This window comes from Legionella sp. PATHC035, from assembly GCF_026191115.1.
Lineage (GTDB): Bacteria > Pseudomonadota > Gammaproteobacteria > Legionellales > Legionellaceae > Legionella.
Genome location: NZ_JAPHOT010000001.1, coordinates 1,095,019 through 1,137,500, shown reverse-complemented (window position 1 = coordinate 1,137,500; position 42,482 = coordinate 1,095,019). Strand labels below are relative to the sequence as shown.

The following is a 42,482-nucleotide window of genomic DNA, read 5'->3' as shown; positions in this document are numbered from 1 at the left end:
ACTGTTTATTAAAAACACAGCACTCTGCAAATTCGTAAGAAGACGTATAGGGTGTGACGCCTGCCCGGTGCCGGAAGGTTAATTGATGGGGTTATCTTCGGAGAAGCTCTTGATCGAAGCCCCGGTAAACGGCGGCCGTAACTATAACGGTCCTAAGGTAGCGAAATTCCTTGTCGGGTAAGTTCCGACCTGCACGAATGGCGTAACGATGGCCACACTGTCTCCACCCGAGACTCAGTGAAATTGAAATCGCTGTGAAGATGCAGTGTACCCGCGGCTAGACGGAAAGACCCCGTGAACCTTTACTATAGTTTTGCACTGGACTTTGATGATAACTGTGTAGGATAGGTGGGAGGCTATGAAGTGAGGACGCTAGTTCTCATGGAGCCATCCTTGAAATACCACCCTGTTGTTATTGAGGTTCTAACTTGGTCCCGTAATCCGGGATGAGGACAGTGTATGATGGGTAGTTTGACTGGGGCGGTCTCCTCCCAAAGAGTAACGGAGGAGCACAAAGGTACCCTCGGTACGGTCGGACATCGTACCAAGAGTGTAAAGGCATAAGGGTGCTTGACTGCGAGAGCGACGGCTCGAGCAGGAACGAAAGTTGGTCTTAGTGATCCGGTGGTTCTGAATGGAAGGGCCATCGCTCAACGGATAAAAGGTACTCCGGGGATAACAGGCTGATACCGCCCAAGAGTTCATATCGACGGCGGTGTTTGGCACCTCGATGTCGGCTCATCACATCCTGGGGCTGAAGCAGGTCCCAAGGGTATGGCTGTTCGCCATTTAAAGTGGTACGCGAGCTGGGTTTAGAACGTCGTGAGACAGTTCGGTCCCTATCTGCCGTGGGCGTAGGAAAATTGAGAGGAGCTGCTCCTAGTACGAGAGGACCGGAGTGGACGAACCTCTGGTGTACCGGTTGTGACGCCAGTCGCATCGCCGGGTAGCTAAGTTCGGACGGGATAACCGCTGAAAGCATCTAAGCGGGAAGCCTCCCTCAAGATGAGTTTTCCCATGAAGCCCGTTGAAGACTACGACGTTGATAGGCAAGGTGTGGAAGCGCAGTAATGTGTGCAGCTAACTTGTACTAATTGGCTGATTGTCTTGACCATATAATCTGAATTACTTCAGATTAACTGAATGTGAATACAAGAAAAGCCGGTTGGGCTAACGCCCAATCAGCAAAAAAAATGTGTACTCTTTATTTACCTAACGCATGATTCGGGTATAATGCGCCCATTAATCATGTGAAACCAGTTTTCCTGGCGACCATAGCGGTTTGGAACCACCTGACTCCATCTCGAACTCAGAAGTGAAACGAACCCGCGCCAATGATAGTGTGAGGCTTCCTCATGTGAAAGTAGGTCATCGCCAGGGTTTTATTCTGAAAAGCGGCTCTAGAAGCCGCTTTTTTTTTTATCAATAAATTGTTTTCTTGAAAAACTACTTTGAATTTGTTTATTTTCTACCTAGTAAAATCTAAATAGCGATAGATCGTGCTGCTCTTCTTGTCTGATATTTCTCTTAATTTTTGCTCGTCTTAATTAAAACCTTATCTCGATAAAAGCTCATTATCGAGATACACTGAATTAAAAAATATTCAGGACAATCAAATGAAAAAAAATTTCCTCATCTACGGTTCTTATGGATATACCGGTAATTTAATTGCGCAGCTAAGTCTAAAGCAAGGATTAAAGCCGATATTAGCCGGCAGAGATGAAGAGAAGTTAAAACGGCAAGCAACGGCTTTGAATTTGGAGTATCGAGTATTTGATGTGAACGATTTGGAGCAGGCTAAAAATGCACTTTACGATCTTGTTGCGGTAATTCATTGTGCGGGACCATTTAAGTATACCTACAAAAACATGGCGCTGGCCTGTCTTGCCACCAAAACCCATTATTTGGACATAACTGGTGAAGTGATGGTAATAGAACAGCTTATGGCAATGAATGAACAGGCAAAAAAAAATGGGATTATGCTCTTACCTGGTTCTGGATTTGATGTAGTCCCTAGTGATTGTTTAGCTGCTTATTTGAAACATTCTTTACCTGATGCCAATCGATTGATTCTTGCCATCGCGACATTGACTCAAAGTGCGCATTTAAGTATTTCTCATGGTACAGCTAAAACGATGTTGGAAGATATCCCTACAGGAACTAAAATACGAGATGAAGGAGTTTTAAAGACAATTCCGTTTTGTGGAAAAACTCAATCTTTTGATTTTGGGGCTGACAAGAAATTGTTGTGTGCCACTATTTCATGGGGGGATTTGTCATCTGCTTGGTGGTCTACACAGATTCCACATATAGAAACGTATATGGCATTACCAAAAAAAATAATAAAACTCAAAACTTTTATTAACCTCTTAAAAGGGTCTTTAAGTTGGACTCCAATTAAAAGCTATCTAACACGTAAAATTAATCAATTACCCGCTGGGCCTACTGAGGAACAAAGACACAACTCGGTTGTAAAAATATATGCTGAGGTAAGCAATGAAGCCGGCAAAAGAATTGCTGCATTGATGACTACACCAAATGGTTATACATTAACTACCTTATCAACCTTATTGATAATTCAAAAAGTTTTATCAGGAGATGCTCCAATTGGTTTTCAAACCCCTTCCAGTGCTTATACAGAAGATTTAATCATGGAACTACCTGATGTCACACGTGTTTTGCTTAATCCGTGTTAACACCCATTTGGTTTTCAATCTGGAGAAAATATTTTCAAAACCGATTATAATTTACGTTGATATCGTTTTTTTTATATGCATAAGGAAATTTGATGACCATTGAAAAAATAGAAAAAGGCCTTAATGGCCTGGAAACTGGTATTGAAGAAGTAAAATTAATGACTTTGGAGTTGAATAAAAATAATGATCGTTTGCAAGCCCTTATTGTGCGAATGGAAGAGCAACTCAATCACTATGAGCATGCTCTCAATAAAGCAGAACATATAAAAATAAGTAATGGAGAGTTACTAAATAAGTATGGCATTTTGAAACCACCAAGCCAGCAAGAGTCTTTAACGACTACATTGGAACCTTGTCGTCCTTGAAATACAGCAACCGGCCCCTTAATATGGGCAGCGTAGAAGCTGCTGTGATGTACATTAAGTTTTTCAGATTTCTTGATTGCTTGATCAGCTCAATGGGTTGCTATTCTGAACTCATTGCAAAAGCAATCAAGCTAATCTGTATAATTTAATTGGATGATCGCGATGTTTTAGCAGGGCATTACCAACCAATTCGCCCTTCATTTCAGGTAATTCCTTCATGGCATCTTCAGAAATGAGAATATGAGAATTGTAGGTTTTATTTAACTGCTCTATATGGGCTGCTGAATTGACTACATCACCAATAATGGTATATTCCTGTCTTTTTTTAGTCCCAATTGTACCGGTTACCGCATGACCAAAATGGAGCCCTATTCCAAGTTTGAGATCAGGTAGATGCCCTTTTTTTACTTCCTCTTCAGTACGTTTCATAATCTCAAGCGCTGCGTTTACGGCATTAGCCACATCATTGCCACTCGATATCGGTGCACCAAATACAGCCATAAAACCATCACCTAAAAATTTATTGATAATCCCTTTATTGTCATGAATGATTTTGACCATAAATTTAAAAATATTATTGAGATAATTCACAGCAATTGATGGTTCGCTGACCTCAGTAAAATGAGTGAAATTTCGCACGTCCAAGAACATAACACACACAGGTATGTACTCACTCAAATTACCATCCTTGGATAATAATTTGGAGACCACTTCAGGTGAAACATGTTGGCCAAAAATACCTTCAATTCTGTCCCGTTCTTTTTGTGCCTCAAAGGCTACAAACAATTGCTTTTTAATTTGTGATGTGACAAAAGCGGTAGCAAACCCAGCAACCAATAGCATTCCTCCTCGATTGGCAAAGGCATACCATGCGATTAAATAGTAATCAATTCCTTCGATTGGAGTGTAATGCAGTACGTAATAGGAAAAAAACCAATATTCAATGGCGGCAACCATTCCTGAAAACCCACATAACCATTCATTTAAGGTCAGTGAGGAAAGAATGATGAAAATAAAATAAAGCAAAACAGGTGGCATTAAAAGGACATATACTGGAGTGTGATAATTCATTAGAACGATTATTCCTAGTGTTGGGATATTTATTTCGATGAACGCTTTAATATATTGAATTACGAGGGGTATATTTTTCTGATGAAGCATGTATTGAGAAACAACAATACGCATTAATAAAAAATAAAAGGCGACCGCCAGTAAAGAACTCGGCATAACCATCGGCGAGACTTTCGCCTGTCGATAATACACTTCAGGAGAATGAATAAAAAATATTGTCCAAATGAGAGCCATTAGAATAAAAATAATAGATAGAATGGTTGTCCTTAACTTCTCAGTTTTTAATATTTCCAATTCCAAATGAGATTGAGTCATTTACACTAACCCATGAAGTCCATTTCTTTTATTTTAGATTAAAATTATAAATAACAATTATTTGTTTGAATTCAGTTCCTGAACCGAGAGGATGTTCCGTTAATCCCTATGCAAAGTAGGCTTTGCCATTCTGACACGGTGATACTGTATGGGATGGTGCTGATGCGTCCTCTCCAGGCTGCATTTTTGAGAGCTACTTAAATGGATACCAAATAGTTATCTTTCAGCCGCACATAATGTTGTGCTGAATATTCTAACCTTTCGATTTCTTGAGCAGTTAATTTTCGAATTGCTTTAGCTGGGTTACCAAGATATAAATAACCACTCTCCAATTTCTTTCCAGGAGTGACTACAGAACCAGCAGCAACCATTACATGATGTTCAATGTGTACGGCATCTAAAATTAAAGCGCCCATACCAATGAGACAGAAATCATCCACCCTACAACCATGCAATACGGCTTGATGTCCAATTGTAATCCCCTGGCCTAAAATTAATGGTTGTCCACCAGGAGTGTAAGGGCCCTCATGGGTAACATGCAAAACAGCGCCATCTTGTATGCTACAGGCATTGCCTATTTTAATGGAGTTCACATCTCCGCGTATCACGGCCATAGGCCAAACCGATACATCGTCGCCCAGAAATACATCACCAATGACTACTGATGTAGGATCTATGAACACTCTTTGGCCAATTGAAGGTGATTTACCTTGAAAACTACGAATTGAATTATTCATGTGATTAAACCATAGTTACCAATTCTTCAGCGCTTGTGGGATGAATCGCAACCGTATTATCGAAATCTTTTTTACAAGCGCCCATTTTTATTGCCACACCAAAACCCTGGAGCATCTCATCTGCTGCTAATCCAATAACGTGCAAGCCGATAATTTTTTCTTCTGTACCTAAGGTGACTAATTTCATCACTGTAGGTGTTTTTATTTCAGCAAATGCATCAAACATAGGGGTAAAGCGAGTTTGATATACTTTAATCTGCTCTTTACCGTATTGTTCAATGGCCTCTTCTTCACTAAGCCCAACTGTTCCTATAGGAGGATGACTAAAGATTACAGTACAGATATTATCATAGTTTAAACACGCCTCAGGTTGCTGGCCAAATAAACGATCAGCTAAACGTCGACCCGCTGCAATTGCTACAGGGGTAAGTGCAGGTGCATTTGTTACATCACCTAGAGCATAGATCCCCTGCGCACTCGTATTTTGAAAGGCATCAACTAAAACTAAACCTTGCTCATCAGTTGCAACCTTTACCTTTTCTAGATTTAAGCCTGATGTTCGGGGAGTTCGTCCCGCGGCGACAATAATTACGTCTACATCGTTAATAATGGAACCGCTTACGGCGGATACTATGGATTTTCTGCCATCGCTATGTAAATTGATTTCTTGTGCTTTATGATTTGCATGAATCTGAATACCTTGTTGCTGCATTATATCCATTAATGTGTCTCCCAAAACTTTATCAAAACGAGATAAAGGTCGAGAGCCTCGCATTAAAAGATGGGTTTCACTACCTAGACTGTTTAATACTCCGGCGAGTTCCACTCCGATATAGCCGCTTCCAATAATAGCAACTTTCTCAGGTTGTTTGGTTAAGGCAAAGAAACCGTCCGAGTCAATTGCATGCTGAATCCCATGAATTATTGGTAGCGAAGGCTTTCCACCCGTGGCAATGATAATATGGGGTGCCTGATAAAAAGTATCATTTACTTTAATCGAGTGTGGATCGTGAAATGCCCCTAAACCTTGAATCAGGGTGATATTAAATTGAGCAAAACGTCGTGCATAGTTTTCCCTGAGTCGTTCTATATAAGCATTACGCTTCGTAACGAGGGTATTCCAGTCAAGTTGGCTTGAGATAGTAGAAAACCCATAATCGGATGCATGGTGCATGATGTCACAAATCATGGATGCATTGAACATAATTTTTTTGGGGACACAGCCTAAATTAACGCAAGTACCCCCCAAGTGATTGGGTTCTACCACTGCTACTTTAGCACCATGTTTTGCAGCTCGAACAGCACTGGCGATACCACCACTGCCTCCACCTAATACAATAAGATCAAAATGGTTGTTTTTCATAGGCAATTTTTGAAAAATAAGTCTATATTATCAGGAACTGTTCAAGCAACCAATATAAAATCCCAATAAATGAAGTGAAAGTAATGGGATGTTTTTCCAGTGGTCCTGCTTTTATTGCTTAGATTCTAACCAGAATCTCTGTAGGTGGTGAAAGCAAAATTTTATCGCTCTAATTTGTATTGTTACGTAGTACAAAAGCAGCTGATTTCAAAACTGAATTATCTTTTTAAATCATTTGTAATCATTTTTTTCGGATCTCTTTCTTGAGGCTTATCAAGGATTAGGTTTAGGAGATTTTGGGTTGCATTTTAGACTTATCCTAGTTCTTTCCTGCAAGAGGACGGAGATCTTGGTCAATGATCTTTTATAAGGAGATTAATATGCCAGCATCTGAGATTAAGATTAGTCGTTTGGTGGTTTTGGGAGATAGTTTATCGGATAGGGGTACTTTTAATAAACGGATGCTTTTTGGTTTTATTCCTTTGGGAGATATTTATGAAGTAGGTTTTGATGCACCTCGAGGGCGATTTACCAACGGATTTGTCTGGGGAGATTATTTTGTTACAGCAATTATTGAACAATTTGAAATAGAACATGCGCGAAAAAAACTGAAAGTCACGCGGAATGCACGAGGGAATGCAGACGTGGCCGATGCAATTTTAGCGAATGATCATCATTTATTGAGCAAAAATGAGAAGGCATTTAGTCTCAATAGCGATAAACATATTTTATACAAAGGAGAACGCTTTGCTCGTTTCTATTGCGAAGCGGGTTTAACCTCATACGATTATAAGACACAACTCACGCTGAATCCCATGGATGAAGCAGCTCGATTGCTCTTAAGTCATTTAGCAGAGAAACAAAAGTTACTCAGTGCGGACGATAAAAAATATCATATTAGCGCTCGGGAAAAAGCTGAAACTTTAGTTATTGAATGGTCTGGGGCGAATGATTTAATTACGGTAAATGCTGAACCTACTTTTCTTGAAGCAGATAATGCAATCAATGCGCGAATCGCCAATCTTGAAACCTTGATTCAACAAGGGTATAGAAATTTTGTTCTATTGAATTTACCGGATCTCTCCCTAACGCCAAAATATAAGGCTAAAAGTACAACAGAACAGAATAAAGCCGCTGAATGCTCGGCACATTTTAATGAGCAGTTGGCAATTAAAGTACAACAAATCCTCAAAAAATATGATGGTCTAGACATCCCGCTGAATCTTTCCATTTTCGATGTCAGTAAACCATTTAAAGAAATTTATGATCATTGCAAAGATTATGGTTTTGATGAGGATAAATTAACATCTCCCTATATTGAGTCGGAAGAATTTAAGCAAAATCAAAAAAATCCTGTGGATCAACAAGAACACATTTCGCCAGCCAAAGGCTACATGTTTTGGGACATCTTACATCCTACAATGAATATGCATTCTTGGTTAGCACTAAAATTTAAAGAGGCATACAATAAAATTTTTAAATTTACTCCTCCTGAATCATCAAGAAAATGCTGTAAGGAAGCAGAAGATGCAATGGGACATTTTTTACCTGCCACTTACGCCCATTTGCCGCAAGATTTAGTACAAATAATCAGTACCATCCATAACAATGCAATCAATATGGCTAAGTCATTTAGCTCATCACGTCGTGAAAAAGGCGAGTTATTGAAACAATTTATTTTTGAACTGAAGTGTCAAAGTGGTAATTTACGAGAGATTGATGCTTTTATAAAATCATTTATGCACGATCCAGACAATATGAAAATAATAAAAAAACACCATCACCCCATATATGATTTTTTTGCGGGTAAAAAAACGACCCGCTCCGAAGATCATATTGGTGAACTCAGCCATGCGCTTGAAGCACATCTTAATATTCCCGAACAACTCAGCATGTGACGAGAGAAATTGCGCTGCCGGTTGGACGTCATCTCTGGTGCCATGAGGAATCTCTTAAAATACTGTGCTACCGCATGGAGATCCCACGCTACGCTCGGGATGACCGACCTTCCACGGAATAAGTAGCAGTCGTTTTATTCTGCACTTACTTTAAATGCCACATCCACATTGCCTTGAATTGCTTTAGAATAGGGACACACTTCATGAGCTTTGGCTACTAAATCTTCTGCATCTTTTTGATTCAGACCCACGACATGAGCGTGCATTTCAACTCCAAGTTTAAATCCGTGTTCTGGTGTGGAATACAGGGAGACTTGAGAAAGAATAGAGGCATCTTTTAAAGGAATGTTCTGTAAACGAGCGACATGACGCATGGCACTCTCGAAACATGCAGCATAACCGGCAGCAAATAATTCTTCGGGATTAGTACCGTCACTTTGGCCACCAAGTTCTTTAGGTTTCGCAAGGTCCAGTCTTAATAAGCCGTCTGATGTTTCTATGTGGCCCTCTCGGCCACCATGTGTGCGCGCTGTTGCGGTATAAAGTGCTTTCATTTTTTAGTCCTTTAATTATAAAGAATAACAAAGTTAGAGTTGATTGATGAATTTGTCAATCAGAAGTAACTTTATATATTATATTGCATTCATGAGTTGGCACATTAGGGCTTTTTACTCCGTAAAACAAACCTTTATCTAAATAATTACATACCTGATTTGCATTTAACGAATTCAAGCATTGGGATAAGGTTTTGTGCTGACAATGTGGAAAAATGGCATCCGTTTTACCTATCGCTTGATAATGCTGATCACTCCAGCTGTTTATATCGCTCGTGTAATAGGTAGTATAATTTTTAATTTTAAGATGATTATCGAGGTTAAATATTTTCATCCCCGGGTAATTATGATGGACGCGACTAACACTTGGCGTAGAGTAAGCATATATATTGGTGCCATGATCTAAACTGATTTTTCTGAGCTCATCCATATGGGTATGTGAAGAAAGCAGGGTAATTTCTCCATACGATTTTTTATTGTTATTTAATATTTTTATAAATTCATGCACGTACTTTTTATGCCAAATAGGTGTTCCCTGGTATGAATTCCCAGGGGGTTCATGCATAGCAATTAATAGTTGTTTGGCATGATGTGTTTTTAATTGTTGATTGAGCCATGAAAGTTGGATGGCGGCATCCTGTTCTTGATTGGGGTATTGAGAAAGTACGGGTGTTTTTGTCCATTGAGTTGCATTTAGAGCAATTAAGATAATTTGTTTATTTCCAGGTATCACATAACTGGAATAATATCCATCGTGGCTCATGTGACTGGCATCGATAATCAATTCTTTACAATGAGCACAGGCTCCATTCCAGCCTGCAGCATAATTTAATGGAGAAACACCATTCGCTTCGAAAGGTTGATAATTACCAAGTAAGGAATCGTTATTCCCTGTAACATAAAAAATAGGTTTCTGCCCTTTGTCGTTTTTATCCAACTCTTCGAATACGGTTTTTTCGAACTCGCCCTTTTTCGATGAATTGAATAAAGAGTGAGTGGGTAAATCACCTAAGCAAAGAATAAAATCTACTTTTTCGCTTAATTTTTCATATTCTTTCATAGCAATATTGAAAAATTCTGGCCCCGTGTCCTCCCCATCATTTGATGAGTTACTACTGCCGTAATGAATATCACTAATAGTTAAAAAATTAGGTGCTGCATGCACTGAATGAAGAAAACAAAAAATCAATAAAACAACTTTAAGTGGGTTCAATTGCATCTCCATTGATGATTAATTATGTTTATGAGCCAATCCAATGATATCAACTTATGGCGTTGTGGCTGCAACAGGGCAATTGCTATTAAGAGAATCCCCTCTGCAACCGTTGGAGAGGGCGATTCACTCTATTTCTAAGCCGCTTCGCGAATACTCCAGGTCCGTGTCTGATTGGGTAAATCGAGGGTTTCTACCCAGAGTAGCGCCGGGTTACCAGAAGGATTAATCGATAGCGTCTTAGCCGACAGCATGACCGCAAAAGGATATTTTTTGACCACCGCTTGCAATGTTGACCATACTTTTCCAGGATCACCCTGGTTGTCATTTACTATCAGTTCATTGCCTCGATAGATGACATTAACCGATTGGCCTCGCAGAGCAGTTCGTAGTGCTGATTCCAATCGTCGCCATTTTGCTTGATGTGCTTTTTGTCTTTCTGCTTGGGTCGGATTCAATTGAAAACTAACACGTTGATGCGGTGAAAAAATGCGACTCAAGCGACTGCTTCCGGGACTATTTTGCAAGAAGTAAGTACATAGGGCATCCAACACAGGTCGGCCAGGGCCTGACGCTTTACCTGGTTGTCGGTTAACATACATTGCAAAAGCTAAAGTATGGCCATTGGCAGTATATAAATACCCTGAGAGACTGTTTATTCCAGTCATTGTCCCTGTTTTAGCGCGCACAAATCCTTGTTGAGTTGGAATTTTAAATCTTTTTTGCAATGTTCCATCACGTCCTGATATCGGTAATGCGGCGATGTACTCATAGGATAATGGAAAACGTTGGTATAGGAATTTTAATAAGGATATCGTTTGTTCTGGGGTTACCAAACTGTACCTTGATAAACCTGAGCCATCAGTAAAAATTGCATTGCTGAAATCAATGCCTGTTTGTGACTGTAAAAAGTTCTTAATTAAGGGTTGAGCATCTCGCCAGTTGACGGGTATTCCCTTATTGAGTTTTTCCGCAGCATGCAAGTACAGGCTGTCTGCATAGAGGTTATCTGAAGGCTTTAATGTATCTGCCATCAATTGTGATAGCTGTTTGGAGTGCTGTGTCGCTATTAATAAAGAGCCAACTGGAGTTTTACCTAATTGGACCTGGCCATTGAGTTGGATATTCGACTTTGCTAATTGACTCTTGATCATGGCTTGGGCATACATTAGAGGATTTTTTATTGCCAGCCGTTGTTGCACTGCCCACTGTCCAACGCCAACGCAACCGCGAACTGTTAAATGATTCTCTTGATCCAGAGTGAAACCTACACCACAGCCTTTGCTATCGGCTTTGGTGGTTGTCTGGTTATTTAGGGAAATGGCGCCACCGCCATCATCTACTTCAACCACAGCAGGATCGCCAGCTTGAGCTCCAGGATTTACGGTGACGGTCAAGCGATTGGAGTCAACCATCACTGGCGCGTTGGGTGCACCATAGCTGTAAGATAAATCAGTTGTCAGCCATCCGGGTGGATAGGGGTCTACATTAGCCAGGCTACTGTCAATGTACACGTTACCTTGAATGGCATGGATGTTCCATTCTTTCAAGGAGGAAAGCAGGGTATTCAGATCATCACGACTAAAAGAAGGATCCCCACTCAGTCGCACATAAACGTTCCCCTGCAGCACCCCTTGTTGTATTTTTCCTGCGCTCATACTTAATTGGTTTTTAAAACGATAGTCTGGCCCAAGTACCATTAACGCCGCTGCTTCAGAAAAAAGTTTCAAATTACTCGCAGGGATGTATAATCGTTGTGCATTGCGACGATATAAAACCTTACCGGAAGTGAGGTCAAGGACGACAATTCCAAGATTGACATTGGGGTTAACGCGATTAATTAAACGATCTACTTCAGTTTGGATACTGGCGCTATATGCGAATGCGGATAAGGCCAATAAAAACACGCCAGTCAATGTCTTTCTCATCGATGTCGTTCCTTTTGTTGTACCCTATGCAGAATATAGAGTTGGTAAAGATTAATCATATCTTAAGCCTAAACGCTCCAAAAGTCCCGCAAGGGTATCATTATCAAAAAATTTCACTTGCAGCCATCCACCATGCTCATTATCGTTTATTATTTGCACGGGTGCACCTACTTGTTCTGATAATATGGCTTGGAGTCGTTCGACATCCCGATCTTTTTTCGCATTTTTGGGGAGGGCAAAATCTTTGTTTTTTTGTGTCCGGACAGCATGTTCTAACTGTCTTACAGACCATTGTTGTTCTATGGTTTGTGCTGCTAAGTATTCCTGCTGGGCCGAATTTAGCCCCACGAGAACTCGCGCATGACCAAAAGATAAGCTTTTATCTCGAATTAAATCTTTTATTTTTTCACTCAAATTCAGTAACCGTATGATATTGGCAATATGGCTTCGTGATTTTCCTACTAAAGTGGCAATTTCATCTTGATGATAATGAAACTCATCAATCAAACGCCGATAAGCGCTTGCCTCTTCAATCAAATTTAAATCTTCTCGTTGAATATTTTCGATTAAAGTGAGGGCACAAGCCTGTTTATCAGTATAGTTCCCGATGAGGCAAGGTACAGTGTGTAATCCTGCCATTTTTGCTGCGCGCCATCTTCGCTCTCCCGCAATAATTTCATAACGCTGTTTCGCTATTGTTCTTACGATTAAAGGTTCAATGAGTCCTTGAGATACAATCGATTGCGCGAGTTCTTTCAAAGCAGCATCATTAAAATCTTCTCTGGGTTGATACTGTCCTGCTTGAATGTTTTCTATAGGTATCTGATGAAATTCAACGTGCATGAAACAAAGTATTGGATGTGATTGTTGAGAATTGTTTCATATTTTGGTGGGAATGGAAATAGGGAATAAAGGATGTACCCCCTGCACACGCTAGCCTACACAGGCTGCATTTCCTGAATTATAACTGCCCCTCTATTTTAACACCTATCTTAATCAGCTCAACTCATTAGCATTGTCGAACCTAAAAATAAAGAGTCCAGTTGATTAGACTCTTTACCATTATTCATTGAGGTCTACATAGCTAAAGAATGAGAATGAGAGGACTCAACTTCGATCAGGAGTAGTGAAATAGATTTTTTGTCTAAACTTCCATCTCTTTTATAGTTCATATTAACCTCTGGTCTTTCTAATGATTCCTTAAGATATTTTTTGAGATCATGATTAAGACGGTGTGAAACATCCTGATCATACGATAATAAATTTTTTATTTGTCGTTCTAACGCTAATACCACCCATGGAGTAGTATAGGGTATAACGGCCTCCAGGATTTGATGCAGTCTTCGTTTTTCTGCTGGACTGTCTTTACTAATTTGATTGATCAGAACAGCAATATCTGTATGCCTGTCAATCGAGGCATGAGCAATAATCGTTGCAAATTGTCGTGGAGACAATACTTCAGCCGCCATCTTACCGTATGGTTCTTGGGTATTTCTAAAAATTTCCCAAAATTTGTTCTCTTTCAGAGAACTTTTTAATTGTTCTTCCGATAAGGTTTCTAAGACAACCCTTAAGCGGTTGCTTCTGTTTTCTCTGTAAGACAGATGGTTGGTTGTTTTTGAATCGATTTGCCAAAGATGTTGCAGTAGATTTTTAAAATCAGGTGAAGAGGCTCGTTCCACTATGATTTTAATTTGGTGATCCGGTATACTCGATAACTCTTCAAATAGCTTTTCTATCTTTATAAGGTAATCTTCTGCATTTAATTCAGCAATAAATGCATCTAATGCCTGAGCAGCCCACTCTTTTTTTTGTACAACTAGATGACTATATACCGGCTTAGTGGGAAGATGGACAGTCCATTTAGACGGAGCCGTGTTATTTCTCATTAAATGAGCCGAGGTGCTTGGCGCCGCCGTGATCGACTTTAAGGCAATTTGGTTATTTACTTTAATGTAATGATCCGCTAATTGGGTCAACCTGATATTAAGTGAAGCAGGGCAGGCTAAATGGGCCAGCTGATCGATTAGAGCGGCTTTCACCTTTTGAGTAGCAAAAGGGAGGATAGAAACAAGCTTGCCTAATGTGTAGGGGCCTGGTTTCAATTTTTTTATCATGGCATTGAGAATATCATGTCCTTTGCTATTCGAAGCAAAAAGCTCTAATTGCTTACGACTTAACGTATTGGCTGCAGCCGTAACGTAGTGGTCTTTATTTAATATTTTTAAAAAATCAGGTGATTCGAAAGAGGCTTTTAACTGTTCTTCAGAGAGCGCATCAAGCATAACAGCAAATTTTTTGCTTTGAAATTCTCTTTTGGAGGGCTCAGATTCAAAACCTGTAAAACAGCGCCATAAATTATCAAGCTCGCTGGAGCTGAATCTTTTGGCTTTCATTGGACTTAATCTCTTTACAAATAATTTAATATCGTAATTAGATAACTTTTCTAATTTATTCCAGAATTCATTCTGAGCTCGAGTTGAATTGTTGATTATTTCAACGAGTGCGGTGATCTCTTGTTCCGCTACCTTAGATAAATCCTCTTCCTCTTCTTTTAATTCAGCTTGTGCTTCATTTTGAGCTATCAAAGCGTTTACTTCAGCCATAAATGTTTCAATGTGTTCGGGGTGGTCGAAGTAATGGCTTGCAGATGTTTTAGACGATTCTGGTTTTTCTTCAGTCTTTGAGAAAAAAATATTAGGGACAGTGCTTGCTCTCGTAATTTGAGGTGCATTTGCTGAACCTTGGTGTTGAGCGGCTATCGGTTTTTCCTTTGTTTTGACAACTACGGGTTCTTCTTTGGATTTGATGTCCGAGAGCTTTTCTTCCGGCTCGGCTGTAAGTGTTAATGTTTGTTCCTCGATAGACTCTTCATCACGACCTGACTCTGGCTGCTCTGAGCGTTCGTTTAATAGTAAGTCATGTTCAGAAATATCACTCACCTCAATCATGGCTTGAGTAAGCTTCAATCCGAAAAGCAGTGCACTGAGAGTTCCTAAAGAACCGATTTTGGCACCTGTAAGACTGGTTTCTAAAGGATTATTTTTTGTAAATAGCCCGGTTAACCAGCCTGTAAGTCCTCCCAAAAGGAGGAGCGGCGCGGTAAAGATTAGTCCGATAGTACTTACAAAAGTAAGGAGAACGCCACCAGTACGTTTGAGATAATCCGGGGAGGCAGATTGTTTTTTTAGTTTGAGAGAATCATTGCTCATAAAAATTCCATCTTTTCAAATTAAGCTAATGGACAAATAAAGACCACTAAAAATATTGGGAGCGTATCATGATGGATTTAGAATAAAACATCAATCGTTATCATAATCGTAGCTCAAACTAATACGGGACTTTTTTCGCAATCTCTTATGCGAAAGTTGGAATCAAGAACGAACAGTTGGCCTTGGTGAGCAGTCAATAGAAATGAGCAATCTAGAAGGTCTGTCTGACAGGTTTCAATAAAATAGTTACAGTCCTAGATTTGCAGTTAATTCACTCTAACTGCTCAATTTGTTTCTTGACAAGAAGAGCATAGAACAATAGCATTGCTAAATTTGTGATCTTTATGGGTTTTTAATGGCTAAAAATACGCTTTATAACTTTCTTGAACTCTGTGTTTATAAAAATAGAAAACTGCATCTCGGTAATGATGTTTATCTGATAAAAACACAAGACAAGACAAAGTGTCCCTATTTTCGCTTTGATTTGCCTATCGAACAGCCCATTTTCTTTAAATTTAAGGATTTGGAACTGAATCTCTCGAAACATCATATTAGTGTTTATGAGGGTGAAAATGCAGAGAATCCATCGCTGAGTCAATTTCATTATTCTGCGTATTTTGTGGATAAAATGAACCAAGAGTACGTATTACATGTGTTTTTTAACGAGCGTAACCAGTTATCTCAATTGCCGGTACTTTCGTTGATAACCGGTGATGATAAAAAAACTCATCTAGAAATTGAGGAGTATTTATCGGATCAATTTATTACATTAGCACGAGAAAAAGTCGATCCGATTATCTCTGAAGTTCAGCGAAGAAAGAGTGAAAAAATCAGAAACTTGCAAACTCAATACGAGAAAGATGAACAGCAGGCATCCGAGTTATCAAAAGATCTCATAGCAAAGAAATCAGAGCATGAGGTTGTTGTTCAGCGCATGATAAAGACACTTAAAGCTTTAAATCCTTTATTCAAACATGATTCCTACATAAGAATTGCAAAATCGCTTGAGTTATTTATTCAGCAACCAAAATCACTAGGCCAACCAAAAAAAGTAACGCGTCAACAGACAAAAAAACAAGCCCCTAAAGCCGATTCAAAGAAACCTGAACCGCGAGCAGAAAAACCTAAATCTGCATCGAGATCAGGGAAAAAATCTCTTCAATCCCATGCCCCTAAATCTTCTTCAATTTCTCATGTTGAAGCCGATTTAGATGCTGCAATTGTAAAATTCAATAGCCTAGAAAACGATGATGCAAGAGCGGTTAACGAAATTTGTAATCTACACACCGAAGTCAATTCTATTTTATTATTAAGTGAGGATGATGATGCTCTTCCTCAAGACTTTATGGATAAAATTAATACTTTGCAATTGCAAATCAACCTTAAGGCTACGACATTACTGCATCGTTTGATAGCACAAAGAAAATTTGACTTAGCAAAGACATTTACGCCTTTCCATTATCAGTTAGATGAAAAATTCCTTATCCAGGCTCTCGATCAGGCGGATGGAGAATTCTTGGATTTTTTATTGGATCACGGAGAATATATTCTCGACAATCAACCGATAAGAATCGAAGATCAGACGTTCAAATCGGCCGTGCACTATTGTTTTAGTATGTGTGAGAAAAAGTCGATGGCCTCTTGTTTATCTACTTTGCTTCGCCATGGAGCCTCCATATTAGTGAAAGGGACAAATGGAATACCGCTTGCTCATACTATTCTTTCAACGCCACAACACCCATTACGCCCAGCACTAGAAGAAAATAAATCTTTAACACTGCAATCGAGATATTTTTACGCTCAGTTAGCCAATTTAATGCAAAATTTTATAATGACAGCGGTGGTTGACCCTGAGAGAAAGGAAAAGCTGACCCGAGATATGGAGTTTTATCGTAATGAAGCGCAGTCATATCTGTTAGGAAAAGATCTTGATAAGGGATTAGGCAATAAACTTCGCAAACAAGTTGATCACTTAGGCCAGATTTTGATGTCAAAAGATAATACTGTGAGCAATGAGTACCAAGAAGTAATGCGAGCCTCAATCCACCAGGGACTTCCAGGAATAAGGAATCAGAAAAATTTGCGCAGGGTCAACCTTCTTTTTAAAGAAGCAATCAAATTTATCGAAGAGGATAAAATAGGTACCTGGAATGGAGAAAAGGAGCATTTGAAAAAACTATTGGGGGCACAATAATTTGTCTGTGATAAACGATGCCTGCTCAAATTCAGTGTAAATCATCTTGCATCAGCAACTTGGTCCATCAGGTTGTCGAGTGATACAGAAAAAAGGTTCCTTCCTTTAGAACTCAATGAAAAAAAGAACTTGGCTGGGGGTAACTGAGTACGATTGTACTTAAAAGTGTAATCCCTCAGCCCAAGAATTGACCTCATCTAATTTTAAAACAGACCATATACGATTGCCGAAATAGCGATGATGCCTATAGCTGTGGTAAATACATTGCTTACTGTATTTGACTGATATTTTTTCATTGCAGGAATTTTGGCAATGGCAAACATAGGCATGATAAACAATAACGCAGCAATGACCGGCCCACCTAATGTTTCTATCATTTTTAAGATATTGGGGTTTATGGTCGCTACAATCCAGCAGGTTAGTACCATAAAAATTTCAATAATTCGCTGGAGCTTGCCTGGACTTATTGTTGTTCCAGTCGATTTTAACATATTTACAATAATACTGCTTAGACCCTCTTTAGCGCCCAAATAATGACCTAGAAATGATTTGGAAATCGCAATAAAGGCAATGATCGGTGCAATGCATGCAATGAGTGGTGTTTTAAAGTGATTCGCTAGATAAGACAGGATGGAAATGTTTTGTTGTTTGGCCTGCATCAGATCTTGAGGTGAAAGACTAAAAACACAGCTAAATACAAAAAACATTACCGAAAAGACCATCAGTAAATGGCTGTATCGCATAATTGATGTGCTACGTTTATCCGCATCACTACCATATCGCTCTTTTTGATTGACGGCAAAAGAGGAAATAATCGGTGAATGATTGAAGGAAAATACCATAACTGGAATGACTAACCATAAAGTCATTAAAAGACCATGTCCGCCGTTCGCATGTAATGAATTGCTTTGTTGTAGAATAGCGTTGTTCCAGTTGGGAATTAAATAAAGAGATAAAAATAATAATATCGTCGCAAAAGGATACACCATTAAGGACATTGATTTAACGATAATCTCCTGTCCAAAACGTACTATAGCCATGAGTGCAAGGATGAGCACTATGGCTAAAAGTGCTCTAGGAGGAGCGGACATGCCCAACTGATTGACAAGAAAGCTTTCAGTGGTATTGGTAATGGCTACGCTGTACATTAATAAGATGGGGTAAATGGCAAAGAAATATAGACCCGTGAGTATTCTTCCTGCAAAAGTACCAAAATGCTCTTCAACTACATCGGTGATGTCATTTTGGTTCGAAGATCCGGATAAAACGAAGCGGCATAACGCACGATGGGAGAAGTAGGTCATAGGGAAGGCAAGTACCGCCATAATAATTAACGGCCAAATTCCATTTAATCCGGCATCGATTGGAAGAAATAAGGTTCCCGCGCCTACAGCAGTTCCGTAAAGGCTAAGCATCCAGACGGTATCGTGTTTTGTCCAAGAATATTTTTTATTCACTGCAAGAGATGAAAGTATTGCTGTAGATTCATTTGATGACATTAAAATATCCTTTCCTTTTGTAATACCGCGCACTGTGTTCAATATTAACACTGTGAAGCTAATATTTCAACAGAGTCCGCTTGTGCTGCTAAACCGCTCGATTAATTTACTTAATTTTCAGCAGCTAGTACTCCAGTTTTGTTCCATAAAGCCTGTCTCCAGCATCACCTAAGCCGGGAATAATGTACCCTTTTTCATTGAGCTGTTGGTCTATTGCCGCTGTGAAAATAGGAATCTCGGGATGCTCTTCATGAAAAGCAGCTATTCCTTCTGGTGAGGCAAGCAGACAGAGAAATTTAATGGATTTAGGGCTGATCGCTTTAATTTCTTTGACTGCGGCAATGGCCGAATTTCCAGTGGCTAACATGGGATCTACCACAATAACATCCCGATCGCGAGTATGTTCTGGAAGTTTAATATAATACTCAATCGCCTCAAGAGTTTTAGGATCTCGATACAAACCAATATGGCCAATTCGTGCTGTCGGCACAAGTTGTAACATGCCATCAACCAAACCATTTCCGGCACGTAAAATTGAAACAAAAACCATTTTTTTACCTTTTAAAACAGGTGATTGCATCAAGGCTAAAGGTGTTTCGATCTCTTCATATTCCATTTCCAAATCACGAGTGATTTCATAAGCAAGCAACATGCTTATTTCATGCATCAGGGTGCGGAATTTGACTGTACTGGTGTCTCTTCGACGCATAATCGTTAATTTATGCTGAATTAACGGATGTTTCACTACTACAACCTGTGGATTGTTCATTTTAACTCCAAACTGCGATTTTATATAAATTGTATCTTGGGTGTAGTGTAGCCCGGATTGGCGCAGCGTAATCCGGGGTTATATACAAAAATCCCCGAATTTCGCTGCGCTAATCCGGGCTACAAAGCACCCAGCTGTAATGGTCTTAACTTAAAACACGGTGCCGTCACTAATAATCTGTAAGGGGGGAATACCTTCAGGACGTTTCTCTTTCGCAATCCGTCGTCCAGCTTCCCAGGTACCTCCTTGTAAAATTTTGGCTAAAGGGAGTTCTTTGGCATTTTTTTGTAATTTTTTTCTGATGAGGTCGGCTAATTCATCCAAGAGAGCAATGGTTAATGCACGCCACTCCACAATGATTTCTGAGCCAGGAGGAAGTGCTGTTTCCATAATTTTTTTATCTTTAATATGCAGCACATCACAATCAATGAATAATCCTCCGTTTCGATATTCTGGTAAACCGGTGAGCTCTTCCAGGAGCATCACGGAAATTCCTGCTTGTTCTAAAGGTTCAATTAAGGAGTAAGTGAGCCACTGTGATAATTTATGAAAAGGAATATATTCTGATCCGGGTTCGTTCGTTTTTAATGCACTATATTGCCACACATCGCCAAGAGGGATTCCATGAAATAAAAGTCTGGCTGGCCATATGCCATTAAATGCATTAAGGACTTCATGAAAAATTTGTGCGGCGGTCAGCGTCTGATTTCTTGCTAAAGAACGGATGTAGGTATAAAAATTACCCAAGCGGTTTTCTTCCCCAAAATGTTCTCTATCCTGTTGTATTAATTCACCAAGTCGATTGAGCAGAGTAACACGTCCAGAAAGACCTTCTAAAGGATTGTTGGTAGTCACTTGAAATCCGCGCTGTAAGTCGTCTTCTTTGAAATTCAATAGACGCTCGGCATCCACTCTCAGGGGCTCATTGGGAAAGGCACTAAACATCCCCTCTTGATAAAGAGATAGACTAGCTAGAGCAAGTCCTTCCGAACGGGAGTAATCTCTTCCAGTCTCAGGTTCGGTATAGCGCCAGTATTTACCTGCGCCGGCATCGAGGAGTACACTGATAATAACGAGCTCATAAAGTATTTTTCCTTGCTCATCTTGAGATAAGCCACTCAAATGCTCCAGCATTTTTTTTATTCGATCAATCCCCCCGGCTTCAAAATGACGCCAGCGACTATGATAAGGAATATCGAGCTGCGGATAATTATTTTGAATGACCTCAATAACAAAAGAAGCAGTGCGGGTCATCTTTTCTGGATCTATGCAAAAGTAGGCTGACTGATCGTGTTTCACTCGTTCCAAAATAGCTTGGGATCGTAAGCGTATGGTGCGAGGATCTTTTAGTGTAGCCAATACGTGGGCAATTTCTTGTTGTTCATTACTCATTAAGATCACGTCCTTTAGTTCTTGCTAGTTCATTGATATCAACAATACGATCAGGTGAGTAGTAACCCGCTGCACGTTTGGCATTCATTTCAACTTGGGCATCAGGGGGAACCAGTTCATCAGGAATGGATACTCGTTCTACGACCTGAATTCCTGATTTGAGCAACGCATCATATTTCATATTGGACATAGAAACAAAGCGATGAATCTTGGTAATACCAAGCCAATGTAAGACATCCGACATGAGCTCTTGAAATCGCATATCTTGAACTCCTGCAACACACTCTGTTCGTTCAAAGTATTTTGCGGCGGTATCGCCACCTTTTTGTCGTTTGCGGGCGTTATAGACTAGAAATTTGGTTACTTCACCGAGAGCCCTTCCTTCTTTGCGATTATAAACAATCAAGCCAGCTCCACCTTTTTGGGCTGATTCAATGGATAATTCAATTCCATGTACTAAATAAGGCCGACACGTACAAATATCAGAGCCGAACACATCAGAGCCATTACATTCGTCATGAATACGACAAGTCAATTCAATTTTGGGATCGTGGATGGTGGTTACATCGCCAAAAAAATAAGCAGTTAATCCGCCTATGGGAGGTAAAAAAACATCAAGATCAGAACGTGTGACCAGTTCGGGAAACATGCCTGCTGTTTGTTCAAATAAGGTCCGGCGTAAATGTGATTCGGAAATTTTAAAGCGCTCAGCAATTCCAGGTAGATACCAGACTGGTTCTAGAGCCGCTTTAGTTACTGCAACATCCCCTGACTCTTTTAATATTTTTCCGTCGGGTATGAGGCGACCTTTTTGGATCGCTGTATGCAATTCAGGGATATTAATATGCGCTTTAGTCACTGCGATTGTGGGACGAATATCATATCCTGCTTGAATTTCATCAGCGAATACGCTTGCCACGAGATGGCCCCAAGGATCAAGTGAAACAATCTTCTGAGCATCATTCCATTGAGGATGGGGACCTATGGTAACTGGTGGAGTAGTATCAGTCAGATCGGGTACATGCTCCGGATCCAATACACCGGCAGCAACAGCAAGAGCACGGTAAACTGAATATGAGCCTGAGTGGGTGCCGACTGCATTGCGATTTTTGATATTAGTAAGCGAAGCGATAACAGGACCACGTTCTTTGGGGTTTTCTGCTCCCCATTTAATTTTTAATGGAGCAGCAGTATGTCCGGATGGATGTGATGATAAAACAATATGTCCTTTGGATTTTTTTTTTGACTCATCTTGTACCATAGTACCAATCCTTTAAATGATGACCACATCAATTTATCATAACAGAAGAATTTAATTGGTATAAAGTACTATTTTCCCTTTATGGATAGGGAGTCATAAGTCATTGTGCTAAGAGAATATTCTCGCTATTATGATTCGCTTTTTATTCATTATTCAGGAATGAGTCGCCATCTCTTTTTGAAGGAGTTAAGAGATCCGAACTACAATTTACAAAGTTTTTTAAGCAGGAACGTTTATTGAGGAAATTTGCCCATTATGACTACTTTGATACTGTGTTTGTTGATTGCAATACTATTACCCTATCTTCTCAAGATGGTTGTTGCTTATTTTATGCAAAAAGAAGGCCGATACGACAATCATTATCCAAGAGCACAACAGGCAAGATTGCAGGGAATGGGAGCGCGAGCTGTTGCCGCACATCAAAACAGTTTTGAATCGTTGCTTGTATTTGCAACTGCTGCATTAACTGCGATGGCTACTAAACATTTAGGTATTTCAATTCAGGTTTTGGCGATTATTTATATAATTTCCCGAGTTATTTATTGTTTTTTTTATTTAATGGATAAGGCTTCATTGAGATCAGCGGTGTGGTTTGTCGGTTTTATTTGTTGTTTGATTATATTGGGACTATGTATGGTGTGATTAGGGCATGAGTTTATGTGGAAGGGGCTGTTAATAAGAGGTTAAAAGGGTTTTTTGATGCACAAAAAAAATGATGTTCAGCAGGTTTCACTTCAACCTTTATTGGTTTTTGTTGTTTTAATGCTCATGGTATTAATGCAGATGACTACGGATCAATATGTTCCTTCATTGCCTGCAATTACTAAGATTTTTAACAGCAATGAGGCATCGATTCAATTAACGTTATCTCTTTTCATGTTGGGCCTGAGTATCTCCCACGTATTTTATGGTCCTTTATCGGATAAAATTGGTCGTAAACCGCCACTGATGTTTGGTGTTGGTTTAAGCATTTTAGGTAGTTTAATCTGTTTTGTTGCCCCTTCAGTTTTAGTATTGATTGTTGGCCGCTTTATTCAAGGATTTGGTATTGGATGTTGCGGTTCAGTGGGCCGATCTTTAGTGCGCGACCTTTTTACTGACAGAGTGTTATCCAAGATTGGATCTTATGTAGGCATCGTCAGTGTATTTATTATGGTTGCCTCTCCTGTTCTAGGTGGATACATCCAGGAGCATTTTGGATGGCGAATGAATTTTTTATTCTTATTAGTCTTCGGTATCGCCATATGGATTTTGGCTCTGTTCTTTCTTCCAGAAACCAATAAAAACCTTAATCCTGATGCAACTCAATTTAAAGTAATGCGTGCGAATTATTTTACCTTATTAAAATCTAAAGTCTTTGTAGGTTATGCATTGTGCGCTTGTCTTGCGTCGGCAGGCTTAATTGGTTATCTGGCGATTGCACCCTTTCTTTTTCAGGATGTACTAGGACTTAGTCCTATAGAATTCGGGCAATTAACCATTTTTATTGCTGGCGCTATTTGTGTGAGTGGGATAATCAATAGCCAATTGGTGATGAGCAAAGGGGTCTCCTATATGGTATTTTTAGGAATTGTATTCATGATCATCGGTGGTTTTACCATGCTGTCCCTTGCTATGTTAGGATTCCAAAATGTGCTTTCTATCATGATTCCCGTAGCATTATTTAGCATGGGTGTTGGGTTTACTTTTATCAATGCATTTGCTGGCGCTTTTCATCCATTTCCTCATATGGCCGGTACAGTTGGAGCTTTATACGCCTGTATGCAAGATTTAAGCTCGGCGTTATCTACAGGTATTATTGCCTTGGGTCAATGGTATGGCCAATTCTCTTTAGCGATAATATTGCTTATTTTAGGGTTATGTTCTTTCGCTTCGTGGTATTATTTAGCCTCAAAAGATAATTAATAGGTGTTGTATGAAAATCAGTGACAGTGAATTAAAAAAAATTATATCCAGGTTATCAGGGGCAAAAGAAGAGGAAATTCATGAGGATACGGTACTGATCGAAGACCTGCATTTAGACTCTTTGAAAATCGTTGAGTTATTGGCCATTCTCAGTGAAGATTATAATCTAACCGTGACTGAGGAAGATGCCATGAATTTTCATACTTATAAGGATTTATTTGATTTTACCCAGGCGTAATTAGTGTATTTTTGAATGTCGCCGATCATAGGGATTTTGCAATTTTATTTTTCACAGATAAGCTATTGTTAACCTGGGTTACGGCTGCGCCTAACCCAGGCTACTTTTAGGGGTTCAAAGTTGAATTGAAGAGGTTTTCTTCATTCTGTTGTTTCATAAAATATGAAATCAACATGCAAACAAGTACTACACCTAAAGTGACTCCGCCAAATAATGTAAGATTTTGAGTAGAATAGGTTGATTTTGGTTTTGTTTTTTCATCGGCTAATTTACCAATTTTATACCACTCATGTTCGGGAGCGAATAATAAAGAATCTGGCGCAATTTTTTTATAGCGCTTAAGTAAATTACTCCATTGCTCTCTGTGTTTTTTTTCATATGCGTTGGCATCTGCTTTGTCGAGCAGAGTATTGCTTTTTTGAGAATCAGATTGCTGCAAAAAGCTACGGCATTTTTTATGCAATTCCCGAATTGGGTGTGCAAATTCCTCTTTGCAATATCGGGTGGTCGCATTACGTTTTAATATTGGGAGCGCATGCTTTAGACTCTTATCATCTAATTCCATCCCAGGATTTTCAGCGATTTTTATAGCGAGGTCCAAAATGTAAAAAGCAATGGCAACACTATCATATTCGGTCTGTTTCTGTGTTTCTGTTATGGGTCTTGATGAGGAAAAACATGGGATATTTGCTGAACTAGCGATTCCATTTAACCGTCTAATTTGCTCATTTACTCGTGCCATCAGTGGTGTATGAATATTGTTTTCATCAAGAAGCCAACCCGCATATCCTCTTAAATGCTCTTGTTCAAGATAAAATTTAACTTGCTCAAAAATTGAGGAGAAGAGTTCGGAAGAAACCGATTTGCTTTCCATCTCAGCCATCAATTGTTCAGCAAACCCTAACAACTCATTCACTTCTTCAAAAACAAGTTGCCCATTGAGGCGTGCATCTGGGCCTATACCTATTTTGGGTAAGGCGACATATTTTTTTATTTGAATATCAATCAATTCACATAAAAATTCGAATAATTCTTTTTGACTCTTCATCGTTATTTTATCCCTCTTTATTTGGGCAGCTAGCTTATCTGATGGCCTTAATTGATGCAATCAAATCCACTCTTGAGTTTATTTTTCTGAGGTGTTTATTTTCTCTCCGTTTTTGTTAAAGACATATATAATAAAAAGAAGGAGGAAGACTTTAGGAACACTATGGAAACGAATCGTGGTTTAGCCGTGACAACAGGATCGTTGCAAGTTATTGAAAGTATTAATCACTTTCATCATCAAATCTTAGGTGCAGGGAAGGAGCCTCATTTTATTTTAGATGCTGTTAAAAATCATCCTGATAATTTGCTCCTTCAAGTCTATGCTGCTGCTTTTTATCTTTATGGCCAAACTGATGCAGCTACATCCTTGGCAAAAGAGCATTTATTACATGCTGAAAAATTATTACCTACAGTAAATTTAAGAGAAAAATTAACCTATCAAGCGGTTAAAGCTTGGATGAATTTGGAGTATGAAAGTGCTTTAACCATTTTAGCCAGTCTAACGGCTTTATATCCCCGTGATACGTTGGCGGCAAAATTTGCTGAATGGTTATTTTATTGCGCAGGACAAGCTTATAACAGTCATCACTATTTAGCCTTCTGTGAACGAATTGCAGCACATAATCAGGATGAATCTCATTTTATAGCCATGCATTCTTTTGCTGCGGAGTTGTCGGGACATGTGAGAGAAGCCCAACAATTGGCTGAGCATGCGCTGGCCATGGAGCCCATTACGCCTTGGGCTCATCATACCTTGGCACACACCTATCTGAACACAAATAATGTTGCCAAAGGAATTACCGCTTTGGAAACGTTTCGAGGGAGTTGGGACGAAATTTCATCCCTTCTTCGTGGGCACAACAGTTGGCATTTAGCGTTATTCTACATTGCATTACATCAAGAAGAGAAGGTGATGGATCTATATCCTGTAATTTTTGGTCTTTCCCCAGAAATTATAACCGAGCAAATCGATGCCATTTCACTATTATGGCGTTTGGATATGGCAGGATTACCGCATCTGGATCGATTTAATGTTATTGCCTTATATCTGAATGAAAATCCATTGATGCACTATACCGGTTTTAATACAGTTCATTACATCTATTGTCTTTCTCGTTTAGGTCAGGAAGATGCAGTGCAGAAATCTCTATCATCAATTGAAACCTATGCTAAAACGCTGGCGAAGGGATATAATCAAACGCTTTGGCTCTCTGTGATCTTGCCCTTATGCAAAGGCATTCATGCTTTTGTAAACAACGATTTTCAAACAGCCTGTGAGTTGATGACACCTTGTATTGCAAGACGCACGGAAATCGGTGGCAGCGATGCGCAATCAGAAATCATTGCCCAGACCTATTTTATTTGTTTAGCACAAAGCAATAAGCTGAAGGCCGCACAAGAGTTTTTCCATTTCCATTTAGCACATTATAAGGGCACGCCTTTGGCTGAATTTTGGTTTAGTTCGAAGTTTAAATTTTAATACAATAGTAGCCTGGGTTCCGGTTCCGCCTCACCCAGGGCTACATTAAATCACCTCTAAAAGGGCGCAAGCGGCGATGCCTCCTCCACCCGCAGCAACTAACAATACTTTATCTTTTGCCTTAATCTCTGCATGTTCGCGCAGGTAATCCAAAGCAATACCTACACTTGAACCGGATGTATTGCCGGTTTCTTCCACGGTTTTGACAATACGCTCTTCAGGAAAACCTAATTGTTTGGCAACCGATAAAACTAAATTTTTATTACCCTGATGTGGTACAAGCCATTGAATATCAGCTGTAGTCAGATTTAATGCCTTGAGAAATTCTTCAGCCCCATCAACCATTCCGTGTACTGCTTTGACAAATAATGCGGTATTTTCTTTGATCGTAATATAAAAAAGTTCAGGGTTTGTACACTGTGCGGCAGGTAGTCTTGATCCTCCAGCAGGCGTGGATACGGTATCGCTCACTTCTCCATCGGCAAATAACGCAGAAGCTATAAAACGGAATTCTGCATCTTCTTTATCGGTGCACACCACACAAGCGGCGGCACCATCGCCAAAGAGAACTCCCGTAGCAAAATTATTTTTATTTAAAAATTTGGAACGAACTTCACTGGCGATTAATAAAACGGATCCCCTGCTCGCTTGAGCAATCGCGGCACTAGTATGTAAACCAACTACAAAGCCTGCACAGGCTGCGCCAATATCAAAAGCACCGGTATTGGTTAATCCAAGCCGGTGTTGCACGAGCGGGCTGGTCGGTGGTGCGAGATAGTCTCCTGAAATCGTAGCTAAGATAATTTGGTTGATCTTATTTTTTTCTGCGGGCTTCGTCGCAAATAGCTTCTCTGCAGCCAATACCGCCAAATCGCTACAGGCCTGATCGTCACTGACCCAACGTCTGTTGCGAATCCCTGTTGAGAAACTGACTAGTGCGGGGTTTTGTGTGCTATTCATCCATTGAAGCACCTCCTGATTGCTCATAATCTTTTCTGGCAATGCAGCGAATGGACCTTTAAGGTAGATATTTTTTTCAGCGTGTAATAAATTCATAATAACCTCATGCCCAGTTCACTAAAAAGTCTAGCGCAGCATAGCCGGATCCCGTCATTGCGTGCTGCACTCGGGATGACAGTACTGGAGTGTTCTCTTAAAGCATACACACTGTGGTGGTTCATCAAGACAATACTCCTTCGGAACGCATTAAAGGCAAGCCCCCACTGACTGTAATTACAGAGCCTGTCATAAATGAGGTGCGGGATAATAAGGGATCCATTGCCTCTGCCACTTGAGCGGGTTCTCCCATCATGCCTTGCGGAATAATTTGGGCCATTTTTTCTTGATAAGCAGGTCGCTGCCAAAATGCTTCGGTTCTTGATGTCTTAATCAGACCAACACGTACAATGTTGGATAAAATATTGTTGGCGCTGTAATCAACGGCCAGGTTTAAAAACAATCCCTCTAATGCGGCTTTGGTTGCGCAATAAGCGCCATAACGACTGGTTCCTGTAATTGCCGAAAGGCTGGAAATCAGAATCAATCGACCAAATTTATGGGCTACAAAAGCGGGTAATAACTGATGAATCAGCCAAATATTGCCATGCAGATTATCATCAATATAAGTACGTAACGCAGGATAGGATAAAGCATGTAATTTACGGAGTTGGTTTACACGGGTAAAGGCGTTCAGGATGACACCATCTAAAGGTTCTTGCAGCAGATGCTGCAGATCTTCTTTACTGTGTTCAGGATTGGAAAAATTGTATACCAAGCCGCTTACCTGCATCTCCTGCTGTTTGTAGTGTTCCAATGTCCTATCCAGGCTTTCTTTAGTGGAACAAGTGATGATGATGCGGTCTCCCAATTGCAGCCTTCTTTTGGCTATAGCCTGGGCAATATCTGAGGAGCCTCCTGTAAGCAAGAGATTCATTCTGCCCCCAATTCAAGTAGGTGTCTTTCAATACTGTCTATCGATACATAATGATCTTTTACTAAAGGCATTACCGGGATTTTTAGTTTAAACTCACGCTCCAACTCGATAATAAGCAGGGCCAACATTAAACTATCCAGACCGCCTTGTTCCAATGAGGCGGATGTATCTTGGGGAAGATGGGTAAGCCCAATCTTTACCAACGTATTGCGAATGCGTTCAGTGAGCATGGATTTTATCCTTCTGACTTAAAAGTAGGTTTTTTCTATCCAATTTTCCGTGTTGATTACGGGGCAATTTTTCGAGTAATTGCACGCTAATCGGAAGCTTTCGGGGTAAAAATTGTTGTTTTAATTGTTCGGCAAGCATTTGCTCTGTGATATTGGGGGCAAAACAACCTTGTTCCATACAGGCAAGTAAGCGGATACCATACAATTCATCAGCTAAAGGTAAGACAATTACTTCTTTAATCCCATTAATTTGACAAATTTTATGTTCGATCTCAATTAAATTGACCTTTTCACCTGCTATATTCACGATCTGATCTCTGCGTCCTTTGATTGCGATTAAACCCGAAGGTAATTGCTCGGCTAAATCCCCAGTAGAAAACCAGTCCTCTTCGATTAGGGATGGGTGTTCTTCCCCCAGATACCCTAACATCAATTGACTGCCTTTGATGAGTAATTCATTGTCTTCTGACAAACGTAATTGCCAATCACCAATAGGGTAACCGGCAAAATCTTCGAGAAATAAAGAGTCTTTGCTGGAATAAGTCAGTACGCGAGGGGCGGCTTCTGTTAACCCGTAATTATTGTAAATTATTGCTTTGGGAAAAGTATGAATTAAGTTGTCCCGCAATGAAATGCTCAAAGGGGCTCCCGCAGAGACAACAGCTTTTATTTTCGCAGCACTTTCCGGAAACAATGCAGCCATTTTACTCATCGCAACCCAATGAGAGGGGACACCGCTCCACATTTCGGGGACTTTACCGCTTTCTAACACTGTTTTGATGTCAGTAAATTGGGAGATCAATTCAGTCGTTATACCCGCAATTAACCCTGGGAGTAATTGGCCTAACAAGCCAAAAGAATAGGACAAAGGTAAAAATAACAATTGATCCTCAACTTGAGAAAACTCAAGGGCGCTTATAACTGCTCGACAATTGGCGCTGATATTTTTTAGAGAAAGTTGTACTGCTTTCATTTGTCCTGTACTCCCTGAAGTAAAGAGTACTAACGCTAAATCAGGATGATGTTTGATGCGGTTGTTTTCCTGTATTTCTAAAAGTTCCCCATGTTCGTTAACGGTCATGCTCGTGCTTAAAATAGCTCGTTTTTGCGCTTCTAATTCTTGAGGGGGGAAAAGTGCTACGGGTTTTCCGATAGTTAAGGCAGCTAATAATTGAATCACAAATAGGGGGTGAGGCGTTGCTTGTAAAATCAGTATTCCAGGTGGAAGTTTGTCAAATTGTAAGGACATGGTCTTGATTGCTGTTTCTAGTTCCGCAAAACTTAAACGGTGCTTCTCAAAACTTAGCGCAACTTTATTTGGAGAATCTTGAGCCAAAAATTGCATATATTAACCCTCAACCTTATTCAATCGCCAGCTAGAGATGATAGGCAGTGTACTATCCAATAAGTGTTTGCGACAGAAATTTCGACGAATTTTACCACTGGTAGTTTGCGGCATTGCCTTAAGTGGAATAAGAACAATGTGATGAACTTCGAGTTGATGACTCTGATAAACCAATTCAAAAATGGTATGAAACAAGGTTTCTTGTTCCTCAGGTGTCATAAAACGATTTTTTACCTCACACATGACGGTCAGTTCGTATTCATGTCCAGTTTGCATGACAAAAGCAGCACATTTACCAAGAGATACATGCACTGGTGCATGCAAGATGGAGTATTCTATGTCCTGTGGATAATGATTTTTTCCATAGAGGATAATCAAATCCTTGATGCGGCCAGTTACATAAAGCTCCTCTTCATGTACAAAACCTAAATCCCCCGTTCTTAAATATACTTGATTACTGGGATCATCATGAATTTTGCCTTGAAATGCGTGGAGGGTCTCTTCTTCTTGTTGCCAATATCCTTGAGCAACACTGGCGCTTTGTACCCAAATTTCCCCGATTTGATCCTTATCACAGAGAGTGCGTGTTTCTGGATCAACAATTTTTACTGTCTGCAGCAATTGGCCGCAACTGACTAGGCTGTGGCTATGTGGATTTTCTTCTTCAGCAAAATGGACACGATGATCCTGATACTGCTCTTTGGCTAGGGTGACTGTGCGATAGGGCGTTCCTGAGACATGACCGGTTACTAATAAAGTTGCTTCAGCCAATCCATAACAAGGATAGAAGGTTTCTTTGCGAAACCCATAATCCTTAAAGGCATGATAAAAATGTTCTAAAGTTTCTTTTCGAATGGGTTCAGCACCATTAGAGGCAATGGTCCAGCAACTTAAATCCAAACCCTCTTTTTTTTCTTCTTTAATGCGTTTCACACAATAATCGTAAGCAAAATTAGGACTGCCGCTAATGGTTACTCTAAATTTGCTAATGTTTTGTAACCAGGAGAGCGGATTTTGTAAAAAAGAAAAAGGGGACATCAGATAAGTTGGAACCCCTGCATAAAGAGGAGTCAAAATATACCCTATTAATCCCATATCATGATGGGGTGGGAGCCAGCTGAGGGAGATGGTTTCTTCATTTAACCGAAAAGCATGGTAGATTTTGTGAATGTTATCCAACAAATTGCCATGAGTAATAATCACTCCTTTAGGATGCATCGTTGAGCCTGAGGTGTACTGCAGAAAAGCAATGTCATTTTTTCGAATCAGCGGTGGCTGCCACAGCACACTCATTTGTAATTCTATGGTATCTAAGGCGAGACAGGGAACGTCATCCAAATGGGGTTTTCCGTGTTTATCCACTGCAGCAAATTTTACTAAATGATCTGCCGTCATCATAACACATACCGGCTTTGCATTGTGAATGATGCGATGTGCCTTATCTAATAATTTTGCTTGCGCAGGGGGATAAATGGGTACCGCAATACAGCCTGCGTAAAGACAACCAAAAAAAGCTTGAATCAGCGGCAAACCAGGGGAAAATAATAATAAGATTCTGTCCCCTGGTTTTGCTCCTTGAGCGTGTAAGCGTGCGGCTATGGCTTTTGCTCGCTCGTCCAGCTCAGCATAGGTTATTTTTTCTTCTAAATCTCTATTTACAAAAGTACAGCTCACATTTTGCGGAGTATGAAGAGCTCGGTTCTGAATTGCATCCACTAGTGAGATAGAATTAAAAATCTCTTTATTCATCGCGGAAAACCTCATGGCTTATGAAATTGGAGAATCTGCGCTGCGTAGGACAGTCCGCCTCCAACACTCATCATGAGTATTTTTCCTGGGCGGTCAAAAATCTGTTCCTCGACCGCTCTTGCTAAAGAATAAAGTACTGATGCACCACCAAGATTACCAATCGTATCGGAATCCCAAATTATGGATTTATTGATAATTTGATTTTCCTCTAGAAGTTGGGTGATGAGTTTGCGATTCACTTGATGAGGGATGATCCAGGTGATCGCTTCTCTATCCTCTTCTGTAGGAAGTAAATGGGCCAACATCTGCTTGTACTTAACATAGGCGAGTTCTTTCATCAGGGATTCATCGCCAATTAGATGATAACCTATGGTATCGATTTGCTCTTGGGTTGGCGGAAAAACACCCTGGGTAGTAAATGCTTCAACGTATTTTCCCTCCGTAGAAAAAAAAGTTTTTTCAACGGTAAAGGCACCAGTTTCCTTTTTTTCCATAAACAAGGCAGCAGCACCATCAGCCAAACCTATCCAGGTTTTTTCATTTTCAGGGTCGATTACTTTGGATAATGTCTCGGCACAACTCACCAGGATATTACCATACCCTAAAGCCATTAAAGCATAGGCAAGATGAAGTGTTGATAAGGAAGTGGAGCAACCCGTTTTTAAATCATAAGCAGGGGCATCTACTCCCAAGCTTCCGAGAACAGCTGCAGCTTGTGAGCCCGTAAATCGTTTATTGGTGGTCGACCCCAACAAAAAAGCATCTATTTTTTTGGGGGGGGTGAACTGTGCCAACAGTTTTTGTACTGCTTCAGTGGCTAATGATTCAGCAGTCAACGCTCTGGATTTGTCTAGAGACTCCCAAGGTTTATGGCACCAATAACGAGAATAAAAACCAAACTCCTCCCCAATTTTTTCAGCAAATTTTTCTAAAAAAGACGATGAGTGGCTCGAGGTTCTTGGGAAGTTTTTTAAAATATCCAGATTAGTGACTGGAGGAGAATTTGGCAGAACACGCGATGCTGCGGTAATATCAAAACGGATATTGGGGGACAGAATTTCCATAGAGTACCTGTAAGAATTTAATGCGACTCATTATAACCGTTTTTTTAGATAATTTGACCCTATTAATTACGAAGTGTATTATTTTGCACAAATTTAACTTATAGCTGAGTGAAATATGCCCTCATCGTCTGTTGATAAAACCACGATGAAATGGATAGAAAGTCTCATTGATGAGCATAGTTTTCTTCCATTGCTTGCCGATTATGCCCCTAATGATCAAGTCCACTTACAATTTGGGGCTGAAGTGATCACCGGTTTAGCTAAAGTAAACCATAAGCCTGTTGCCATATATGCTCATAATCATTCAGTGAATCGAGGATATATTACTAGCCAAGGTGCGAAAAAGATTATACGCCTTATGGATAGAGCCAAAGACTTACGCATCCCTATTATCGCTTTTTTAGCTTCCCCTGGCATTTCTTTGGAAGAGAATTTGTTAAGTGGTGATGAGTACACTCAAATTATTGCACGCAATATTATTTTATCGGGTATTGTTCCACAGTTTGCAGTCCTTGTTGCTCCAACCTTAGGTGCACCGGCTTATTCTGCTGTGTTGATGGATTTGCTTTTTTTTAATAAGCATCGTAGCTATTTAATGGTTACCAGTCCTATGGTTGTTCAACAGGCAATCGGTGAAAAAGTCAGTATGGGGGAACTGGGTGGTACTGCTATGCATGCCAGTACTACTGGCATCGCGGATTTTGTGGATGACAGCATCACCGCACAAATAAAGCAGGTAAAAAACATGCTCCACTTTTTTCCATCACATCATGGAGAAAGCCCCCCAAGACATGCAGTCCTAGAACCCATGCATGCGTTGCCCAATATCCCAACTGATCCCCGAGTGCCGTTTAATATGCTCGATTTGGTTCAGGCAATTGTGGATGGTTCAGAAGTATGGCAATACAAAAGCATGTATGGACAAGCCATGATTTGTGCTTTTGTACGTATCCATGGGTATGCGGTAGGGATTGTTGCCAATCAAAGCATTCGTTTTAGTGGTGCAATTGATTCTGATGCCGCACAAAAGGCAGCTAAATTTATCCGCATCTGCGATGCTTATCGAATTCCTATACTTACTTTAATTGATGTGCCAGGTTTTATGCCGGGAAAACGTGAAGAGCAAAAGGGCTTATTGCAACATGGAGCCAGATTATGTGCGGCCATGCAAACTCGGGTGCCTAGAATGAGTGTGATTGTTCGTAAATGCTATGGGGCAGCTGCTTTTCTCATGATGCAAACCGCATCGCAACAAGGTGATCTGGTCTTGGCTCTAGAAACTGCAACTCTTGGCGTTATGGGTAAAGAGACCACAAAAAAAGTACAAAGTACGGATGGACAAGCCTCTGCCGAAATACAACCGAGTGAAACGGATGGGCTGCACCTCGATCCTTCGTTAAAGGATGCCTATGTATCGGGTTTGATTGATGAACTGATTACTCCCGAACAAATACGTAGTCGTTTGGCACAACATTTGGAATTCTTATATCGCAAGATCGATGAGCTGCCCATTGCACGACATTCTATTGTGTAGAAAGCGCTTGCTTTTTTTGAGCAATAACAGATAAATGGAACCCCTCATCCGCCCTGGCGGGCACCCTCTCCCCACAGGGGCGAAGGGAAGCGTGAAAATCCCCTCTCCCGTTTCGGGAGAGGGGCAGGGGCTAGGGTATCACGCGCTACAATTTAGTAAGGATCATCATGTCTTCTTACCACGATTTACTGCAATTAATTCATTCGTTTGAGAGCTATTTAGGCAATCCTGAACACCAAGATAGCCCGATCAATTTTGAAGAAAGCTTACACTACGATGAGCAGGAGCAGCTTGCCTGGAAGCAAATCAAGCAGATTCAGCAATGGGGTTTTATGGATTATCTCATTCCTCAGTCTCTTGGTGGGAAGTTTAATTCGCTTGATGTGGGATATTTTTTAGTTAAATCAATATGTAGACGCGATTTAACTACAGGCATAGCCCTAGGATTGCCATTCCTTGGTGCTTTACCCCTTTGGATAGCAGGAAATGAGCAACAGAAAAAAGAGCTGGCGGCATCTTTTCGACGTGGTGAAATTACGGCATGTGCGTTGACTGAGGAAGAACATGGTTCGGATATTATGGCAAATGAGGTCGAAGCCCAACCTTCTCTGAACGGGTGGGAATTATCCGGAAGGAAATGGTGCATTAATTTTGCTACTCAGGGGGAAAATATTACCCTTCTTTGTCGAACTCATGAACGGGGAGGGCCTCTAGGCTTCTCGGTTTTTTTTCTGAATAAATCCAAAATACCATCCGGTTTCATGCCAACCCCTAAGCTTCCCACGCATGGGGTGAGAGGGTTGGATATTAGTGGTTTTTCTTTAGAACAGGTTTTTTTGCCCCAAGATGCATTAGTTGGTAATAAACAACGCGGGCTAGAAATTATCTATAAAACATTGCAGGTTTCACGAACCTTATGTGCTTCTTTTTCTGTAGGCGCTGCAGATACCGCATTACGGTTGGCACTGTCTTTTAGCCTGCAAAGGCTAATATATGGTAAGGCTGCCTATGAAATTCCGGCGGTAAAACAACGGCTAGGTGAACAGTTTACGCAATTACTCATTGCCGATTGCACCGCTTTAGCTGTGGCTCGTGCATGCTCGGTAAGGCCTCAACAACTCTCTTTTTGGTCGGCTATTATTAAATTTCTCATTCCTAAAATAACGGAAGAAATTGTCGAGGAATGCAGCATAGTAATGGGAGCTCGGGCTTATTTGCGTACAACCGAGTGGGCCATGTTTCAGAAAATCAGACGGGATATCTCAGTAATTGGTTTATTTGATGGGAGTAGTCAAGTTAATTTATCGGTGATTGCCGGAAGTTTATTACCACAAGCAAGGATGAGGGGAAGTTGCCTTCCAAGTCAGTTACACCAGCTGGAGTCTATTTTTAGTCTTAATGATGTTTGCTCCGAATTTTCTCTAGCTCGCCTAAGCCTTTTTACGCATGCAGAAGACGATATTTTAGCAGGTTTATCCGTATTAAAATCGGAACCCATCAATCCCCTGATTCATGCAATTCGTGCTGAGCTTACTCGACTCGATCGCGACATTGTTTCTTTGCATGAACAAAAACAATTTGACCCCCGCAGCTTGGCAGCATTTCGCTTAGCAGAACAATACTGCTGGATTTTTGCAGCAAGTTGTTGCCTTCACTTTTGGCATTTTAATCAGGAATTGATGGCTAAAGAATTACTGGGCATAGACTGGATTCAGCTAGCAATTCAATTAATTCTTAACAAATTAAATTCATCCTCAAGTATTGATAACCGATTGCAAGAATCTATGGCGGGCAGTTTATCGAAATTTTACGAGCAACATAAATTATTTTCGCTGATTCCGATAACAATACCCGCCTAACCTGGAAAAGTGCCTCGCCAACTTGAATTTTTGAGGGTATCATTTCGCATCGCATTCATTTTGGCCAGTAATAGGAATGAATTGGAAAAGAATACTTATTGCAGCAATTACCCGAAAAAAATATCAGGCTTTTATTAAGGATACCCAATATCCTGAACGTTGTCGTGAACGTTTATGGAATCAAGAAATCGTTCCTTTATTAAAAAAATCCTCCTATTGGCAGGCTCTGTTACAAAATAGCCAAACTTTAAGTCTCGATGATTTTCCAATTACAAATTATGAAGAGTATGAGTCAGCGCTTTTGGCTGCTCAACACGGTCATATTCAGCCTTTTAATGGAGAGCAATTGATTTTTTGGTCAGAGACTTCGGGAACTTCAGGCACACGAAAGTTTTTTCCAATCACAGCATCATTCCAGACGCAGTTTCAGCGTACGATGCCCCCTTATATTTATACCTTGACTCAACGCGTTCCTGGTTTGTTCAAAGAAAAAATAGTGTATTTGGCCGCAGTCGATTCGCATAAAACCTCTCCAGCGGGCACTCCTTCTGGTTGGATTAGCAATTTTAACTATCGTCATTTACCTTCTTTTATTAAACGCTTTTATGCGTTGCCCGATGAGGTATTCGATAATACTGAAGTCTATGAACAATGGTCTGCCTTATATGCTTTAGCAACGGATCTCAGCGCACTATTTGCAGTAACGCCTATGGTTATTGATGCTTTTTTCAATCGTTGTCGTAACGATTTTAAATATTTTTTACCCTATTTATTAGGGGAAAAACCGGTTCCCGATTTTTTGCCTCCGATTCAAATTACAAGAAAACGTCAACGCTATTTACAGCAGTTGCTGCAACAGGAGCCCCGTTCCTTCAAAGAGTTTTGGCCCTCATTAAGTATTGTTGGATGCTGGATTTCCGGTCTTTGTGAATATCCCGCGCATCAATTGCAAAAATTGTTAGGACCAGGAGTTGGCCTGGTTGACGGTACTTTTTCTGCCACTGAAGGATGGCTTACTGTGCCTATAGACGACCAACCAGGTGGTTTTTTGCATCCTGGTGCCCATATCGTTGAGTTTATTGAAGAGGGCAAGAGTATTAAGAGAGAAAATCTGTTGCAATCTTGGGAGTTAGAGCAGGGTAAAAAATATGAAATATTCTTAACTACAGCAATGGGCTTTGTTCGTTATCAGTTAAAAGATGTAGTGAAATGTACTGGTTTCTTACATAAAGCACCAAGACTTGACTTTTGTTATAAAACCCAAATGATAAAGTTGGAAAGTTGTTCTGTCTCAGGTTCTGAATTGCAGAACATGCTGAGCGATATTTCTTTTGAAATCGAACCGCATTGGTATTTTGCACGTAATCGTGTCGGAAATAGAATTGTTTTTGTCGCTGACGATGCGATTCAAATATCCGATGCGTTATTAGCGCGTATGCACGAACGCTTAATGCAAATCAATGAGTCCTATGCACATAGTGTGATGACTAAAGAAGTATTACCTATGGTTTTATTGCAATTGTCGAGAGATGAATTATTGGCGGATAATCATGCACAGACAAAACCTAAGTTAATTTCTCAGCAAGTTATTAACGAAAAATAAGTAGGTTACTTGCTATGATAATGTAAAAGTGACTCTTTCCCTGAGCCCAGCGCCATTAAGTTGAAGAGTTTCCCTTCTCCCCATAGGGAGAAGGTGCCCGTCAGGGCGGATGAGGGTATAAATGAACTTTCACCCATCCCCTTATCTCATAAAATGAAAGAGGGGAGATTCTTAATTTTATGGCTGCAACCCCAGGGGGTATTCTTCTCGGCTATTATAAAAGGAACCCATGTTATGACTGAAAAAAATAAAACCAAGGCAAAAAAAGCGCCCGGAAAGACCGAATTATCACCATCCATGCTGATTCTTATTGACTTAGTATCCATCTTATTCAGTTTGATGCCTGGTGTAGCTGCCTTTAGCATAACCGGTTTATTTATTTATCATGGCTATGTACATACGTGGTTTGTTCTTCCTTTGGCTCCCTTTGTTTTATTTGCCTCGTTTATTCTGATTATTGCAGCGATTAGACTGTGTTTGCCTCATTTAAAACCAGGCCGCTATAAACGGGAAATGAATCGAATGACGTTTGCTTGGTTTTGTCATTTTGCACTGACTCGTTCCGCTAAAGTAATTGGGCTGACCCCTTTACTGCAAACCTTCAACGTGGTGAAGTTTTGTTACTGGCGAGCACTGGGTGCCAAGGTTTCCTTTCAAATAGTCAATTCTTTTGACATCGATTTTGTTGATTGTCCTTTAATTACCATAGGAAAAAATGTCACTCTTGGTGGTGGAGTGTCAATTTGTTGTCACTCTGATGTAGGCAACTTACTTTTTCTCGCTCCTGTCGTCATTGAAGATAATGTTTTTATCGGTATGTCCACCGCGATTGGCCCAGGAACAACCATTAAAAAAGGGAGTTGGATCGGTTATGGAAATACATTTGTTAATCAGGTAGTTGAGGAAAATACCCGTTTAGGAAATGTTAGACCGACCCCTGATATGGAGTAAGTATTCTTGCACCGATTCACTGAACGACTGTATTTGGCGCTTCTGGTTTAAAATCGAACTGTTCGCCAAGAGGCACGCATGCCCCTGAAGGGACATGCAACTCTATTTAAGGAGGGCTCTTACTGAGAGGTTAGCGACAATATAGTGGGTTGGGTACCTACCTGAAATACTATGGGCATATACGGAAGATTAAAAAGAAAGAGCACTATTATGAAAAACAATGCAGAACAAATATTTCCTATTCGTATCCATTTTTGTTCTCTGCTTTCAGGAAGCCAGGCGGTAATTGCATAAGTGAGGCTGAATAAGACTACCATGATAAGACAAATGACCACATTAACATCCAAGGAATAAGATTGGAAAATTTTATGAATCATTATTAAAACCAAAAGAAATAAAATAATACGATAAACACGTAATACGAATTTCAGCCATGTAGGGGCTCCTGATTCCACGCTTCCATCCTGGAAATATGCATTGAAAAATATAATCCCCAAAGATATGAGAGGGATTAAAATCGCGAGGGGGTCGATGTATTCTTCACCGCCATTTACCGAATGGCCCAAATAAAGAACAAAGTACACGATACTGATTAAGGCTAGAAAAGGGAATAGATAATACATCATTCTTAACAATAAAAAGCGCAAATTGTAAATGATTTGGATGTTTTGTTGTCCAACTCCTAATCCGATAAAAAACAAGGTAACATGGGAAATCAACCGAAAATGTAGATTATCGGAGTACAAATTCCATAAGTAATCACTTCCTACAGTTCTGAATATAAAAGCGCCCAATAAGATAAGCACATTCGCTAAGGCAGAAAACACCGAAGCAACAAAGAGTAAAAGAATAGTATTCCATACCGCAGCAAATAAACTGTTGTAGCTGATGCGCCAGGTATTGTCATGATGGTATGCATAGTGAAATGAATGGCCTACATAAACAAAGAGAGGAAAGGCGCATAAGAATGTAAACCAATGCTCCAGAGGAAAAGAGGTAAGACGCGCTTCCATCGGGAGTAAGGGCAAAGACAAGAATAAGGCGATTAAGAAGCTGCTTGCAACCAAGCGTATGCAATTTTTGTTGTTGTAAGCCAATGCATACAGCAGAGGAAAGAGAACAATTAGCGCATAATCAAATATTTTGGTAACTTCATTTCGAATTAACCCATCAAGAGCCAATCCAAGGAGTAAACCAATTAGAGTAAAGAGATAGATTCCTTTTTTTGATGGCATATTTGTTTCTCCTTAGGCGTATGAACTTAGAATAGCTGATTTTAAAAGGACTTGCATTCACTTCTGTGTTCTCATCCATTTGTTTCGGATTGTTCTTTTGAGGGGCAATTGATTAAGATTATGGTTTTATTTTAATCGCTGTTTTTGTAGAATGAAGTTAAAAGCCATTTAACGAATCCATTAAGGCGCTATGCAAAGTAAAAGAGAACGTTTTAAAAAATGGCGTGTAAGCCAAAGCGATAATGAGCAAAACATCCTCGACTCTGCAATGCTGATTAGCGACTATGTGAGTTCAGTAGATGATCTCGAAGTGATCAAAACCAATGCAGAGAAAAAATACCATGAGTTTAATCAACACAAAATGTTTCGTGAGGGGCTCATTGCTTTTGTCAAATTATTTATTGATGAAGCCGTAGATCAACTACCTGAAACAGCAAGTAAAGAGAGAAAATTACTTTCTGATGCCAGTGTGATTGTGGCGGCTTTGTATGAAAAATGGACAAATATAACCACAGAAAATGTTTTTACTTTAATCAAAAATATTGAAAAATTACTCAGTTTAGAAACCCAGCCTTTTACAGATAAAAATCACTATAAAGCATTTATGTTTTCTGCATATCTGTTAGGTCAGCTCATCAAAGTAGCAATCGCGCATATTAGTTGGATCATGAGACCTTTGATTTCAAGTATTTTTGACTTAAGTCTAATCGATTCTAAAACAGACTTTTTTTTGCGCCAAATAGAAGAAAAGATGGAGCGCTTAAATCATCCAGAGCAGGCAGTAAAAGAAGACGATGTGGTCGATTCCTTAAAGCCGGTTAAAGAGCTCTTGAAGCAACGTTATCTTCAAGTAATGGGTATCAGCCCTTCAATCCATGCCAAGCCCTCAAGAACAGGTGCCGTACACCAACGCCGTGGACCGCAAGCACCCAGGACACTGCCAGCAGAGGTAAAGCCACTAACTCACACTATTTTTAAGAGTCTTACTGAGCTTGAAGCAGAGATAGAAAAAGTTTCTTCAGGAATTTTCAGTATCTTGGAGTCGCGAAAGAAAAAAGCCGAGCTTGATGAAAAAATAGAAACAGTGATTCAGTTAATTACAGCATTAGATGAAAATGATAAGAAAATTATTGGAAGAAAAGATTTTTTAGATCTTATCGCGGAACATGAGAAGTTATATCAGTTCCTTTTAGAAAATACAGAAGATTCGTACAAACAACAACTTCTTGACAGGATATCGCAGCTGAAGGCTTCTCTTGAGTCGCCTAATTTATCTTCAGGGGCTATTCAGGGAATAAGCTGGATGGCTACGCCGCTCACTGTTGTTTACCGAACTACGACACCGCAAGCAGTGCAAGAAGCACTTGGATCTACTCTGCCGGCCACCTTGGATGGTGCGTGCAAAAAGGAGCTTAAGGCTTTAGCAAAAGCATGTTTGTCGGATTTGCAAAACAAGTTGAACAAGAAAGAGAGTCAAATTGCTGCAATAAACAATCGTTTTTTTAATCGGGATGTATCACTAAGGCTATGGTTAGCAAGTGAAAGTTTTGAGCAACTTGAGGCATTAAAAAAAGCAAATGATTTGATGAAAGATGCGGTACAAGGCAGTTGTCATTTACTGACTCGCATAAAACAAAATGCCCTTTTTATGAACAGGCTTCGGCAAGACAGTCAAACCTTGGACGAATTTGTTCAGTTGCATGATGGATTCTTCGTAAAAATTTGCAATTTTTTAGCCCAGTACTTTGCTTTTTTTAAAACAGAGACAGCAAAAATGATTGACGATGCTGTTGTCCTGAAGGCTAAAGTAGATCGATTAGCTGGTGAATATCAACGTGCTGT

33 protein-coding genes and 2 rRNA genes (2 of these 35 only partly in view) are annotated in these 42,482 nt (G+C 40.1%); 15 read left to right on the top strand and 20 right to left on the bottom strand.

All coding sequences use genetic code 11. The features are described from left to right. From OQJ13_RS05080 to OQJ13_RS05065, 4 genes are all read left to right on the top strand, one after another. Positions 1-1,115: ribosomal RNA gene (locus OQJ13_RS05080) — 23S ribosomal RNA — on the top strand (it extends 1,779 nt beyond the left edge of the window). Positions 1,116-1,264: 149 nt separating this feature from the next. Beyond that, a 5S ribosomal RNA gene (rrf, locus tag OQJ13_RS05075) occupies positions 1,265-1,380 on the top strand. Positions 1,381-1,616: 236 nt separating this feature from the next. Beyond that, positions 1,617-2,696: a saccharopine dehydrogenase family protein gene (locus tag OQJ13_RS05070; protein WP_265709632.1), complete on the top strand. Its 1,080-nt coding sequence runs from the start codon at positions 1,617-1,619 to the stop codon at positions 2,694-2,696. Positions 2,697-2,788: 92 nt separating this feature from the next. Then, positions 2,789-3,061, top strand: a complete 273-nt coding sequence (locus OQJ13_RS05065; protein ID WP_265709630.1) for a hypothetical protein — start codon at positions 2,789-2,791, stop codon at positions 3,059-3,061. Positions 3,062-3,187: 126 nt separating this feature from the next. On the opposite strand, the gene OQJ13_RS05060 is transcribed toward OQJ13_RS05065, so the two are convergent. From OQJ13_RS05060 to gorA, 3 genes are all read right to left on the bottom strand, one after another. Beyond that, on the bottom strand, positions 3,188-4,447 hold the full coding sequence (locus tag OQJ13_RS05060) for an adenylate/guanylate cyclase domain-containing protein (RefSeq protein ID WP_265709629.1): 1,260 nt from the start codon (positions 4,445-4,447) through the stop codon (positions 3,188-3,190). A gap of 197 nt (positions 4,448-4,644) precedes the next feature. Beyond that, entirely contained in the window at positions 4,645-5,184 is a 540-nt protein-coding gene (locus tag OQJ13_RS05055) for a gamma carbonic anhydrase family protein (protein WP_265709627.1), read from the bottom strand. Between the two features lie 4 nt (positions 5,185-5,188). Beyond that, on the bottom strand, positions 5,189-6,547 hold the full coding sequence (gene gorA, locus OQJ13_RS05050; RefSeq protein WP_265709624.1) for a glutathione-disulfide reductase: 1,359 nt from the start codon (positions 6,545-6,547) through the stop codon (positions 5,189-5,191). 380 nt (positions 6,548-6,927) lie between these two features. Between gorA and OQJ13_RS05045 the strand changes: the two genes are divergently transcribed. Beyond that, positions 6,928-8,445: an SGNH/GDSL hydrolase family protein gene (locus OQJ13_RS05045; protein WP_265709623.1), complete on the top strand. Its 1,518-nt coding sequence runs from the start codon at positions 6,928-6,930 to the stop codon at positions 8,443-8,445. Between the two features lie 134 nt (positions 8,446-8,579). Here OQJ13_RS05045 and OQJ13_RS05040 read toward each other — a convergent pair whose 3' ends face one another. From OQJ13_RS05040 to OQJ13_RS05020, 5 genes are all read right to left on the bottom strand, one after another. Further along, on the bottom strand, positions 8,580-8,999 hold the full coding sequence (locus OQJ13_RS05040; protein ID WP_265709621.1) for an organic hydroperoxide resistance protein: 420 nt from the start codon (positions 8,997-8,999) through the stop codon (positions 8,580-8,582). Between the two features lie 55 nt (positions 9,000-9,054). Beyond that, entirely contained in the window at positions 9,055-10,218 is a 1,164-nt protein-coding gene (locus OQJ13_RS05035; protein WP_322783738.1) for a metallophosphoesterase, read from the bottom strand. A gap of 131 nt (positions 10,219-10,349) precedes the next feature. Beyond that, complete coding sequence (dacB, locus tag OQJ13_RS05030) at positions 10,350-12,140, bottom strand: D-alanyl-D-alanine carboxypeptidase/D-alanyl-D-alanine-endopeptidase (protein WP_265709619.1); 1,791 nt, start codon at positions 12,138-12,140, stop codon at positions 10,350-10,352. Between the two features lie 51 nt (positions 12,141-12,191). Then, a complete protein-coding gene (locus OQJ13_RS05025; RefSeq protein WP_265709617.1) occupies positions 12,192-12,983 on the bottom strand; it encodes a ParB/RepB/Spo0J family partition protein in 792 nt (263 codons plus the stop codon). A 233-nt stretch (positions 12,984-13,216) separates the two neighbouring features. Beyond that, positions 13,217-15,352 (bottom strand): hypothetical protein, encoded by a 2,136-nt coding sequence (locus tag OQJ13_RS05020; RefSeq protein ID WP_265709615.1) that lies wholly within the window; start codon positions 15,350-15,352, stop codon positions 13,217-13,219. 355 nt (positions 15,353-15,707) lie between these two features. Between OQJ13_RS05020 and OQJ13_RS05015 the strand changes: the two genes are divergently transcribed. After that, positions 15,708-17,546: a hypothetical protein gene (locus tag OQJ13_RS05015; protein WP_265709613.1), complete on the top strand. Its 1,839-nt coding sequence runs from the start codon at positions 15,708-15,710 to the stop codon at positions 17,544-17,546. A 203-nt stretch (positions 17,547-17,749) separates the two neighbouring features. Here OQJ13_RS05015 and OQJ13_RS05010 read toward each other — a convergent pair whose 3' ends face one another. From OQJ13_RS05010 to OQJ13_RS04995, 4 genes are all read right to left on the bottom strand, one after another. Further along, on the bottom strand, positions 17,750-19,045 hold the full coding sequence (locus OQJ13_RS05010; protein ID WP_265709611.1) for a serine/threonine transporter: 1,296 nt from the start codon (positions 19,043-19,045) through the stop codon (positions 17,750-17,752). A 124-nt stretch (positions 19,046-19,169) separates the two neighbouring features. Continuing rightward, complete coding sequence (gene upp, locus OQJ13_RS05005) at positions 19,170-19,814, bottom strand: uracil phosphoribosyltransferase (protein ID WP_265709609.1); 645 nt, start codon at positions 19,812-19,814, stop codon at positions 19,170-19,172. Positions 19,815-19,964: 150 nt separating this feature from the next. Next, on the bottom strand, positions 19,965-21,206 hold the full coding sequence (locus OQJ13_RS05000; protein WP_265709607.1) for a URC4/urg3 family protein: 1,242 nt from the start codon (positions 21,204-21,206) through the stop codon (positions 19,965-19,967). Beyond that, a complete protein-coding gene (locus tag OQJ13_RS04995) occupies positions 21,199-22,467 on the bottom strand; it encodes a GTP cyclohydrolase II (protein ID WP_265709606.1) in 1,269 nt (422 codons plus the stop codon). Before OQJ13_RS04995 ends, OQJ13_RS05000 begins: the two co-directional genes overlap by 8 nt. A gap of 255 nt (positions 22,468-22,722) precedes the next feature. On the opposite strand from OQJ13_RS04995, the gene OQJ13_RS04990 reads away from it, so the two are divergent. From OQJ13_RS04990 to OQJ13_RS04980, 3 genes are read left to right on the top strand one after another with little or no spacing between them, the layout of a single operon-like run. Next, a complete protein-coding gene (locus tag OQJ13_RS04990; RefSeq protein ID WP_265709605.1) occupies positions 22,723-23,109 on the top strand; it encodes an MAPEG family protein in 387 nt (128 codons plus the stop codon). Between the two features lie 57 nt (positions 23,110-23,166). Beyond that, positions 23,167-24,372, top strand: coding sequence for a multidrug effflux MFS transporter (locus OQJ13_RS04985; protein WP_265709603.1), 1,206 nt, complete (start codon positions 23,167-23,169; stop codon positions 24,370-24,372). A gap of 10 nt (positions 24,373-24,382) precedes the next feature. Further along, positions 24,383-24,610, top strand: coding sequence for an acyl carrier protein (locus OQJ13_RS04980; protein WP_265709601.1), 228 nt, complete (start codon positions 24,383-24,385; stop codon positions 24,608-24,610). Positions 24,611-24,716: 106 nt separating this feature from the next. Here OQJ13_RS04980 and OQJ13_RS04975 read toward each other — a convergent pair whose 3' ends face one another. After that, on the bottom strand, positions 24,717-25,658 hold the full coding sequence (locus OQJ13_RS04975; RefSeq protein WP_265709599.1) for a hypothetical protein: 942 nt from the start codon (positions 25,656-25,658) through the stop codon (positions 24,717-24,719). Positions 25,659-25,820: 162 nt separating this feature from the next. Between OQJ13_RS04975 and OQJ13_RS04970 the strand changes: the two genes are divergently transcribed. Beyond that, the gene (locus tag OQJ13_RS04970) at positions 25,821-27,137 is read left to right on the top strand and encodes a tetratricopeptide repeat protein (protein WP_265709597.1); all 1,317 of its coding nucleotides are present in this window, start codon (positions 25,821-25,823) and stop codon (positions 27,135-27,137) included. Between the two features lie 45 nt (positions 27,138-27,182). Here the strand turns inward: OQJ13_RS04970 and OQJ13_RS04965 are convergent, their stop codons facing one another. From OQJ13_RS04965 to OQJ13_RS04940, 6 genes are all read right to left on the bottom strand, one after another. Further along, positions 27,183-28,193: a 3-oxoacyl-ACP synthase III family protein gene (locus OQJ13_RS04965; protein ID WP_265709595.1), complete on the bottom strand. Its 1,011-nt coding sequence runs from the start codon at positions 28,191-28,193 to the stop codon at positions 27,183-27,185. 124 nt (positions 28,194-28,317) lie between these two features. Beyond that, complete coding sequence (locus tag OQJ13_RS04960; RefSeq protein ID WP_265709594.1) at positions 28,318-29,070, bottom strand: SDR family NAD(P)-dependent oxidoreductase; 753 nt, start codon at positions 29,068-29,070, stop codon at positions 28,318-28,320. Next, the gene (locus OQJ13_RS04955) at positions 29,067-29,300 is read right to left on the bottom strand and encodes an acyl carrier protein (protein WP_265709592.1); all 234 of its coding nucleotides are present in this window, start codon (positions 29,298-29,300) and stop codon (positions 29,067-29,069) included. Before OQJ13_RS04955 ends, OQJ13_RS04960 begins: the two co-directional genes overlap by 4 nt. Next, positions 29,290-30,645, bottom strand: a complete 1,356-nt coding sequence (locus OQJ13_RS04950; RefSeq protein WP_265709591.1) for a class I adenylate-forming enzyme family protein — start codon at positions 30,643-30,645, stop codon at positions 29,290-29,292. Before OQJ13_RS04950 ends, OQJ13_RS04955 begins: the two co-directional genes overlap by 11 nt. 3 nt (positions 30,646-30,648) lie before the next feature. Further along, positions 30,649-32,394: a fatty acyl-AMP ligase gene (locus tag OQJ13_RS04945; protein WP_265709590.1), complete on the bottom strand. Its 1,746-nt coding sequence runs from the start codon at positions 32,392-32,394 to the stop codon at positions 30,649-30,651. Between the two features lie 11 nt (positions 32,395-32,405). Further along, positions 32,406-33,458, bottom strand: coding sequence for a 3-oxoacyl-ACP synthase III family protein (locus OQJ13_RS04940; RefSeq protein ID WP_265709589.1), 1,053 nt, complete (start codon positions 33,456-33,458; stop codon positions 32,406-32,408). A 115-nt stretch (positions 33,459-33,573) separates the two neighbouring features. Between OQJ13_RS04940 and OQJ13_RS04935 the strand changes: the two genes are divergently transcribed. The 4 genes from OQJ13_RS04935 to OQJ13_RS04920 all read left to right on the top strand — a co-directional run bounded on the left by OQJ13_RS04935 (position 33,574) and on the right by OQJ13_RS04920 (position 39,405). Next, positions 33,574-34,992: an acyl-CoA carboxylase subunit beta gene (locus OQJ13_RS04935; protein ID WP_265709587.1), complete on the top strand. Its 1,419-nt coding sequence runs from the start codon at positions 33,574-33,576 to the stop codon at positions 34,990-34,992. 167 nt (positions 34,993-35,159) lie between these two features. Then, positions 35,160-36,851 (top strand): acyl-CoA dehydrogenase, encoded by a 1,692-nt coding sequence (locus OQJ13_RS04930; protein ID WP_265709586.1) that lies wholly within the window; start codon positions 35,160-35,162, stop codon positions 36,849-36,851. A 76-nt stretch (positions 36,852-36,927) separates the two neighbouring features. Next, positions 36,928-38,454, top strand: coding sequence for a GH3 family domain-containing protein (locus OQJ13_RS04925; RefSeq protein ID WP_265709585.1), 1,527 nt, complete (start codon positions 36,928-36,930; stop codon positions 38,452-38,454). Positions 38,455-38,688: 234 nt separating this feature from the next. Beyond that, the gene (locus OQJ13_RS04920) at positions 38,689-39,405 is read left to right on the top strand and encodes a hypothetical protein (RefSeq protein ID WP_265709584.1); all 717 of its coding nucleotides are present in this window, start codon (positions 38,689-38,691) and stop codon (positions 39,403-39,405) included. Positions 39,406-39,524: 119 nt separating this feature from the next. Here OQJ13_RS04920 and OQJ13_RS04915 read toward each other — a convergent pair whose 3' ends face one another. Continuing rightward, a complete protein-coding gene (locus tag OQJ13_RS04915) occupies positions 39,525-40,640 on the bottom strand; it encodes a hypothetical protein (protein ID WP_265709582.1) in 1,116 nt (371 codons plus the stop codon). A 190-nt stretch (positions 40,641-40,830) separates the two neighbouring features. Here OQJ13_RS04915 and OQJ13_RS04910 point away from each other — a divergent pair, with 190 nt between their 5' ends. Further along, a protein-coding gene (locus OQJ13_RS04910; RefSeq protein ID WP_265709580.1) for a hypothetical protein crosses the window boundary here: on the top strand, positions 40,831-42,482 show its 5' portion. The gene runs 265 nt beyond the window's last position; the window shows 1,652 of its 1,917 coding nt (coding positions 1-1,652); it begins with the start codon at positions 40,831-40,833; its stop codon lies off the right edge, out of view.

What these genes read in the sequence shown, in the direction of transcription:
- OQJ13_RS05070 (WP_265709632.1), top strand. Translation starts at nt 1,617, where the DNA reads ATGAAAAAAAATTTCCTCATCTACGGTTCTTATGGATATACCGGTAAT.
- OQJ13_RS05065 (WP_265709630.1), top strand. Translation starts at nt 2,789, where the DNA reads ATGACCATTGAAAAAATAGAAAAAGGCCTTAATGGCCTGGAAACTGGT.
- OQJ13_RS05060 (WP_265709629.1), bottom strand. Translation starts at nt 4,447, where the DNA reads ATGACTCAATCTCATTTGGAATTGGAAATATTAAAAACTGAGAAGTTA.
- OQJ13_RS05055 (WP_265709627.1), bottom strand. Translation starts at nt 5,184, where the DNA reads ATGAATAATTCAATTCGTAGTTTTCAAGGTAAATCACCTTCAATTGGC.
- gorA (WP_265709624.1), bottom strand. Translation starts at nt 6,547, where the DNA reads ATGAAAAACAACCATTTTGATCTTATTGTATTAGGTGGAGGCAGTGGT.
- OQJ13_RS05045 (WP_265709623.1), top strand. Translation starts at nt 6,928, where the DNA reads ATGCCAGCATCTGAGATTAAGATTAGTCGTTTGGTGGTTTTGGGAGAT.
- OQJ13_RS05040 (WP_265709621.1), bottom strand. Translation starts at nt 8,999, where the DNA reads ATGAAAGCACTTTATACCGCAACAGCGCGCACACATGGTGGCCGAGAG.
- OQJ13_RS05035 (WP_322783738.1), bottom strand. Translation starts at nt 10,218, where the DNA reads ATGCAATTGAACCCACTTAAAGTTGTTTTATTGATTTTTTGTTTTCTT.
- dacB (WP_265709619.1), bottom strand. Translation starts at nt 12,140, where the DNA reads ATGAGAAAGACATTGACTGGCGTGTTTTTATTGGCCTTATCCGCATTC.
- OQJ13_RS05025 (WP_265709617.1), bottom strand. Translation starts at nt 12,983, where the DNA reads ATGCACGTTGAATTTCATCAGATACCTATAGAAAACATTCAAGCAGGA.
- OQJ13_RS05020 (WP_265709615.1), bottom strand. Translation starts at nt 15,352, where the DNA reads ATGAGCAATGATTCTCTCAAACTAAAAAAACAATCTGCCTCCCCGGAT.
- OQJ13_RS05015 (WP_265709613.1), top strand. Translation starts at nt 15,708, where the DNA reads ATGGCTAAAAATACGCTTTATAACTTTCTTGAACTCTGTGTTTATAAA.
- OQJ13_RS05010 (WP_265709611.1), bottom strand. Translation starts at nt 19,045, where the DNA reads ATGTCATCAAATGAATCTACAGCAATACTTTCATCTCTTGCAGTGAAT.
- upp (WP_265709609.1), bottom strand. Translation starts at nt 19,814, where the DNA reads ATGAACAATCCACAGGTTGTAGTAGTGAAACATCCGTTAATTCAGCAT.
- OQJ13_RS05000 (WP_265709607.1), bottom strand. Translation starts at nt 21,206, where the DNA reads ATGAGTAATGAACAACAAGAAATTGCCCACGTATTGGCTACACTAAAA.
- OQJ13_RS04995 (WP_265709606.1), bottom strand. Translation starts at nt 22,467, where the DNA reads ATGGTACAAGATGAGTCAAAAAAAAAATCCAAAGGACATATTGTTTTA.
- OQJ13_RS04990 (WP_265709605.1), top strand. Translation starts at nt 22,723, where the DNA reads ATGACTACTTTGATACTGTGTTTGTTGATTGCAATACTATTACCCTAT.
- OQJ13_RS04985 (WP_265709603.1), top strand. Translation starts at nt 23,167, where the DNA reads ATGCACAAAAAAAATGATGTTCAGCAGGTTTCACTTCAACCTTTATTG.
- OQJ13_RS04980 (WP_265709601.1), top strand. Translation starts at nt 24,383, where the DNA reads ATGAAAATCAGTGACAGTGAATTAAAAAAAATTATATCCAGGTTATCA.
- OQJ13_RS04975 (WP_265709599.1), bottom strand. Translation starts at nt 25,658, where the DNA reads ATGAAGAGTCAAAAAGAATTATTCGAATTTTTATGTGAATTGATTGAT.
- OQJ13_RS04970 (WP_265709597.1), top strand. Translation starts at nt 25,821, where the DNA reads ATGGAAACGAATCGTGGTTTAGCCGTGACAACAGGATCGTTGCAAGTT.
- OQJ13_RS04965 (WP_265709595.1), bottom strand. Translation starts at nt 28,193, where the DNA reads ATGAATTTATTACACGCTGAAAAAAATATCTACCTTAAAGGTCCATTC.
- OQJ13_RS04960 (WP_265709594.1), bottom strand. Translation starts at nt 29,070, where the DNA reads ATGAATCTCTTGCTTACAGGAGGCTCCTCAGATATTGCCCAGGCTATA.
- OQJ13_RS04955 (WP_265709592.1), bottom strand. Translation starts at nt 29,300, where the DNA reads ATGCTCACTGAACGCATTCGCAATACGTTGGTAAAGATTGGGCTTACC.
- OQJ13_RS04950 (WP_265709591.1), bottom strand. Translation starts at nt 30,645, where the DNA reads ATGCAATTTTTGGCTCAAGATTCTCCAAATAAAGTTGCGCTAAGTTTT.
- OQJ13_RS04945 (WP_265709590.1), bottom strand. Translation starts at nt 32,394, where the DNA reads ATGAATAAAGAGATTTTTAATTCTATCTCACTAGTGGATGCAATTCAG.
- OQJ13_RS04940 (WP_265709589.1), bottom strand. Translation starts at nt 33,458, where the DNA reads ATGGAAATTCTGTCCCCCAATATCCGTTTTGATATTACCGCAGCATCG.
- OQJ13_RS04935 (WP_265709587.1), top strand. Translation starts at nt 33,574, where the DNA reads ATGCCCTCATCGTCTGTTGATAAAACCACGATGAAATGGATAGAAAGT.
- OQJ13_RS04930 (WP_265709586.1), top strand. Translation starts at nt 35,160, where the DNA reads ATGTCTTCTTACCACGATTTACTGCAATTAATTCATTCGTTTGAGAGC.
- OQJ13_RS04925 (WP_265709585.1), top strand. Translation starts at nt 36,928, where the DNA reads ATGAATTGGAAAAGAATACTTATTGCAGCAATTACCCGAAAAAAATAT.
- OQJ13_RS04920 (WP_265709584.1), top strand. Translation starts at nt 38,689, where the DNA reads ATGACTGAAAAAAATAAAACCAAGGCAAAAAAAGCGCCCGGAAAGACC.
- OQJ13_RS04915 (WP_265709582.1), bottom strand. Translation starts at nt 40,640, where the DNA reads ATGCCATCAAAAAAAGGAATCTATCTCTTTACTCTAATTGGTTTACTC.